Genomic DNA, 56936 nt, shown 5'->3' on the forward strand with positions numbered 1-56936 from the left:
AGCTTGCGCAGCTGCTTCGGGTCGCGCTGCCAATCCTTGGCCACCTTCACGTGAAGGTCCAGGCTGCATCAACATGCGGCTACCGCCGCGCGGCCGACACCAAGCAGAACCCCGACACCAGCCGCACACCGAACGACCAGAACCCCAGCTTGCGCACCTGCTTCGGGTCGCGCTGCCAATCCTTGGCCACCTTCACGTGAAGGTCCAGGCTGCATCAACATGCGGCTACCGCCGCGCGGCCGGCACCAAGCAGAACCCCGACATCAGCCGCACACCGAACGACTAGAACCCCAGCTTGCGCAGCTGCTTCGGGTCGCGCTGCCAGTCCTTGGCCACCTTCACGTGGAGGTCCAGGAAGACCGGCGTGCCGAGCAGGGCCTCGATGTGCTTGCGGGACTTGATGCCGACCTCCTTCAGGCGCTTGCCCTTGGGGCCGATGATGATGCCCTTCTGGCTCGGGCGCTCGATGTAGAGGTTGGCGTGGATGTCGAGGAGGGGGCGGTCCGCCGGACGGTCCTCGCGCGGCAGCATCTCCTCGACGACGACGGCGATGGAGTGCGGCAGTTCGTCGCGGACGCCTTCCAGGGCGGCCTCGCGGATCAGCTCCGCGATCATGACCTGCTCGGGCTCGTCCGTGAGGTCACCCTCGGGGTAGAGGGCCGGGCCCTCCGGCAGCAGCGGGACGATCAGGTCGGCCAGCAGACCCACCTGCTTGTCGCCGGCCGCCGACACCGGGACGATCTCGGCCCACTCGAAGCCCAGCTCCTTGCCGAGCTGGTCGATCGCGATCAGCTGCTCGGCGAGGGCCTTGGAGTCGACCAGGTCGGTCTTGGTGACGATGGCGACCTTCGGCGTCTTCTTGATGCCGGCCAGCTCCTTGGCGATGAAGCGGTCGCCCGGGCCGATCCTCTCGTTCGCCGGCAGGCAGAAGCCGATCACGTCGACCTCGGCCCATGTCGTCCGTACGACGTCGTTGAGCCGCTCGCCGAGCAGGGTGCGCGGCTTGTGCAGCCCCGGGGTGTCCACCAGGATCAGCTGCGCGTCGGGCCGGTGCACGATGCCGCGCACCGTGTGCCGCGTCGTCTGCGGCTGGTCCGCGGTGATCGCCACCTTCTGCCCGACCAGAGCGTTCGTGAGGGTGGACTTGCCCGCGTTGGGGCGGCCCACGAAGCAGGCGAAGCCGGCGCGGTGGACGGTCTCGGCCGGCTGCTCGGATGACTGGGTACGAACGCTCATGGCGACCATTCTCCCTGATCCACGAAGCCGTGCCGTACCAGCATGGCCCACCGGGGGCGGGAGGTGAGCGGCCGGAAACCCGCACGCAACGAAACGTCACGGAAACACACCCGTACGCAACCGGAAATCCATGCCGGTGACGCTCTGACGAGCCCCCGCACCGTTGGAGACGTCCGTGACCCTGGCCGCCCGGCACATCGACACCGGCGACACCGCCTGGCTGCTCGCCGCCACCGCCCTCGTCCTGCTGATGACCCCGGGCCTGGCTCTGTTCTACGGCGGCATGGTCCGCACGAAGAGCGTCCTCAACATGCTGATGATGAGCTTCGTGTCGATCGCCCTGGTGACGGTGGTGTGGCTGGCGGCCGGCTACTCGCTCGCCTTCGGCGACGACGCCTTCGCCGGGCTCATCGGCGGTCTGGACCACGCGGGCATGAGCGGCCTCGGCCCGGACAGTGTCCACGGCACCGTGCCCACCCTCCTCTTCGCCACCTTCCAGCTCACCTTCGCGATCATCACGGCGGCACTCATCAGCGGCGCGGTCGCCGACCGTACGAAGTTCTCGGCGTGGCTGGTCTTCGTCCCGCTGTGGACGCTCCTCGTATACGTTCCCGTGACGCACTGGGTGTGGGGCCCGGGCGGCTGGATCCTCGACCGGCTCGGCGCGCTCGACTTCGCGGGCGGTCTGCCCGTGGAGATCACCTCCGGCGCCTCCGGTCTGGCCCTGTGTCTGGTCCTCGGCCCCCGCCTGGGCTTCAAGAAGGACGCCATGCGCCCGCACAACCTGCCCATGGTGGTCCTCGGGGCCGGTCTGCTCTGGTTCGGCTGGTTCGGCTTCAACGCCGGCTCCGCGCTCGGCGCGAACGGCCTGGCGGCGGCCGCCTTCCTCAACACCCTCGCCGCCGGCTGCACCGGCCTGCTCGGCTGGCTCCTGGTCGAGCAGCGGCGCGACGGCCACCCGACCACCCTCGGCGCCGCCTCCGGCGCGGTGGCCGGTCTGGTGGCGATCACCCCGTCCTGCGGCACGGTCTCCCTGCTGGGCGCCCTCGTCGTGGGCCTGGCCGCCGGCGTCGTCTGCTCGTACGCGGTGAGCTGGAAGTTCCGGCTGAACTACGACGACTCGCTGGACGTCGTCGGCGTCCACCTGGTCGGCGGTGTCATCGGCACCCTGCTGATCGGCCTGTTCGCCGAGAAGGCGATGACCGGCGGCGCCGAGGGCCTCCTCTACGGTGGCGGGCTCCTCCCGCTCGGCAAGCAGCTGCTGGCCGTCGTGGCCGTCGCCGCCTACGCCTTCGGGGTGACGTACGGCCTCGGCAAGCTGCTCGAACGGACCATGGGCCTGCGCGCCAGCGAGGAGCAGGAGCACACCGGCCTGGACCTTACGGTGCACGCCGAGACGGCTTACGATCACGGGGTCCTGGGCCACGGCGCCCCGGTCTCCTCCTCCGTCGTCCCCACCGCCCAGAAGGTCAAGCCCCAGCCATGAAGCTCATCACCGCGATCGTGAAGCCGCACCGCCTCGACGCGGTCAAGACCGCCCTGCAGGAGCTGGGCGTGCACGGTCTGACCGTGACCGAGGCGAGCGGCTACGGCCGGCAGCGCGGCCACACCGAGGTGTACCGGGGGGCCGAGTACCGCGTCGACCTGGTGCCGAAGGTCCGCATCGAGGTCGTCGTCGAGGACGCGGTGGCCGACGAGGTGATCGACGCGGTCGTCAGGTCCGCGCAGACCGGGAAGATCGGGGACGGGAAGGTGTGGTCGCTGCCCGTGGAGACCGTCGTACGGGTGCGGACCGGCGAGCGCGGCCCCGACGCGCTCTGACCAGCAGCGCCCCCGTCACCGCCCCGGCCACGAACACCAGCACGACCGGCAGCCACGGCAGCGCGAGGAAGGAGGCGCTCGCCGACTGGCGGGTGCCCTGGGCGCTGGCGGTCAGCGTGATGTCGCCCCGGTCGAGCTGGGGTGCGCCGTGCCAGGACTCGGTGAGCCGCACCCGCTGCCCGGGCAGCAGCTCGGAGGGGATCCGGGTCAGGTCGCGGTCGAGCAGCGTACGGCCGAACAGCCCCCGCGCCTTCAGCCGCACCTTCGGGTCGAGGGTGACGTTCCCGGTGTTGCGCAGGGTGTAGGAGATGGTCGCCGTGCTGTCGCCGAGGCCCGGTACGAGGGGCTGGTGGTGGCTGATCCGCAGGTGCTCGACGGAGAGCGCGGGGAGCGTGGGACCGGCGACCCGGAGGTAGACGCGGGCGCCGACGGCCTGCTGCACACCGAGCGCGAGCGTCCCGCTGCCGGGGGCCACCCGCTCGTCGAGGGCGACGATCGCGCCCGGATGGTCGCCGGGTTCGGCGCCCTCGGGCACCCGCAGGGTGAAGGGCACGGTGACGCTCCGGTGGCCGGGCACGGTGACCCGGGACCTGGCGGGCGCGGCCCACAGGCCCACGCCGTGCATCCGCTCGTTCCGGGTCCGTACGGCGAACCCGCCGTCGCGGGCGGTGTTGTAGGCGTCGGCCGCGTAGAGCCGGAAGGTGAGCGGCTCGGCGGTCTTGTTGGCGACGACGACCTGGTCGGTGAGCGTCTGGCCCGGATCGGCGGAGAGATAGAAGTAGGGGCGCGCGGCGATCTTCGAGGCGGCCGGGTAGACGGACCAGCTGCCGTTGTCGGCGGCCTGCGCGGGTGCGGCGGCGATGCCGCAGAGCAGGCCGGGGATCAGGGCGAGGAGGCTCAGGAGGAGGACGTGCGGCTTGCGCATGGGTGCGGCCCCCCATGGGCTCGGGTCGGGCGGTCGGGCGGGTGCGGCCCCGTGGTGCGACGGGGCGCCCGGCCACCGCTGTCGGCGTTCGGGTCAGGTGAGGGTGAGGGTCAGGACGCCGGAGTACGAGCCCGGAGGCGTGAACGCCGGTACGTCCAGGGCGAGTCCGGCGTCGACGGTGAACTCACCGCCGGTGAGCGTGGCGTCCGGGGTCGACGCGAGGGTCGCTCCCGAGGTGCCCACCGCGCCCGTCGAACCGGCCTTGCAGGTGCTGGGGCTGCCCGCCTTGGTCGCGCAGGCGGGGGTCCAGCTCAGCCTGCTCGCGTCGATCTTGGCGCCGGGACCGGTGAAGTCGGTGACCTTGCCGGTCAGGGACCAGCCCGCGGGCCCGCCGCGGAAGTCCTTGACGGTCACCGTGTTGAGGGACCCGGTCGAGGCCCCGCCCTTGCCGAAGTCGACCGCCGAGAGTGCCACGGCGTCCCCGGCCTGGGACATGGACAGGGTGCCGGCCTTGACGGTGGTGGTCAGCTTCTGGCTGCCGGCCGGCACGGGCGTGTTGTCGTTGACGACGTAGGCCGCGGGGCCCGCGCCCTTGTCCGCGCTCCAGGAGCCGCCCTCGTACGCCACGATCCCGGTCGTCGTCTTGTCGTTGACGACCAGTGTGCCGCTGAAGGAGCCCTGGGCGTTCGCGGTCACGGTGGCGGTGTCCGCGGTCTGGCCGGCCCCGGCCCGCCCGGCCAGGGTGACGGTGGCGCCCGGTGTGAAGTTGCTGCCGCTGACGGTGACGCCGGCGCCCGGGTCACCGGAGGCCGAACCGAGCGAGATGGCACGGGTGTTGGCGGGCGTTCCGTCGGTCGCCGTGACCGTCTCGGAGGCCGGCGCGGGCGGGTTGGTGACCGTGCACGGAGTGTCCAGCTCCAGGATGTAGCTGGTGTGGATGTTGTAGTCGCCCGGCGAGAGGGTGATCTGGCCGGCCTTGGTGACGGTGAACGTACCGGTCATGGAGAAGGACGGGAAGGCGGCCTTCCCCGGCACCGGCGGGTTCTTCTTCGGTCCGGCGACGGTGATGTCACCGCTCTGGGCGCCGCCTAGGGTGACCTTGCCGGTCGGGGTCATGATGTCGGCCGGCAGGGCCAGGTCGGTGGGGTTGCTGGCGGCGGCCGTGACCACGGTGTAGGTCACGGTGACCGTGTCGCCGACCTTCGGGCTGGTGTTGTCCACCGACACGCTCGCGGTGGTGGTGCCGTCGATCGGCGGGATGCCCGCGACGGCGGGCGGGATGCAGTGCGTGGCGAAGTCCACGTTGGTACCGGCGGCACCGGCCGGACACGCCAGCGCGCCGCCCGCGGTGACCGCGAGCGCGGTCGCCCCGAACAGCGACGCCCAGCGCCACCGTCGGGATCTTCGGGGTGTCGAACCCATGAGCCCCCTCCTGAGGGTTGTGGGCGCAGCGGCTCATCTGCGCCGACAGGGGGCATTGATGTGGAGCCCGCGTGAGAAGTCAATGGAGATGCCGCAGAAAACTGACGGATCATCAGTTTCTGCGGCATCCCCGGGAGATCCGGCAATATCCGGAACAGATCGCTCAGTTCACTCGCGGCACTCGGCTCGCCCCGTCCGCTCAGTCGAACACGAACGGACCGGGTGACTGCTTGCCGGTCGCCGTGCAGGTGACGTTGATCCCGAAGATCGTCATCTGCAGCGAGCCGCCGTAGGCCTCCAGGCTGTCGCCGGAGGCCACCGTGCCGCTGAGCGGACCGGCGCTGACCGGGTCGCCGGCGGCCATGGCCGGATTCTTCGTCCCGGTGAAGACGACGGTGCCGCCGCTCGCCTTGACCAGGGTGAGCTTGGAGGTGATGGAGTCCGCCGCCACCGCGACCGGCGCCTTGACCGCGGTGGAGGTGAGGGTGATGGTGGCCGAGGTGCCGCTCTGGGTGGCGGTGAGCGTGGCCGCGCCGCCGCCGAAGAAGCCGCAGCTGGCGTTGATGGTCGCGGTCTGTGGGGTGACGGCGGCCGCGGACGGCGCGAAGGCCAGCCCGGCGACCGCGAGGGCCCCGGCGGCCAGTGCCGCACCCGTTGCTGTGCGCTTGCCTCTCATGGGGATCCGCTTTCCTTCCCTGTGGGGATGCCATGTGGGGATGGTCGGAAGGTGCGCCGACGAACGGCAGGCCTGAGCAGGTGGGTGCGGGCACACTGCGGCGGCGGTGCGGATCTGACGAGTCGTCGGAACGTACGGCTCCATTGATGCGCGAGAGGCACGCGACGGCAAGGATGAAATCCGGACTACTCCGGGGCGCGCGCCGGGACCGTCAGCCGCACGGCTCCGTCGGGCCCGGCGAGCAGCACGGGCGTCTCCGGTCCGCCCAGGTCGGCCACGGCGGCCAGGTCCTGCGCGGTGAGCCCCTCCGCCTCGCTCACCACCGCCGCCGCCTCCAGCGACTTCGCCCCGGAAGCCACGGCCATGGCGACGGCGGTCCGCAGGGCGCTCAGTTCCAGCGAAGCGAGATGCACCGACCCGGCGACATACGTACGCCCGGTCTCGTCCCGTACGGCCGCCCCCTCGGGCACTGCGTTGCGGGCCCGGGCCGATCGGGCCAGGGTGACGATCTTCCGGTCCTCGGGGTCAAGCGCGTTGCTGTCGGTCATGCCCAGAGCATACGAAGCCGCGGGCCGTTCACCCCGCCACGGGGTACATCGCGCCCCGCCGCCCCTCCGGAGAGGCCAGCCACTCCAGCTTCTCGGCGGTGTTCGCCTCGTCCAGCGGAGTGTGCAGCACGATCGACAGATCGGGCCGGGCCGGCACCTTCATCGCCGTGGACTCCACGACGAGCAGCCCGACCAGCGGATGGTCCAGCTCCTTGCGGATCTGGCCCTGCTCCTCGATGCCCTGCTCGGCCCAGAGCGCCACGAACTCCGCGCTGGCCGCACTCACCTCGGCGAGCACCGACCGGTACCCCGCGTCGTCCGGCCGGGCGGCGCACGCGGCCCGGAACTGGGCGACGACCGTCCGGGCGTTGCGCTCCCAGCTCTGGCTGCGCGAGCGGTACAGCGGGTCGGTGAAGAAGTCGACGAGGCAGTTCTGGGTGTTGTCCGACCGCATGCCGAGCACGATCGCGGCCGCGTCGTTGTACATCACGCAGTTGTAGTACTGGTCCATGATGTGCGCCGGATACGGCATCCAGGTGTCGATCAGCCGCCGCAGCCCGTCGCACATGTCCCGCTTCTCCGGGGCCACTTCCGCCGCCGGCGGGTTCAGCCCGGCCAGCACGTACAGGTGCCGCCGCTCAGCGTTGCTCAGCCGCAGCACCCGGGCCACGGCGTCGAGGACCTGCGGGGAGACGGAGATGTCCCGCCCCTGCTCCAGCCACTGGTACCAGGACGCGCCCACCCCGGCCAGCACGGCGACCTCCTCCCGGCGCAGCCCGGGCGTACGGCGCCGGGGGCCGCCGACCGGCAGCCCGGCCTCCTCGGGACTGACCCGGGCACGCTTGGTCCGCAGGAACTCCCGCAGTTCAAGCAGCCGGTGACTCTTCAGTGCATCCGCAGCAGCCACGTACCGATCTCCCCCTCGTCACCGTGTCTGGTGGTGTCACCACCACCATAAGTTGCGACTCCCCACGCGTATTCCGTCCGCCCGATGCTCTTGTCATGGCGATCGACACCACCCGACCCACCACCCCCCTGTCCGAACAGCTCGGCACCCCCCGGCTGTCGACGCGCGACAGGCTCGTCCTCTTCGTCCTGTGCGCGGCCCAGTTCATGGTCGCCCTGGACTTCTCCGTCCTGAACGTGGCCCTGCCCGAACTCGGCACCGACCTCGGCATGAGCCGCTCCGCCCTGCAGTGGGCGGTCACCGCGTTCGCGCTGCCTTCCGGCGGCTTCCTGCTCCTGTTCGGCCGCATAGGCGACCTGTACGGCCGCCGCAAGCTCTTCCTCACGGGCCTGGCCCTGTTCGGCGCGGCCTCGCTGCTGGCCACCCTGGCCTGGGACCCGGCGTCCTTCCTCGCGGGGCGCGCCCTGCAGGGCCTGAGCGCGGCGGTCATCGTGCCGACCGGCATGTCCCTGCTGACCACCACCTTCCCGGAGGGTCCGGCCCGCGACCGCGCGCTCGGCATCTCGGGCACCCTGCTGTCGCTGGGCTTCACCGTCGGCATGGTCGCGGGCGGTGTCCTGACCGACGCGCTGGGCTGGCGCTCCACGATGGCCCTGCTCTCGGTCTTCGCGCTGATCGTGCTGCCGCTGGCCCCCGGCCTGCTGCCGGAGTCGCGCACCCCGGACCGCCCGCGCCTGGACGTGCCGGGCGCGGTCACCGTCACCACGGGCCTGCTGTCGCTGATCTACGCCCTGTCCACGGCCGCCGACCGCGGCTTCGCACACACCGACGTGGTCACGGCACTGCTCGCCGGCCTCCTCCTGCTGACCGCGTTCACCGTGATCGAGTCCCGCTCGCAGTCCCCCCTGGTCTCGCTCCCGATGCTGCGCCGCCGCACGGTGGCGTGGGGCAACCTGGGCGGTCTGGTCACCTTCTCGATGATGTCGACGGTGATCTTCGTCCTGACCCTCTACCTCCAGGAGATCCTGCACCTGTCGGCCTTCGAGACGGGCCTGGTCTTCGGCTTCCAGGGCGTGCTGTCGGCGGTCGCCGGCACCCTGGCCCCGAAGGTCATCGGCCGCTTCGGCGCCCGCCGCACCCTGGTCGGCTCGCTGGCCGGGCAGGGCGCGCTCGGGGCGGCCCTGCTGCTGCTGAACGCCCACACCTGGTCGGTCTGGCTCGCCACGGCCGCCGTGTCCCTGGCGAGCATGTGCCACCTGGGCGCGATCATCTCGTACGGCCTCACGGTCACCTCGGGCGTCCCGGACGAGGAGCAGGGCCTGGCCACCGGCCTGGTCACCTCCACCCAGCAGGTCGGCATCACGATCGGCATCCCGCTGCTGGGCGTTCTGGCCACCACCTCCGACGATCTGCTGTCGGGCGTCCACACGGTCCTCGTCCTGGACTCGGCGATCGTCCTGACCGCCGCCGTCCTGGTCGGACTGGGGCTGCGCCGTCAGTCCAGGGTCTGAACGATCCCGCTGCGCGCGGCCGTGTGCACCACACGGCCGCGCGCGCCGTTGACCAGCGGGAGGTAAGGCGCCACGTGACCGCACTCGACGTCGGCGACGACGGGTACGCCGAGCGGGCCGAGGGCGTCGAGGACGGCCTCGTGCTGGGTGAGGCTGGGGCCGTCGGGGGCGCGGGTGCGGCCCACGAGGACGGCGGCCGCGCGGTCGAAGAACCCGGCGAGGCGCATGCCGTGCAGGTTGCGGCAGATGGTGTACGCGTTGTCCTCGGCGGCCTCGACGTAGACGAGCAGCGGCTCGTCCCCGGCGAAGCGCGAGGTGTCCAGGTAGGGCGTCCCCGCGACGTTGGCCAGGGTCTCGATGCAGCCGCCGACGAGCCGGCCCTCGACGTCCACGTCACCCTCACCGTCGAGGCGGGTCCAGGTGCCCTCGGTGTCCAGGGCGAGGTCGCGGATCCCGGGCTCCTCGGCCCAGTCGTCCCAGCCGCCGGACCGGTACCGGCCGGGCGGGGTCTGGGTGAACGGCTCGCCCTGCGGGGCGGAGACGATGTCGAGCCAGGACAGCAGGCCCTCGGGGGTCAGGTAGGGGGTGTCCATGAGGTTGCTGCCGTGCACGGTCGCGATGCCCGTGAGCAGGGTCAGCGGGGTGATCAGGGTGGACAGGTCCGAGTAGCCGACGACCCAGGTCGGCTCGGCCCGCCCGATCCGCTCGAAGTCGAGCAGCGGCAGCAGGTCGATGCCGGTCTCCCCGCCCCACGGCGGCACCACGGCCCGGATGTCCGGGTCGGTCAGCATGCCGGTCAGTTCGGCGGCACGCTCGGCGGCCGGGGCGCTGAGGTGGCCCGAGCCGTCCATGCAGCGGCCGACGACCACCTCGTAACCCCGCGCCTCCAGGTCCCGCACCGCGAGGTCGAGGCGCCCCCGGAGCTCCTTGGCCACCCCGCTGGAGGGGGAGGTCACACCGATACGGTCACCGGGGCGCAGGGGGCGCGGGTATCGAAGGGTCATGCGCCGGATTCTGACACGGGGTCATCCGGCGCCCACAAGGGATTTCAGGGCCGGTCCAGCCGCAGCCGCTCCGCCTTCGGCAGGCCCGCGACGACGAGGTCGTACGAGTCCTCGATCAGCTCTTCGACCAGGCGGTCCGGGAGGCCGCCGTCGGCCGTCACGGTGTTCCAGTGCCGCTTGTTCATGTGGTAGCCGGGGACGATCAGCCCCTCGTGCTCGCCGCGCAGCCGGATCGCGTCCTCGGGGTCGCACTTGAGGTTGACCGTCAGCGGCCGCGCGCCCAGGTTGGTCAGGGCGAACAGCTTGCCCCGCACCTTGAAGACCGAGGTCTCCGGGTTGAACGGGAAGTCCTCCACGACCGCGTTGAAGGACAGGCAGAAGGCGCGCAGCTGCTCGGATGTCACTCGGGCTTCTCCTCCGGTGCGGGCTCGACCAGTACCGTGACGATCTTGTTCCGGCGGCCGGACGCGGCCTCCGCGGTCAGCTTCAGCCGGCGTTCGTCGGGCAGTTCGACCTCGGCCGACGCACCCGCGATGGGCACCCGGCCGAGCGCCTTGGCGAGCAGTCCGCCGACGGTCTCCACGTCCTCGTCGTCGTACTCCTCCAGGCCGTACAGCTCGCCGAGGTCGGTGATGTCCAGGCGGGCCGTCACCCGGAAGCGGTCCTCACCGAGGTCCTCGACCGGCGGGAGTTCCCGGTCGTACTCGTCGGTGATCTCGCCGACGATCTCCTCCAGGATGTCCTCGATGGTGACGATGCCGGCGGTGCCGCCGTACTCGTCGATGACGACGGCGACGTGGTTGCGTTCCTTCTGCATCTCGCGCAGCAGATCGCCGGCGTTCTTGGTGTCGGGGACGAAGACGGCCGGGCGCATGGCCGTGGAGACCAGGTCGTTCTCCGCGTCGCGGCTGATGTGGGTCTTGCGGACCAGGTCCTTCAGATAGACGACCCCGACGATGTCGTCCTCGCTCTCGCCGGTGACCGGGATGCGGGAGAACCCGGAGCGCAGGGCGAGGGTGAGGGCCTGGCGGATGGTCTTGTACCGCTCGATGACGACCAGGTCGGTGCGCGGGACCATGACCTCGCGGACCAGGGTGTCGCCCAGCTCGAAGACCGAGTGCACCATGCGGCGCTCCTCGTCCTCGATGAGCGACTCCTTCTCGGCGAGGTCGACCAGCGCGCGCAGCTCCGCCTCGGAGGCGAAGGGACCGCGGCGGAAGCCCTTGCCGGGGGTGAGCGCGTTTCCGATGAGGATCAGCAGCGACGGGATCGGGCCCATCACACGGGCGAGCGGCAGCAGCACGTACGCGGCCACGGTCGCGGTGTTGAGCGGGTGCTGGCGGCCGATGGTGCGCGGGGAGACGCCGACGGCGACGTAGGACACCAGGACCATGACGCCGATGGCGACCAGCAGGGCCTGCCAGGTGGCCGCGAACTCCTGCAGACAGGCGTAGGTGACCAGGGCCGCGGCCGCCATCTCGCAGGCGACGCGGACCAGCAGGGCCACGTTCAGATAGCGGGTGGGGTCGGCGGCGACCTGCGCCAGCCTGTCGCTGCCCCGCCGCCCCGTGCGGACGGCCTCCTCGGCGCGGAAGCTGGAGACGCGCGCCAGGCCCGCCTCCGCGCAGGCGGCGAGCCAGGCCACGACGACCAGCGCGATCGCGCCGAGGACGATCTGCGGACTCATGCGAGGACCGGCCCGCCTACGAGACGGTCGGCGCCGGCGACGGGCCGGTCAGCCCCCGCTCGGCCCGCCACCCGTCCACGATGGCGGCCTGGAGCCCGAACATCTCGGCCTTCTCGTCGGCCTCCTCGTGGTCGTACCCGAGCAGGTGCAGCACGCCGTGGACGGTGAGCAGCTGGAGCTCCTCGTCCATGGAGTGCTGCGTCGGCGCCTCGGCGCCCTGCTTGGTGGCGACCTCCGGGCACAGCACGATGTCACCGAGCAGCCCCTGCGGCGGCTCCTCGTCGTCCTTGCCGGGCGGGCGCAGCTCGTCCATCGGGAACGACATGACATCGGTGGGGCCCGGCAGGTCCATCCACTGGATGTGCAGCTGCTCCATGGCGTCGGCGTCCACGGCGATCACCGAGAGCTCGGAGAGCGGGTGGATGCGCATCCGCGCGAGCGCATAGCGGGCGATGTCGAGGATCGCCTGCTCGTCGACCTCGGTTCCGGACTCGTTGTTGACGTCGATCGACATGGTGCTGCCGTGTCTCTACTTCCCCTTGTGCCCGGACCGGCCCCGGCCGCCCTTGTGGGTGCCGTTCTCGGTGCCGTGCTCGCTGTCGTACTGCTCGTACGCGTCGACGATACGGCCCACCAGCTTGTGCCGTACGACATCGTGGGACGACAGCCGGGAGAAGTGCACGTCCTCGACGCCCTCCAGGATCTCCTGAACCTGCCGCAGACCGCTCTTGGTGCCGTTCGGCAGGTCGACCTGCGTCACGTCACCGGTGATCACTATCTTCGAGTCGAAGCCGAGGCGGGTGAGGAACATCTTCATCTGTTCGGGGCTGGTGTTCTGGGCCTCGTCCAGGATGATGAAGGCGTCGTTGAGCGTACGGCCGCGCATGTAGGCGAGCGGCGCGACCTCGATCGTGCCCGCCGCCATCAGCCGCGGGATCGAGTCCGGGTCGAGCATGTCGTGCAGCGCGTCGTACAACGGGCGCAGGTAGGGGTCGATCTTCTCGTAGAGCGTGCCCGGCAGGAAGCCGAGGCGCTCGCCGGCCTCGACCGCGGGACGGGTCAGGATGATCCGGTTGACCTGCTTGGACTGCAGGGCCTGCACCGCCTTGGCCATGGCCAGGTAGGTCTTGCCGGTGCCCGCGGGGCCGATGCCGAAGACGATCGTGTGGTGGTCGATCGCGTCGACGTACCGCTTCTGGTTGAGGGTCTTGGGGCGGATCGTGCGGCCACGCGAGGACAGGATGTTCTGCGTCAGTACCTGGGCCGGGGTCTCCGGGCCGTCGCTCGTCCCGTTCTCGCTCGCCTTGAGCATGGCGATCGAGCGTTCCACTGCGTCCTCCGTCATCGGCTGCCCGGTGCGGAGCACCAGCATCATCTCGTCGAACACGCGCGAAATGAGGGCGACGTCCGCAGGGTCGCCGACCGCGCTGATCTCATTGCCCCGGACATGGATGTCGGCTGCCGGGAAGGCCTTCTCGATCACGCGCAGGAGGGAGTCGCCGGATCCCAGCACGGTCACCATGGGGTGCTGGGCGGGGACGGTCAACTGCGCTCTCGCCTGCTCCTGCGCGGAGGTGTGAGCTGTGGGTGTCTGAGTCATGGGCCGGCGCTGTAGGCCTGCGGTTCCTCCTCGTCACGGCCGCACGGCTGAGGGCGGCCTCGCGATTCCAGAGTACGACGGTGGGCTGACAAGACCGTAGGGCTTTTATGAGGGCCGCTCTGCAGCCCCTCAGGCCGACCGGCGGAACCCGATGGTCGGCACCGCCCGCCGCAGCGGCCACGGCCGGTCCAGCACCTCGGGCACCAGACGCTCCAGGAACGCGTACCGCCGCAGCGCGGTCGGATCCTGGCCCTCGACCGACTGGACCCGACGCCACCACGCCCCGATCTCCGACCATCCCGGCGCCGACAGCGACCCGCCGAACTCCTGCACGGACAGAGCCGCCGTGAGTCCCGCGAAGGCAAGACGGTCGGCGAGCGGCCAGCCGGCCAGCGTGCCGGTCACGAACCCGGCCACGAAGACGTCCCCCGCCCCGGTCGGATCGAGCGCCTCCACCGCGATCGCGGGCACCTCGGCGGTCTCCCCGGTCCTGCGGTCCACCGCGTACGCCCCCTCCGAGCCGAGCGTCACGACGGCCACCGGCACATGCTCGGCCAGCGCACGCGCCGCCGCCCGCGGACAGGCCGCGCCCGTGTACCGCATCGCCTCCTCGGCGTTGGGCAGGAACGCCTCGCAGTGTGCGAGGTCGGGAAGGCCGGCGAGATCCCACGCGCCGGTGTCGTCCCAGCCGACGTCCGCGAAGATCCGGGTGCCCTCGCGGGCGGCCCCGGCGATCCAGGGGGCGCGCAGGCCGGGCGTGAGGGAGGCCACGGCGGCGCGTGCCGGGGGCGGGATGTCGGGTGCCGTCTCCTGCGGGGGCGGCTCGTGGCCGTGGGACACCATGGTCCGTTCGCCCTCGTAGGCCATGGAGACGGTCACCGGCGAGTGCCAGCCGGGCACCGTGCGCGAGGGCGCGAGGTCGATGCCCTCGCCCTGTTCGAGCGCGTCCCAGCAGTACTCGCCGTAGTGGTCGTCACCGAAGGCCGCGGCGAGGGACGTCTTCAGGCCGAGGCGGGCGAGCGCGGTGGCCATGTTGGCGACACCGCCGGGGCTGGAGCCCATCCCCCGGGCCCAGGACTCGGTGCCGCGCACGGGCGCCGAGTCCAGGCCGGTGAAGATGATGTCGAGGAAGACCGTGCCCGTGAGGTAAACGTCCCAGGGCGGATCGCCCGGTGTGCGCAGCGCCGCGAGCGGGTCGACCTGGGCCTGACAGCGCGCTGCCTGCGTGAGGTGCTCGGGTTCCTCTCCGGCGATCGTGCGGGACGGGGTCACGGTGCGCTCCCTGACGTGGTGCGGGTCTGGTCAGTGTGCACCACATCCCGCTCCGCGCACGGCCCCTCGCACCGGACGCCGTGCCACCGCGCACGGCCCCTCGCACCCGACGACCGGTGCCGCCGTGCACGGGCCCCCGCACCCGACGCCGTGCCACCGCACACAGCCCCTCGCACCCGACGACCGGTGCCCGCGTGCACGGGCCCCCGCACCGGACGCGCTGCTACCAGCGCGGCATCGCCGGTGTCCGCCAGCCCGGTTCGCCCGCCCGCATCGCCGCCGCGTCGTCCCTGTCGCGCAGCGTGCCGTCGTCCTCGGCCCATCGCCGGTGCAGCCGGGCCAGTTCGTCCCGGTCGAGTGCGACGCCGAGGCCGGGGGCGTCGGACACGGCGACCCGGCCGCCGGTGAAGGCGATCCGCTCGGTGAGGACGTCCTCCGACTGCCAGGGGTAGTGGGAGTCGCAGGCGTGGTGGAGGTTGGGCACGGTGGACGCCACCTGGGTCATCGCGGCGAGGCTGATGCCGAGGTGGGTGTTGGAGTGCATGGACACGCCGACACCGAAGGCGGCGCAGATCGCGGCGAGGTGCCGGGTGTTGCGCAGCCCGCCCCAGTAGTGGTGGTCGGAGAGGACCACCTGGACGGCGTCCTCGGTGAACGCCTCCTTGATCTCCCCGAATGTGGTCACGCACATGTTGGTGGCGAGCGGGACGTCGGTCCCGGCGGACACCGCGGCCATGGCGGGCGTGCCGAGCGTCGGGTCCTCCAGGTATTCCAGGACGTCCCCGAGTTCCCCGGCCACCTTCAGCGAGGTCTCGACGGACCAGGCCCCGTTGGGGTCGAGGCGCAGCGGGTGTCCGGGGAAGGCCTCGGCGAGGGCGCGTACGGCCGCGATCTCCTCCTCGGGCGGGAAGACGCCGCCCTTGAGCTTGAAGGAGGTGAACCCGTACCGCTCGGTGAACGTCCGGGCCTGGGCGACCACTCCGGCCGGGTCGAGGGCGGCGCCCCAGTCGTCCGGCTCGGCCGCGACGCCCTCCGGGTGGGCGGCCCACTTGTAGAAGAGGTAGGCGCTGTACTCGACCTCGTCCCGCAGCCTGCCGCCGAGCAGCGCGTGCACGGGCAGCCCGAGCGCCTTGCCCTGGGCGTCCAGGCAGGCCACCTCGAAGGCGGACAGGACGGACAGCCGCAGCTTGTCGGCGCTCTGCACGCCGCGCAGCCCGCCCGCGTCCACGGCACCCCTGATCCGGCTGTCGTCCACGGCCAGGTCGAGGGCGAACAGACTGTTCACATCCATGACCGAGCGTCCGGTGAGGTGCCCGGCGATCGGGCGGGCGAGTTCCAGGTACTTGGTGTCGCCGTAGGTCTCCCCGAGGCCGGTGATCCCGTCGGCCGTCACGACCTCCACGATCAGCCGGGGGGTGTACGGCTGGTGCACGCCCTGGGTGTTGAGCAGCGGCGGGTCGGCGACCAGGATCGGCGTCAGCCGCACCTCGGCGATGGTCAGGTCACGGGTCACAGGGAGGCTCCTACGAGGTCGAGTCCGGTGGCGAGCAGGGCCTTCAGGTCGGCGAGGTCGGCGGGTGCGGGGTCGGTGAGCGGGGCACGGACGGGACCGACGCGCTGTCCGCGCAGCCGGGCCGCCGCCTTCACCAGGGACACCGCGTATCCGGGTGCGCGGTCGCGCAGTTCGACGAAGGGGACGTAGAAGTCCCGCAGCAGTTTCCCGGTCGTTCCGTGGTCGCCGCCGTGCAGGGCGGTGAAGAAGGCGTCCGCGATCTCCGGGGCGAAGGCGTGCACGGCCGAGGAGTAGGCGGGGACGCCGACGGTGGCGTAGGCGCGGGCCTGGATCTCGGCGGTGGCAGCGCCGTTGAAGAACAGGAAGTCCTCGGGGGCGGCGAGGGTGAGCCGCTGCAGGCGGTCGAGGTCGCTGTGGCCGTCCTTGAGGCCGATCACGTTCGGGATGCGCGCGATGCGCCGCACCGAGTCCGCGCTGTAGGCGACCTGGCCGCGCTGGTAGGCGACGAGCGGCAGCCGGGTGCGGGCGGCGAGCTGCTCCAGCTGGGCGGCGAGGCCGTCCTGCGGGGCGGCGACCAGGTAGTGCGGCAGCACCAGCAGGGCGTCGGCCCCCGCCTCCTCGGCGATCCGGGCGAACCGGGCGGCCTGCGCCCAGCCGTATCCCGTGCCGGCCACCACGGGCATCCGCCCGGCCGCCTCCTCCACGGCGATGGCGACGACCTGCCGGTACTCGTCCTCGTCCAGCGAGAAGAACTCACCGGTGCCGCAGGCCGGGAAGACGGCCCCGGGCCCGGCCGCGAGCCGCTCGGCGGCATGGGCGCGGAAGCCGTCGGGGTCGAGGGAGCCGTCGTCGTGGAAGGCGGTCAGCGGGAACGACAGCACGCCGTGCGCCATGCCCTCCCGCAGTCGCCGCGCCACGTCCTGAGGACTCGGGTCGCCGCCCACCTGACCATCTCCCCTTGTGAATGTCGTCTATGTATGAGAACAGAGGCTAGATACACGAACATGGGGCCGTCAATGGGGCCCCGCGGGCGGGAGGGTGAAGAGAGACAAAAAAGAGCCCCATCCCGCACAGAGCGGAATGGGGCTCGATGGAGCGCCGGGCAGGCCTTGCACCTGCATCTCCCCACAGGAAGCGGGGCGTCTTTCCTTGGACCACCAACGCGCGGTCCGCCACCGGAAGTTCCGGCGACCGCGACGTGATCAACCTTAGCGCATACGGCCGGGTCCAAGCCAACCGGCCGACGGGTGCGCTCTTTTACCCCGGACCGCCGGCCACAAACGCAACAGTGACCCGGATCACTCCCACCGACCTTCTTCTCGAACCGCGTGCTTGATACAACTTGCTCGCGCGTTCCTGTCCGTCGACGGTCGTCGCCCCCTCCCCCTCTTTTCGAGCCGCTCCTTCCGCCTGCCCTGGGAACGCCCGTGTCCGCCCCCCGCCCCCGTCCCTGGCCCCTCGTCGCCCTTTTCACGGCCGGGTACCTCGCCCCCTACCTGCTGCCGACCACCGTCGGCCGCCTCGACTCCGGGCTGCCGCTCTCCGCCACCCAGGCCGGGGCCATCGGCAGTGCGCTGCTGCTCAGTTCGGCCGCCGCCGGCTTCCTGCTGGCCTCCCGGGTCGAGCGGATCGGCCCCCGCACCCTCGCCCGGCTCGGGCTCGCACTCGCCTTCCTCGGCTACGGCGGGGCCGCCCTCACCGGGTGCGTACCGGCCGTCGTCGCGGGCGCCCTGGCCGGCGGGTTCGGATCCGGTACGGTCACGGCGGTCGCGGCCGGCGGCATCGCCGCCCAGCGCGACCCGCACCGGGTCACCACGCTCGGCCTGCTCGGTGTCTCCGCCCTCGCGGGCCTCCTCTACCTGACCATCCCCCGCCTCGGCCCCGGTCACGGCCAGCCCCTGGCCGCGCTGGCGCTGACCGCGCTCGCGGTGTGGCCGCTCACCGGCGGGCTGTCCGGCCGTACCGCCCCGGCCCGCACCCACGCGGGGCACGGCAGGCTCCCCAAGCTACGGGCCGGTCTGCTGCTGGCCGCCGCCATGCCCTGCTGGTCCCTGGCCCAGAACTCCCTGTGGGGCGTCAGCGGCCGCATAGGGCTGGGCCAGGCCCATCTCACCGAGGTCACCGTCGGAGCGGTGTTCGCGGTGGCGCTCGGGGCCGGCCTGGTCGGGGTCGTGGGCGCGGGCGCGCTCGGGCAGCGGCTGGGCCGGGCGGTGCCGATCGGCGCGGGTACGGCGCTCATCGCCGGCTGTATCGCGCTCAGCGCGTCGGCGACGGATCTGCCGTCCTTCGCCGGGGGCGAGATCGCCTGGAACCTGTTCTATCCGGTCGTGCTGTCCTACGTCATCGGCCTGGCCGCCGCACTCGACCCGCGCGGCCGCTGGGCGGTGTTCGTCGGCTCGGCGTCCTCGCTGGGCACGGCGGCGGGCCCGCTGGCCGGGAGCCTGCTGGCCGCGCGGACCGGCTTCCCGGTCATGGGCGAGGTCCTGGCCGTGGGCCTGCTCGCGGTGGCGGTGCCCCTGACGACGGTGGCGCTGCGGGCGGGCGGGCAGCCGCTGTCCGTGGTGGAGATCCAGGTGGACACCCCCGTCACGCCCGCCCGGCACGCGTACGACACAGCCCGCCCGGACGCGTACGACACCGCCTACGCCGATGCCTGCGACAGCGCCTACCCGAACGCGTACGCCTCCACCTCCGCGAGGTAGCGGGCCCGCCGCTCCTCGTCGTCCTCCAGGAAGGAGGCGCGGAAGGAGTTGCGGGCCAGCTCGCGCATCTGCTCCTTGGTCAGCCCGAGGGCGTCGCGGACGGCGTGGTAGTTGTCGCCGACGTAGCCGCCGAAGTAGGCCGGGTCGTCGGAGTTGACCGTGCACAGCAGCCCGGCGTCGATCATCGCGGACAGCGGGTGCTCCGTCAGGACGTCGACCGCGCGCAGCCGGACGTTGGAGAGCGGACAGAGGGTGAGCGGGATCCGCTCCCGCACCAGCCGCTCCACCAGCGCCGGGTCCTCCATGCAGCGCAGCCCGTGGTCGACGCGCTCCACGCCGAGCACGTCCAGCGCCTCGGTGATGTACTCCGGCGGTCCCTCCTCGCCGGCGTGCGCCACGCGCCGCAGCCCGAGCGCGGCGGCGGCCTCGTACACCTCCCGGAACTTCACGGGCGGGTGCCCGACCTCGGCCGAGTCGAGACCGATGCCGGTGATCCGGTCCAGGTGGGGCCGGGCCGCCTCCAGCGTCTCCAGCGCCGAGTCGGCGGACTGGTCGCGCAGGAAGCACAGGATGAGCCGGGTGGAGACGGAGTGGTTCTCCTCGCTGCGGCCGAGCGCCCGCCACAGCCCCTCGACCACCGTGCCCATCGGCACGCCCCGCGCGACATGGGCCTGCGGGTCGAAGAAGATCTCCGCGTGGCGCACGCCCTGGGCGGCGGCGCGGGCGAGGTAGGCGTCGGCCAGGTCCGCGAAGTCCTCTTCGGTGCGCAGGACCGCCATCAGCTCGTAGTACAGGTTCAGGAAGGACTGCAGGTCCTCGAACTGGTACGCCTTGCGCAGCTCGTCGGTGTCGGCGTAGGGCAGTGCGACCCCGTTGCGGGCGGCCAGCCGGAACGCCAGCTCGGGTTCGAGGGTGCCTTCGATGTGCAGGTGCAGTTCTGCTTTCGGGAGGGGCATCGAAGCATCGTACGACGGCCCTCCCCTCCCACCTGCGCTTTCACCGGCGTTTGGGGACCGGCACCCGCTGGAGGTCGTGCGCCACGGTCAGCTCCCCCTCGAACCCCGCGGCACGCGCCTGCCGCTCGAACTCCTCCGGTTCGGAGTAGCGCTGGCTGAAGTGGGTGAGGACGAGGTGCCGCACCCCGGCGTCCCGGGCCACGGTCCCCGCCTGCCCGGCCGTCAGATGTCCGTGGTCGGCGGCGAGCCGGGCGTCCTCGTCGAGGAAGGTGGACTCGATGACGAGCAGGTCGCAGCCCTCCGCGAGCGCGTGCACACCGTCGCACAGCCGGGTGTCCATGACGAAGGCGAACCGCTGCCCGTGCCGCACCTCGCTGACCTCGTCCAGCGTCACGTCCCCGAGCCGTCCCTCGCGCTGGATCCGTCCGACGTCCGGCCCCTTGATCCCGTGCGCGGCGAGCCGGTCGGGCAGCATGCGGCGCCCGTCGGGTTCGGTCAGCCGGTAGCCGTAGGACTCGACGGGGTGGGAGAGCCTGCGGGCCTCCAGGGTGTACGACGGCGTCACCGCGAGGATGCCGTCGGCGTCGACCGGCGCCTCGGTGAGGCGCACCGTCTCCCGGTAGGCGGTCGCGTACCGCAGCCGGTCGAAGAAGCGCCGGCCGGAGCGCGGGTAGTGCGCGGTGACCTCGTGCGGCACCTGGTCGAGGTTGATCCGCTGGATGACCCCGGCGAGACCGAGGGAGTGGTCGCCGTGGAAGTGCGTGACGCAGATCCGGTTCAGGTCGTGGGCGGCGACCCCGGCGCGCAGCATCTGCCGCTGTGTGCCCTCGCCGGGGTCGAACAGGATGCCCTCGGCGTCCCAGCGCAGCAGGTAGCCGTTGTGGTTGCGGTGCCGGGTGGGGACCTGGCTGGCGGTGCCGAGGACCACCAGTTCACGGACGGACATGGCGACTTATCCCGGGGGCCATTCCATGCCACGGCCGCCGAGCACGTGCGCGTGGGCGTGCCAGACGGTCTGGCCGGCGCCGCTGCCGGTGTTGAAGACGACGCGGTAGCTCTCCAGCTTTTCCTCGTCGGCCACGGCCTGGGTCTCCCGCAGGACGTCGGCGGCGAGCGTCGGCGCGGCGGCGGCGAGCTCGGCGGCGTTCTTGTGGTGGGCCTTGGGGATCACCAGGATGTGGGTCGGTGCCTGGGGATTTATGTCCCGGAAGGCGAGGGTGGTCTCCGTCTCTCGGACGATCGTCGCCGGGATGTGGCCCGCGACGATCTTGCAGAACAGGCAGTCGTCCTGCGGCTCTCCCGCCATACGCTGCGCTCGCTTTCGCCGGTGGTGATCAGTACGGGGGCATCGTAGTCGGTCGGGTGCGGGCGGGTGGGGGGTTGTTCGCGCCCACGCGGCGGGAGCCGCACCGGGGCACGGTCCCGCCCGTCGGGTCGTCGGGCCGGGCGCCCGTCAGGCCGGCAGGTCCGGCGGAGTCCTGGCCGGCCGCTCCTCCAGTTGCGCCAGCGCGAGCGCGATGGCCTCGTCGAGCTGGGTGTCGCGGCCCTCCGCCCAGTCCTGCGGCCGCTGGACCACCTCCACGTCCGGGTCGACGCCGTGGTTCTCCAGGTCCCAGCCGTAACCCTCCAGCCAGGTCGCGTACTTCGGCTGGGTGACGAGGGTGCCGTCGACCAGGTGGTAGCGGCTGTCGATACCGATCACCCCGCCCCAGGTGCGGGTGCCGACGACCGGGCCGATGCCGAGGGCCTTGATCGCCGCGTTGACGATGTCGCCGTCGGAGCCGGAGAACTCGTTGGCGACGGCGACGACCGGACCTCTCGGCGCGTCCAGCGGATAGCTGGTGGCCCGCATGCCACGCGGCACGTCCCAGCCGATGATGCGGCGGGCGAGCTTCTCCACGACGAGCTGGGAGGTGTGCCCGCCCCGGTTCTCCCGGACGTCGACCACGAGCCCCTCCCGGGTCACCTCGACGCGCAGATCGCGGTGGATCTGCGCCCAGCCGGGGGCCTGCATGTCCGGGACGTGGAGATAGCCGAGCCGGCCCCCGGAGGCCCGGTGGACGTGGGCGCGCCGGCCGGCGACCCAGGCGTGGTAGCGCAACGGCTCCTCGTCGGCGACCGGGACGACGACCGTGTGCCGCGCCTCGCCCCCGTCGGCCGGTGCGACGGTCAGCTCGACGGGCTGTCCGGCCGTACCGACGAGCAGCGGTCCGGGCCCCCGCACCGGGTCGACGGGGTGGCCCGCGACGGCGACGATCGCGTCCCCGGGGCGTACGGCGACGCCGGGTGCGGCGAGCGGGGAGCGGGCGTCCGGGTCGGAGGTCTCGGCCGGGAGGATGCGGTCGATGCGCCAACTGCCGTCCTGGTGACGGGAGATGTCGGCGCCGAGCAGGCCCTGCCGCGGGCCGCCGCCGGATCCGCCGGACGGGGTGACGTAGGCGTGCGAGGTGCCGAGTTCGCCGTGCACCTCCCACAGCAGGTCGACGAGGTCGTTGTGGGTGGCGAGGCGGTCCAGCAGCGGGCGGTAGCGGTCGAGGACGCCGTCCCAGTCGACGCCGTCGAGGTCGGGCCGCCAGAAGTGGTCGCGCATGAGGCGGCCGGTCTCGTCGTACATCTGCCGCCACTCGGCCGCCGGGTCGACGGTCTGCCGGATGCGGGCGAGGTCGACGGTGACGCTGCTGTCGCCGTCGTCGTCGGAGCCGGTGCGGCGGTCGGCGGGCACGACCCGGAGCCGGCCGTCGCTCCACAGCAGGACCCGTTTGCCGTCGCCGCTGACCTCGAAGTGGTCGGCGTCGGAGGTGAGGTGCTCCAGACGGCGCTGGGCGAGGTCGTAGCGCTCCAGCTCGCTGTGCGGGCCGGGGTCCTCGGGGTGGGCGCGGGAGGCACCGAGGACGCCGTGCACGGGGTGTCGCAGCCAGAGCACGCCGCCCTTGGCCGCGCGCAGACCGGAGTAGCGGCCGGCCTCGACGGGGAAGGGCACGATCCGGTCGGCCAGGCCTTCCAGATCGATGCGGGTGACCGGGGTGCCCTCGCTGTCGGGGGTCTCGTCCTTGTCGGGGGCCTCGAAGGGGCGGCCGTGCCGCTGCGGGCCGAAGGGCGAGGGGGTGGTGGCGGCCAGGGTGATCAGGTGCGGGCGGGCGCCGACCACGAACGCGAGATCGAAGACGTGTTCGTCGTAGACCGGGTCGAAGGCGCGGTGGGAGAGGAAGGCGAGGTGTTTGCCGTCCAGGGTGAAGGCCGGCGCGTAGTCCTGGAAGCGCAGCGGGGTCGCCTCGGTGACCGACAGGTCGGTGGTGTGGGCGAGCCGCAGCTGGGACAGCGGGCGGGGGCCGGGGTGGGCCCAGGCCAGCCAGCCGGAGTCGGGTGAGAAGACGAGGCCGCTGACCTCGCCGTCGTCGCTGCGGTCCACCTCGCGCACCTCGCCGCTCTCCCGCTCGACGAGCAGCAGCCGCCCGTCGTGCGAGGCGACGGCGGCCCGGCTGCCGTCGGGTGCCACGGCCAGCTCCAGGACCCGGCCGAGCCGGCCGGCGGCGAGCCGCCGGGCGGTGGTGCCCGGGGCGAGCCCGGTCGCGGGGGCGAACTCCAGGGCGTCGTCGCCCTCGGCGTCCGTCACCCAGACCACCCACTCCTCGCCCTCGGCGCGGAAGGTGCGCGGCAGCCGGGCCCGGACACCGGGCGCGGCGGTGAGGGCGCGGGCGGGCCCGGCGCGGTGGGTGACCCAGTGCACGCCGCCGCGGACACCGACGGCGCTGCCGCGCGCGGTGTGGTCGGGTGCCGCTTCCCCGAACCACCGCGCCGCGTTCACCGGATACGGCCGCAGGTCCAGGCGCGGCCCGCCCAGCCGCACCTCCAGCCGACGCGGCTCGGCGCCCTCCAGGTCGTCCAGCAGCCACAGTTCACCGGCCGAGCTGTAGACGACCCGGGTGCCGTCACCGGCCGCGTGGCGGGCGTAGAAGCCGTCGAGGGGGGTGTGCCGGCGCAGGTCGGAGCCGTCGGCGAGCGAGGAGTACAGCGCACCCGTGCCCTCGTGGTCGCAGAGGAAGGCGATCCGGTCGCCGGCCCACACCGGGCACTCGATGTTCCCGTCCAGCTCCTCGTGCAGCCGTACGAAGGCGCCGTCCGCGGCGCGGTCGATCCACAGCTTGCCCGCCGTGCCGCCCCGGTAGCGCTTCCAGTACGCGGCTTCCCGGCCCATCGGCGCGGACAGCAGCACGGTGGCCGGCCCGAACGCCACGCCGCCGACGGGGCCGTAGGGCAGCGTGGTGGCGGGTCCGCCGTCGAGCGGGACGGCGTGCGCCCAGGTCCGGCGGGTGCTGGGCCGGCCCTGCGCGCTGAGCGCGAGCACCTGCCCGTCCGGGGTCCAGCCGCGCACCTCGGTGCGCCGGTTGCCCCAGTGCGTCAGCCGCTCGGCGGGGCCTCCCGCCACCGGGGCGAGGTGCACCTCGGGTGCGCCGTCCCGGGTGGAGGTCCAGGCGAGGGCGGTGCCGTCGGGCGAGATCCGGGGCAGCGTCACCGGCACGTTGTCGGCGCTGACCCGCCAGGCCCGGCCCCCGTCGAGGGGTGCCAGCCACACGTCGTCCTCGGCGACGAAGGTCACCAAGTCGCCGTGCAGATGGGGAAATCGGAGATAGGCGGAAGCCGCCGTGGATCCCGTCGAAGCGCCCTGAGTCACCCCGTCACCTTACGCAGCGGCCGCCGCACCGCGCTCCCGGTTCCGATCACTTGCCCTGCGCGGGCCAGCAGGTGGGATCGCCCTTGCACCAGATGGTCCGGGTGACGGTGACGGTGGGGGCCGGCTGCCGGGGGGCGGGGTGGTACGTGGGGTGGTAGGAGGGCGGCTTGTACGTCACGCGGGGCGTGGCACTGCAGTTGCCGAGGCCGCTGACGCGGAACACCTGCCTGCCTGCGACCTCCGCCGTCAGATTCCCGCGCACACAGGCCCCGTCGACGACCCTGGTCACCTTCCCGGTGACGGTGATCTTGCGCTTGTCCGTGGTCTGCCCCTGGCAGTCGACGGAGACGACGGTCTGTGTCGTCGAGGTCGAGGGGGCACGGGTCTTCCCGAAGCCGGCGGTGAAGCTTCCGGTGCAGGTGAGCCAACTCACGCCCACGTGGTGCTGTTTGAGTTCGTCCGTCGCGGTCTTGTCGGTGGTGTACGCGACCATGGCCGAGCTGAGTCCGCCGGGCTCACAGGCCACCACGCCCCCCAGGGCCACCACCGCGAGCCCTGCTCCGGCCGCCACCCGGGTCCCGCGCGCCCGCCGCGTCCGCTGCCCACTGCGCTTCAAAGGCCCCATGCAGGGCAGCGTCCCACCGGCGCCGGACCGGGCGGTAGACCGGAAACGGCCACGTGACCTGAACCTGCGCTCCGCCCGGGCGGTTCCGTACGCTGGCCCGATGCGCAGCACACGCAGGGTCCGGCGGCTGGTCGTGGGCGAGGGGGACGAGTGGCGGTGGACCGTCCGGCACCGGCACTCCCGCGAAGGGCCCTGCCGGGAGGTGCTGACGCTGTCCCGGAACGAAGGGGTGGTGCGGGTGGTCTTCCGGGGCGGGCCCGGCCGCGTGGTCGCCGACGGTGGCTACGCCCACTCCGGGCTCGTGGCCGACGAGCAGGGGCGCTGGGTCAATCTGCACGAGCCCGGTGCCGTACGCGCCTTCGTGGACGAGGTGCTGCGGCGCGGGCCCGCCGCCGGCGAGGTGGACGGCTGGGAGCTGCTGCCGGCCGTCGTCGTCAGGCGCGCAGCAGGAGCCATTCCTGAAGCTCCACCAGATTGCCCTCCGGGTCCTTGAGGTGGGCCACCCGCATACGGTCGGTCATGAGGGCCGGGCCGTGCAGCAGGGTGGCGCCGCGGGAGGTGATCCCGGCGCAGTAGGCGTCGAGGTCGTCGACGCGCAGGACGACCAGGGAGCGGTGACCGCAGGCCTCCTCGCCCAGCTCGCCCAGGACTTCGGCCATCATCGCGCGGTCCTGCAGCGCGATCCCGGCGGAGCCCGTGTGCGGGCTGAACTTCTCGTACGGTCCCTCGGTCGCCCCGGACTGCGGCTTGAGCCCGAGGACGTCGGCGTAGAAGCGGTAGCAGGCGGCGAAGTCGGTGACGAGCAGCCGGACTTGGGCGAGTTCCACGGTGATGCTCCCTGGGGTCAGGACCAGCGGCCGGTGCGGCCCAGCAGGAGAGCCGCGGCGGCGGTGCCGGCGGTGGATGTGCGCAACACGGTGGGCCCGAGCACATAGGCCCGCGCGCCGGCCTCCTGGAAGAGCGCCAGCTCGTCCCGGGAGACGCCGCCTTCGGGCCCGACGACCAGCACGATCTCGCCCTCGGCGGGGAGTTCGGCGGTGGCGAGCGGGGTGCTGCCGTGCTCGAAGTCGGAGTGGAGGACGGCGGCGAAATCGGCTTTGGCGAGAAGTGCGGCAACCTGCTTGGTCGTCACTGCGTCCGCGACCTCCGGGAAGCGGACCCGGCGGGACTGCTTGCCGGCCTCGCGGGCGGTGGCCCGCCACTTGCCGAGGGCCTTCAGCCCGCGGTCGCCCTTCCACTGGGTGATGCAGCGGGCCGCCTGCCAGGGCACGACGGCGTCGACGCCGACCTCGGTCATGGTCTCGACGGCGACCTCGCCCCGGTCGCCCTTGGGCAGGGCCTGGACGACGGTGATGCGCGGGGCGGGCTCGGGCTCCTCGGAGACCGATGCCAGGTGGACGATCAGCCGGTCCTTGCCCTCGGTGCCGATCACCTCGCACACCGCGTAGCGGCCGGCGCCGTCGGTGAGGACGACCTCCTCACCGGGCTGCAGCCGCTTCACGGAGACGGCGTGCCGACCCTCGGGGCCGTCCAGGACGTACCGGTGGCTGTCCGCGTCGAAGTGCTCGACGACGAAGACCGGGGCGGTCATCGCGGGTCACCCCCGGCCGACAACGCTGTCCGGGCGTCGGCGAGTTCGCCCGCCAGCACCTCCACCAGCCGCCCGGCCGGAACCTCCCGGGCCAGCCGGTGTCCCTGGCCCGCCCACAGCGCCATGCCCTGCGCGTCCCCGGCCTTGGCGGCGGCCTTGCGCAGCGGCGAGGTCAGGTGGTGGATCTCGGGGTAGGCGGCGGGGGCGTACGGGCCGTGTTCGCGCAGGAAGCGGTTGACCAGGCCGCGGGCCGGGCGGCCGGAGAAGGCGCGGGTCAGCTCGGTGCGCGCGAACAGGGGGTTGGTGAGCGCCTGCTTGTGCAGGGCGTTCGCGCCGGACTCGGGGGTGGCGAGGAACGCCGTGCCCAGCTGGGCCGCGCTCGCGCCCGCCGCGAGCACGGCGGCGATCTGACTGCCGCGCATCAGGCCGCCGGCGGCGACGATCGGGATGCCCACGGTCTCCCGTATCTGTGCGACCAGCGAGAGCAGGCCGATGCCGGAGCCGTCGTTCTCCGGGACGTCCCGGTGGCTGCCCTGGTGGCCGCCGGCCTCCACGCCCTGTGCGATCACCGCGTCCGCCCCGGCCCGCTCGACCGCGCGGGCCTCCTCGGCGGTGGTGGCGGTGACCAGGGTGAAGGTTCCGGCACGGCGCAGGGAGTCGATGACCTCGCGGCTCGGGACGCCGAAGTGGAAGGAGACCACCGGCACCGGGTTGTCGAGGAGCACGGCGAGCTTGGCGTCGTAGCCGTCGTCCCGGCCGCTGTCGGGGTCGCCCAGCTCGGTCTCGTACCAGGCGGCCTCGCCGGCCAGCTGGTGGGCGTAGACCTCGACGGCTCCGGAAGGGGGCGTGGTGGTGGCCGCTCCCGTGGTGCCGGTGCCCGCACCGGGGTGTTCGGGCTGGGGCATGAACACGTTCACGCCGAAGGGACGGCTCGTGAGCCCCCGCAGCTGCTTGATCTCCTGGTACATGCCGTCGGCGGTCTTGTATCCGGCGGCGAGGAAACCGAGACCGCCCGCCTCGGACACGGCGGCGGCGAGCTGCGGGACGGAGACACCGCCCGCCATGGGGGCCTGCACGATCGGCTGGGGGAAGAGATCGGTCAGCGCGGAGGACATGACGGCATGTTGTCACGTCCTGTGAACAAGTCCGAATCCGGGCTTCCCGTGGCATAGGTCACCGGCATAGGGGGTCCCGAAGCACCCCGTGCGCGACGGCCCGGCGCCCGCCGGAGGCGTCCTTCGACAGCGGGAACGGCTCTTGCCGCCCCGGCCGGCGGTGGCTGCCCGGGGGCCGGTGCCCCCGGGCCTCCATCCGACGTCAGCGCCCGTTGAACGCGTCCTTCAGCCGCGAGAACAGTCCCTGCTGCCCCGGCTGGAACTGGCCCGTCGGACGCTCCTCACCCCGCAGCTTCGCCAGCTCCCGCAGCAAGCGCTCCTGCTCGGGGTCCAGCTTGGTCGGCGTCAGGACCTCGACGTGCACGATCAGGTCGCCCCGGCCGCCGCCGCGCAGATGCGTGATGCCCCGGCTGTGCAGCGGGATCGACTGCCCGGACTGCGTACCGGGCCGGATGTCGACCTCCTCCATCCCGTCCAGCGTCTCCAGCGGCACCTTGGTGCCGAGGGACGCCGCGGTCATCGGGATGGTGACCGTGCAGTGCAGGTCGTCGCCGCGCCGCTGGAAGGTGGGATGCGGCAGCTCGTGGATCTCCACGTACAGGTCGCCGGCCGGACCTCCGCCGGGCCCGACCTCGCCCTCGCCGGCGAGCTGGATCCGGGTGCCGTTGTCGACACCGGCCGGGATCTTCACGGTGAGGGTGCGGCGGGAGCGGACCCGGCCGTCGCCCGCGCACTCCGGGCACGGGGTCGGCACGACGGTGCCGAAGCCCTGGCACTGGGGGCAGGGGCGGGAGGTCATGACCTGGCCCAGGAAGGACCGGGTGACCTGCGAGACCTCGCCGCGGCCGCGGCACATGTCACATGTCTGGGCGGACGTTCCCGGAGCCGCGCCCTCGCCGTTGCAGGTGTTGCAGACGACGGCCGTGTCGACCTGGATGTCCTTGGTCGTCCCGAAGGCCGCCTCGTCCAGCTCGACCTCGATCCGGATCATGGCGTCCTGGCCGCGCCGGGTGCGCGAGCGCGGCCCGCGCTGCGACGCCGTGCCGAAGAACGCGTCCATGATGTCGGAGAAGTTGCCGAAGCCACCGGCCCCGAAGCCGCCCGCACCGGCGCCGCCCGACTGGGAGAGCGGGTCGCCGCCGAGGTCGTAGACCTGCTTCTTCTGCGGGTCCGACAGCACCTCGTAAGCGGCGTTGATCTCCTTGAACCGCTCCTGGGTCTTCGGGTCGGGGTTGACGTCCGGGTGCAGCTCGCGCGCGAGCCGGCGGAACGCCTTCTTGATCTCATCCTGCGACGCGTCGCGGCGCACGCCGAGAACGGCGTAGTAGTCCGTGGCCACTTACGACTCCGCCAGGATCTGTCCGACGTACCGTGCCACTGCGCGTACCGCTCCCATCGTTCCCGGGTAGTCCATGCGGGTCGGTCCGACCACGCCGAGCTTGGCAACCGCCTCGCCGCCCGAACCGTAGCCGACCGACACGACGGAGGTTGAGTTGAGTCCCTCATGGGCGTTCTCGTGCCCGATGCGCACGGTCATGCCCGGATCCTTCGCCTCGCCGAGGAGCTTGAGGAGCACGACCTGCTCCTCCAGGGCCTCCAGGACGGGCCGGATCACGAGGGGGAAATCATGTCCGAAGCGGGTGAGATTGGCGGTACCGCCGATCATCAGCCGCTCCTCGTTCTCCTCGACCAGTGTCTCCAGCAGAGTGGAGAGCACTGTGGAGACCGTACCGCGGTCCTCGGCGTCGAAGGCCTCCGGCAGGTCCTCGACCAGCTTCGGCACATCGGTGAACCGGCGGCCCGCGACCCTGCTGTTCAGCCGCGCCCGCAGATCGGCCAGGGACGCCTCGCCGAACGGCGCCGGGCAGTCGACCATCCGCTGCTCGACCCGGCCGGTGTCCGTGATCAGCACGAGCATCACGCGCGCGGGTGCGAGCGAGAGCAGTTCCACGTGCCGCACGGTGGACCGGGTCAGGGACGGGTACTGCACGACGGCGACCTGCCGGGTCAGCTGCGCGAGCAGCCGCACGGTGCGCGCCACCACGTCGTCGAGGTCGACGGCGCCCTCCAGGAAGTTCTGGATGGCCCGCCGTTCGGGCGCCGTCATCGGCTTGACGCCCGCGAGCTTGTCCACGAAGAGCCGGTAGCCCTTGTCGGTGGGGATGCGCCCGGCACTGGTGTGCGGCTGGGCGATGAACCCCTCGTCCTCCAGGACGGCCATGTCGTTGCGCACGGTCGCCGGGGAGACGCCGAGGTTGTGCCGCTCGGTGAGCGCCTTGGACCCCACCGGCTCCTCGGTGCCCACGTAGTCCTGGACGATGGCGCGCAGCACCTGAAGCCTGCGTTCACTCAGCATCCGCGCGCACCTCCAGCATGTCGTCCCTGGGCCCTTCGGTCGTCCGCCTGGCACTCTGCGTGTCCGAGTGCCAGAGTTCCCCGGGCCAGTGTACGGCCGTGGGGTACTGACTGGGCAAGGTCGCTGCCGCCTTACCTGGTTGAACAGCCAGGGCCTGCCTTCTGGATCAGGTCGCAGGAAAGCCACGGTACGTGTCCGGCCGACCCGGGCGGGGGCCGGTGCGTGCAGCTGCAAGGCGGAGGAGGGCGTCGACGCGATGGGGGTCCCCCCGCGCGAGCGGAGCCGGGCGCGGGGGAATCGGCAACCGACGACAACGCGGCAGATGTGCGTGCCGGCCCCGCGTCTGCGAGCGGATCCGGAAGGCAGGCCCTAGCGTCACGGTATGACGGTGACTTGGGAAGAGGCGGGGTGGGAGCGGCTGGCCGCCGGGGTCGGGCGGTGCCGGCTGCCCGGCTGGGACTGCACCGTGGGCCTGGTCCTCGGCGCGGGTACGGCGCTGGTGGTGGACGCCGGGTCGAGTCTGGCCGAGGGCGCCCGGGTGCGGGAGCGCGCACAGCAGCTGGCAGGCCTGCATGTGACTCATCTCGCGTTCACCCACCCCCACTTCGACCATGTCTTCGGCGCGGCCGCCTTCGCCGGGGCGGAGGTGTACGGGGCGGTGGGCGTCGACGCGGTGTTCGCCCACGAGCGCGAGGAACTGCGCCTGGACGCGATCAGGAACGGCCTGCCCGCTTCGGACGCGGACGAGGCGGTGGACGCGCTCGTCCCGCCCCGCCATCCGGTCTCCGGCGAGTGGACGCTGGACCTCGGCGGCGGCCGCCAGGCACTGCTGGCCAACGTGGGTCCCGGCCACACGGCCCACGACCTCGCGGTGCTCGTCCCCGCGGTCCCGGGGGTCGCGGGGGTCGCGGGGTCCCCGGAGATCGTCTTCTGCGGCGACCTGGTGGAGGAGTCCGGCGAACCCCAGGCGGGCCCGGACGCCGTGCCGTCCCGCTGGCCGGACGCCCTGGACCGGCTGCTCGCCCTCGGCGGCGAGGACGCGCTGTACGTGCCCGGTCACGGAGCGGTGGTCGACGCGGCGTTCGTACGACGGCAACGCGACGAGCTGGCAGCCCGTTTCGGCGTGTCGTGAGCGCCGGTCCGCGACTTCTCCTATCGTCACTCGAATGCGCCAGTACTCCGCCGACCTGACCCCTCCGTGGAAGAAGTCCCGGCCTGTGCCGGAGGTGGCGGCGGAGCCGGGCCTGGTGGTGGAGGAGCCCGGTACGGGGTTCTGCGGGGCGGTGATCCGCTGCGAGGCGGGCACGGTGACGCTGGAGGACCGCTTCGGCAAGCACCGGGTGTTCCCGCTGGAGCCGCGCGGCTTCCTGCTGGAGGGGCGGGCGGTGACGCTCGTGCGGCCGTCGTCCACGGCTCCGGTACGTCCCACCCGTACGGCCTCCGGCTCGGTCGCGGTCCCGGGGGCCCGCGCCCGCGTGGCCCGCGCCGGCCGCATCTATGTCGAGGGCCGGCACGACGCCGAGCTGGTCGAGAAGGTGTGGGGCGACGACCTGCGCGTCGAGGGCGTGGTCGTGGAGTACCTGGAGGGCGTGGACGACCTGCCGTCGATCGTGTCGTCGTTCGCGCCGGGTCCGGACGCGCGGCTCGGGGTGCTCGTGGACCACCTCGTCCCGGGCACGAAGGAGTGGCGCATCGCGGAGTCGGTGACCAGCGAGCACGCGCTGGTGGTGGGCCACCCGTACATCGACATCTGGGAGGCGGTGAAGCCGGCCTCGGTGGGGATCGCGGCCTGGCCGAAGGTGCCGCGCGGGCAGGACTGGAAGACGGGGGTGTGCCGGGCACTGGGGTGGCCGTCGGAGAACACGGGCGCGGTGTGGCAGGCGATTCTGCAGCGGGTGGGGTCTTACAAGGACCTGGAGCCGGAGCTGCTGGGGCGGGTGGAGGAGCTGATCGATTTCGTCACGGCGTAGCGGTCGGCGGTGCAAGAGCTGATCGTCACGGCGTAGCGGTCGGCGGCGGAAGAGCTGATCGTCACGGCGAAACAGTCAGCAGCGGAAGAGCTGATCGTCACGGCGAAACAGTCAGCAGCGGAAGAGCTGATCGTCACGGCGAAACAGTCAGCGGCGGAAGAGCTGATCGTCACGGCGAAACAGTCAGCGGCGGACGAGTGCCGAACCGGCTCGTATCCAGGTCGATGCCCACGACCGGCAGCTGCACCGGGTCACCGGACTTACGAGTCCGCTCGGTCCGGCAGTCCGCCCCGAGCCCCGTGCCACCCGGCGATCATCCACAGCGGTCATCTCCGTGGCCCTCCGCATCCGCCGCGTACCGTCGGCGGCAGCCTGCGGACCAGGTTGGGGACCGAACCGGCGTTCCGCAGTGATTCACTCCGCCGGGTGATCAGTCCACCAGATCCCGCACAACGGCGTCCGCCAGCAGGCGTCCCCGCAACGTCAGCACCGCCCGTCCCTCCTCGTACGGACCGGACCGCAGCAGCCCATCGGCCAGTGCCCGCCGCGAAGCCGCGAGTCCGTCCTCCTTCAGGAGCGACAGCGGCACGCCCTCCCGCAGCCGCAGCTCCAGCAGGATCCGCTCCACCCGCCGGTCCTCGTCGGAGAGCAGCTCGCGGCCCGCGCCCGGTGAGCGGCCGGAGGCCAGGGCCGCCGCGTACGCCCCCGGGTGCTTGACGTTCCACCAGCGCACCCCGCCCACGTGGCTGTGCGCGCCCGGCCCCGCGCCCCACCAGTCGGCGCCCCGCCAGTACAGCTCGTTGTGCAGACAGCGCCCGGCCGGTGAGGTGGCCCAGTTGGAGACCTCGTACCAGTCGAAGCCCGCCGCCGACAGCAGCTCCTCCGCGATCAGGTAGCGGTCCGCGTGGACGTCGTCGTCCGTCATCGGGACCTCGCCCCGGCGGATACGGCGGGCGAGCTGGGTGCCCTCCTCCACGATCAGGGCGTACGCCGAGACGTGGTCGGGGCCCGCGCCCAGGGCCGCCTCCAGCGAGGCCCGCCAGTCGTCGTCGGACTCGCCGGGGGTGCCGTAGATCAGGTCGAGGTTGACGTGCTCGAAGCCGGCCGCCCGTGCCTCGGCCACGCACGCCTCGGGGCGCCCGGGGGTGTGGGTCCGGTCGAGCACCCGCAGCACGTGCTGCTTCGCGCTCTGCATGCCGAAGGAGATCCGGTTGAAGCCGCCCTCGCGCAGCGTGGCGAGGTAGGCCGGGTCGACCGACTCCGGGTTCGCCTCCGTCGTGATCTCCGCGTCCGGTGCGAGGCCGAACTCGTCGCGGATCGCGGCCAGCATCCGCACCAGGTCGTCGGCGGCCAGCAGCGTCGGCGTACCGCCGCCGACGAAGACCGTGCGGACCGCGCGCGGGTCGTCGCCGAGCACCTTGCGGGCCAGGCGGACCTCGTCGGTCAGGGTGTCCGCGTAGTTGTCCCTGGAGGCGAGCACTCCGCCGGTGCCGCGCAGCTCGGTGGCGGTGTACGTGTTGAAGTCGCAGTAGCCGCAGCGGGTCGCGCAGTACGGGACGTGCAGGTAGAACCCGAAGGGCCGGTCGGCGGCGCCGGCGAGCGCGGCGGAGGGCAACGCGCCGTCGTCGGGGACGGGCTCGCCGTCGGGGAGTGCGGAAGGCATGTCCTCCATTGTCCCGCACGACGGCGGTCACTCCGCCTGGAGCACCAGGAGGGCCAGATCGTCCTCCGGCAGGCCGCCGCCGAAGTCGTGCACCAGGCGCCGGATCCTTTCCGCGATCGGTTCGGCGCCCAGGCCCGCGCAGCCGGACAGGGCCCGGGCGAGGCCGTCGCCGTCGTCGAACTGGCGGGAGCCGGAGCGCCGCTCGGTCACCCCGTCGGTGACGCACAGCAGGCTGTCGCCGGGCCGCAGGTCGAGGGTCTCGCTGGTGTACGTCTCGTCCTCGACCACCCCGAGCAGGGTCTGCGGCCGGGCGGCGGTGCGCACCTCGCCGTCGGGGCGCAGGACCAGCGGGAGCGGGTGCCCGGCCGAGGCGAGGGTGCAGCGGACGCCCTCGTCGTGCGGGGTCAGCTCACCGTAGAGGAGGGACAGGAAGCGGGTCTGCGGGCCGTCCCCGTGGGGCACCGGCCGGCCGCCGGCGGCGACCAGGGCGCGGGCGGCCGCGTCGGCGGCCTCGGTGGCGTCGTCCAGGAGGAGCTGGTTGAGGCGGTCCAGGACGTCGGCGACCCGGTAGCCCTCGCGGGCGAGGAGGCGCAGCCAGGGGCGGGCGAGCCCGATCACGACCGCCGCCTCGGGGCCCTTGCCCTGTACGTCGCCGATCGCGAAGCACCAGCGGCCGTCGCCGGCCGGGAAGAGGTCGTAGAAGTCGCCGCTCGGGCCGCCCTTGTCGCAGGGCTCGTAGACCAGCGCGCTGCGCAGCCCGGGGATCTCGGCGACCGCGCCGGGCAGCAGGCCACGCTGCAGGACGGCGCTGATGGTGGCCTGCCGGGCGTACTGGCGGGCCGCGCCGATGGCGAGGGCCACCCGGCGGCTGAGGTCCTCGATCAGTCCGGTGACCTCGTCGGGGAACCTGTGCAGCCCGCAGCGCCCGATGACCAGCGTGCCCAGCGGGCGGCCGCCCGCGATGAGCCGGTAGGCGAGTGCGGTGCCGTCGGCGCCCTGCGGGCCGAGCGCGTCGCCGGGCCAGGGGTACGGCTCCGGGCCCGACCGCAGTCCGTCGCGCGGGCACGGGGGGTCCTTCTCCAGGGCGCGGGTCAGTTCCTCGATGCGGTTCTCGCTGGCGTGCCACACGCGTGCGGGCGCGCCGCCGTCGCCGCCGCGCACGCTCGCCTCGTCCTCCAGCCACACGGCGCACCAGTCGGCGAGCCGGGGCACGATCAGCTGCCCGGTGAGGGCGGCGACCAGGTTCTCGTCCAGTTGTCCGGCGAGCAGGTCGGAGGCCTCGGCGAGGAAGGACAGCGCGCCCCGGCCGAGCCAGTCCCGGTCGGCTCCGGGGCGCTGCGGCTGCGGGGCGAGGGCCTCGGCGGCCTCCAGGGCCGGGGCCGGGGCGGGCCGGGCCGGCTCGTCCCGGCCACCGGGCGGCAGCCGTGCCCACACCGTCTTGCTGCCGGTGCGGTAGGTGACGCCCCAGGACTCGGCGAGGGTGGCGACGAGGCGCAGACCGCGCCCCTGTTCGGCCACCTCGTACGGCGCCTCGGCGCCCGCGGGGTCGCGCGGGGCGCGCGCGGGATGGTGGTCGCGCACCTCCACGACGAACGCGCCGCTCTCCTCCAGACGCCAGTCCACCTCCACGTCCGTGCCGGCGTGCACGACGGCGTTGGTGACCAGTTCGCTGACCACGGCCATGGCGTCGTCGGCGAGCCGCGCGCAGACCTCGGGGGCATCGGCGAACGCCGCCCGCAGCAGCGCGCGGGCGGACCCGGGCGCGAGGGGGCTGCCGGGCAGGGTGGCGCGCCCCTTGGCCCCACGGGCCGGCGTCTCGTTCTCCCGCTGCGTCGGTATGGCCGCCATGTCCATGCGGCCAGGGTGACAGACCGACCCCACACATGTGCGCTGAGTCACCGAAGCGACCAGCAACGCATGAGAACTGCGCTACGCAAGGACAGTTTTGAACGCGATGCGAAGCCAGCCGTAAAAAGCGCGCCGTAAAGAGGGGTGTGGGGACCCTGCACCCGGCCACGGACGAGGGCGTGGGGACCGCGCACCAGGCCACGGACGAGGGCGTGGGGACCGCGCACCCGGCCACGGACGAGGGTGCAGCCGCTCGGCGGCGCGCTCGGGGAGGCGCGCAGTCCCCCGGAGGTCAGGCCTCCCGCGTGCCCGCGTACATCTCGTCGATGAGCTGCTTGTACTCCCGCTCGACGACGGGCCGCTTCAGCTTCAGGCTCGGGGTGATCTCCCCGTGCTCCACGTCCAGGTCCCGCGGCAGCAGCCGGAACTTCTTGATCGTCTGCCAGCGCTGCAGCCCGCCGTTGAGCTCCCGCACATAGCCGTCGACCATCTCCACGGTCTGCGGTGCCGCGACGATCTCGGCGTACGACCTGCCCTCCAGGCCGTTCTCGTTCTCCTTCGCCCACTGGAGGATCGCGATCTCGTCCAGGGCGATGAGGGCGGTGCAGTAGTTACGGTCGGCGCCGTGCACCAGGATGTTGGAGACGTACGGGCACACGGCCTTGAACTGGCCCTCGACCTCGGCGGGGGCCACGTACTTGCCGCCGGAGGTCTTGATGAGGTCCTTCTTGCGGTCGGTGATGCGCAGATAGCCGTCGGGCGACAGCTCGCCGATGTCGCCGGTGTGGAACCAGCCGTCGGACTCCAGCACCTCGGCGGTCTTCTCGGGCTGCTGGTGGTAGCCGTCCATCACGCCGGGGCCGCGCAGCAGGATCTCGCCGTCCTCAGCGATGCGCACCTCCGTACCGGGCAGCGGCTTGCCGACCGTGCCGGTGCGGTAGGCCTCGCCGGGGTTCACGAAGGAGGCCGCGGAGGTCTCGGTGAGGCCGTAGCCCTCCAGGATGTGGACGCCGGCGCCGGCGAAGAAGTAGCCGATCTCGGGGGAGAGCGCGGAGGCGCCCGAGACACAGGCGCGCAGCCGGCCGCCGAAGGCCGCCCGCAGCTTGGAGTAGACGAGCGCGTCGGCGGCCTTGTGCTTGGCGGCCAGACCGAAGGGCACGGAGGCGGTACCGGTGCGCCGGAAGTTGTCCTGGCCGGCCTTGGCGTACTCGCGGGCGACCTCGGCGGCCCACTGGAAGATCTTGTACTTGGCCCCGCCGCCCTCGCGGGCCTTGGCGGCGACGCCGTTGTAGACCTTCTCGAAGATGCGCGGCACGGCCGCCATGTACGTCGGCTGCACCACCGGAAGGTTGTCGATGATCTTGTCGACGCGGCCGTCTACGGCGGTGACGTGACCGACCTCGATCTGGCCGGAGGTGAGCACCTTGCCGAAGACGTGGGCGAGCGGCAGCCACAGGTACTGCACGTCCTCGCCGCTGATCAGGCCGGTCGCGGCGATGGCCTTCGCCATGTACGACCAGTTGTCGTGCGGCAGGCGCACGCCCTTGGGGCGGCCGGTGGTGCCGGAGGTGTAGATGAGGGTGGCGAGCTGGTCCTTGGTGATCGCGCCGACCCGCTCCTTGATCAGCTCGGGGTGCTGGTCCAGGTAGGCGGCGCCGCGCTGCTCCAGTTCGGGGAGGGTCGTCACCCAGTCGTCCGTCTCGACGCCGGCCGGGTCGATCACCACGACCTTGGTCAGCGCGGGCAGCTCGGCGCGCTTCTCCACCGCCTTGGCGAGCTGGGCCGCGTCCTCGGCGATCAGCACCCGGCTCTCGGAGTCGGCGAGGATGAACGCCGACTCGTCGGCGTTGGTCTGCGGGTAGATCGTCGTGGTGGCGCCGCCCGCGCACATGATGCCGAGGTCGGCGAGGATCCACTCGACGCGGGTCGAGGCGGCGAGCGCCACCCGCTGCTCCGGCTGGACGCCCAGCTCGATGAGCCCGGCCGCGATCGCGAAGACCCGCTGTGCCGCCTGGCCCCAGCTCAACGACTTCCAGTCGTCCGGGCCCTGCCCGGAGGCCGGCGCCACGGGATAGCGGTAGGCCTCGGCGTCCGGTGTGGCCGCCACGCGCTCCAGGAAGAGGGCCGCCACGGACGGCGGACGGTTCTCGATCAGGGTCTGTGTGTCGCTCACGACATCCTCCGGGGCCCGCGACGATGCGGCTGGCTCAAGTGCGGCTGGGTTAACTCACGGTGGGGTTGGCGCTTGTTGTTTAACTCGCGAGTAACTATCGAGCAGGGATCAGAGTAAGCCGCGACCGGCCGCTGCGTAAGGGGCTTCGGCCTGTCACTTTCCACGCTGAGCGACGCTACGCACGCGTAGGGGCCCGCCGCACTTTCGCACGACGAGCCCCTGTTGTACCCGGTTTGCGCGTGCAAGCCGTCGTTACCCGCGGTTACTTCTTGCTCTTGGCCGATCCCGCGCTGTCATCGCTGGACAGGACCGCGATGAAGGCCTCCTGCGGAACCTCCACGGAACCCACCATCTTCATCCGCTTCTTGCCTTCCTTCTGCTTCTCCAGCAGCTTCCGCTTGCGGGAGATGTCACCGCCGTAGCACTTGGCGAGGACGTCCTTGCGGATGGCGCGGATGGTCTCGCGGGCGATCACCCGCGAGCCGATGGCGGCCTGGATCGGCACCTCGAAGGCCTGCCGCGGGATGAGCTCGCGCAGCTTGGCGACGAGCCGCACCCCGTACGCGTACGCGGCGTCCTTGTGGGTGATCGCCGAGAAGGCGTCCACCTTGTCGCCGTGCAGCAGGATGTCGACCTTGACCAGGGAGCTGGTCTGCTCGCCGGTGGGCTCGTAGTCCAGGGAGGCGTAGCCGCGGGTCTTGGACTTCAGCTGGTCGAAGAAGTCGAAGACGATCTCCGCGAGCGGGAGGGTGTAGCGGATCTCGACCCGGTCCTCGGAGAGGTAGTCCATGCCGAGCAGGGTGCCGCGCCGGGTCTGGCACAGCTCCATGATCGAGCCGATGAACTCGGTCGGCGCCAGGATGGTGGCGCGCACGACCGGTTCGTACACCTCGGCGATCTTCCCCTCGGGGAACTCGCTCGGGTTGGTGACGATGTGCTCGCTGCGGTCCTCCATGACCACGCGGTAGACCACGTTGGGCGCGGTGGCGATCAGGTCGAGGCCGAACTCGCGCTCCAGGCGCTCCCGGATCACGTCCAGGTGCAGCAGGCCGAGGAAGCCGACGCGGAAGCCGAAGCCGAGGGCGGCGGAGGTCTCCGGCTCGTAGACCAGCGCGGCGTCGTTGAGCTGCAGCTTGTCCAGGGCCTCACGCAGCTCGGGGTAGTCCGAGCCGTCCAGCGGATACAGACCCGAGAAGACCATGGGCTTCGGGTCCTTGTAGCCGCCGAGCGCCTCGGTGGCGCCCTTGACCTGGCTGGTGACGGTGTCACCGACCTTGGACTGCCGGACGTCCTTCACACCGGTGATGAGGTAACCCACCTCGCCCACGCCGAGACCGTCGGCGGGGAGCATCTCCGGCGAGTTGGTCCCGATCTCCAGCAGCTCGTGGGTCGCGCCGGTCGACATCATCTTGATGCGCTCGCGCTTGTTGAGCTGGCCGTCGATGACACGGACGTAGGTCACGACACCGCGGTAGGAGTCGTAGACCGAGTCGAAGATCATCGCGCGAGCCGGCGCGTCGGCGACCCCGACCGGTGCCGGGATCTCCTTGACGGCCTTGTTCAGCAGCGCGTCGACGCCGAAGCCGGTCTTGGCGGAGACCCTGAGCACGTCCGACGGGTCGCAGCCGACCAGGTTCGCCAGCTCCTCGGCGAACTTCTCCGGCTGCGCGGCCGGCAGGTCGATCTTGTTCAGCACGGGGATGATCGTGAGGTCGTTCTCCATCGCCAGGTAGAGGTTGGCGAGGGTCTGCGCCTCGATGCCCTGGGCGGCGTCGACGAGGAGGATGGTCCCCTCGCAGGCGGCCAGCGACCGCGAGACCTCGTAGGTGAAGTCGACGTGCCCGGGGGTGTCGATCATGTTGAGGATGTGGGTCGTGCCCTGGTCGGGGCCCTCGGTCGGGGCCCAGGGCAGACGCACCGCCTGGGACTTGATCGTGATGCCGCGCTCGCGCTCGATGTCCATCCGGTCGAGGTACTGAGCACGCATCTGCCGCTGCTCGACCACACCGGTCAGCTGGAGCATCCGGTCGGCGAGTGTGGACTTGCCGTGGTCGATGTGCGCGATGATGCAGAAATTGCGGATCAGAGCCGGGGCGGTACGGCTCGGCTCGGGCACATGGTTAGGGGTCGCGGGCACGCAGGGTCCTGTCTCTTGAGGCGCCTTATGCCTCGGGTCGGATCGATACGTAGTCTCCATGGTCCCACGCGGAGGGACCGAGGACCGTTTTGGGCCGCCCGGATGGCCACTGGTACTGTAGATGGCTGTGCCTCATGCCCTCTCAGCACGAGGCACAACAGAAAATTTTTGGATCACCGGTACGGACCCGAGCGGTTCCGCACCAGAACCTGAAAAGGCTCCTTCGTGGCGAACATCAAGTCCCAGATCAAGCGGATCAAGACCAACGAGAAGGCTCGGCTGCGCAACAAGGCCGTCAAGTCCTCCCTGAAGACCGCGATCCGCAAGGCCCGTGAGGCCGCTGCCGCGGGTGACGTCGAGAAGGCCACCGAGCTGCAGCGCGCTGCTGCGCGTGCGCTCGACAAGGCCGTCTCGAAGGGCGTCATCCACAAGAACCAGGCCGCCAACAAGAAGTCGGCGCTTGCTTCCAAGGTCACGTCCCTCAAGGGCTGAACCTCTTTTTGATCTGACCGCCGGAAGGACCCAGAGCGGGCCCTCTCTATCCGCTCCCGTCCGGCACTCCAGAGCCTGTTCGCGGCCTGCGTTCGCCACGCGGGAACGGGCTCGTCAGCTTGGTCCGAAGGCCCCGGCGCCCTCCCTTCCCCAGGGTGGGCGGCGGGGCCTTCGGCATGACAGCCGACGGCCGGGAGGGGCACGACAGCGACAGGCGACAGCCGACAGCCGACAGCCGGGAGGCTCCCGCGTCACGGCCAGAACACGTCGTCCAGGCCGGATGACCGGTACACACTGGTCGATGTCGGTGATCTTGTCCCCGACGATCCGGAAGACGAGACATCCGTCCTCGCGGCAGCGCCTGCCCTCCCCGCGGTAGCGTCTGTTCTCGCGGTAGCGCCGCGCCTGCTCTCACGCTCCGCTGTGATGTGGTGCAGGCCATGGCATGGACCCAACAGCGCCCCAGCGCCTCGGCGACGTACGGCCGATACCCACGGTTATCGCCGCGCGCCCCTGCGGGGCGACTGGATCACCGCGGCAAGGCGCGCCCCTAGGACCGTCCTCTGGAGCGTGCGGCCCGGGCGATCGTCACGACAGCCTTCTCCAGGGCGTACTCGGGGTCGTCGCCGCCGCCCTTCACTCCCGCGTCGGCCTCGGCGACCGCTCTGAGCGCCACCGCGACCCCGTCGGGCGTCCAGCCCCGCATCTGCTGCCGCACCCGGTCGATCTTCCAGGGCGGCATCCCCAGCTCCCGGGCGAGGTCGGCGGGCCGGCCACCGCGCGCCGAGGACAGCTTGCCGATCGCCCGCACGCCCTGCGCGAGCGCGCTGGTGATCAGCACCGGCGCGACACCGGTCGCCAGCGACCATCTGAGCGCTTCCAGCGCCTCTGCCGTACGCCCTTCCACGGCCCGGTCGGCGACCGTGAAGCTGGAGGCCTCCGCCCGCCCGGTGTAGTACCGCCCGACGACGGCCTCGTCGATCGTCCCCTCGACGTCGGCGACGAGCTGCGCCGCCGCCGATGCCAGCTCTCGCAGGTCGCTTCCGATCGCGTCGACCAGGGCCTGGCAGGCCTCGGGCGTGGCCGACCGCCCGAACGAACGGAACTCCCCTCTCGTGAACGCCAGCCGGTCCGCCGGCTTGGTCATCTTCGGGCAGGCCACCTCGCGCGCGCCCGCCTTGCGCGCGGCGTCCAGCAGGCCCTTGCCCTTGGCGCCGCCCGCGTGCAGCAGCACGAGGGTGATCTCCTCGGCAGGGGACCCCAGGTAGGCCTTCACGTCCTTGATCGTGTCCGCGGACAGATCCTGCGCATTGCGTACGACCACGACCTTGCGCTCGGCGAAGAGCGAGGGGCTGGTCAGCTCGGCGAGCGTGCCGGGCTGCAGCTGGTCCGGGGTCAGGTCCCGTACGTCCGTGTCGGCGTCGGCGGCCTTGGCGGCGGCCACCACCTCCTGCACGGCACGGTCGAGCAGGAGGTCCTCCTGGCCCACGGCAAGCGTCACCGGGGCGAGAGGGTCGTCATTCGCAGTCTTCCTGGCCATCGACTACAGCATCCCACGCGGCACTGACAACGAAGCGGCCGCGCACCCTGACCGGTCCCCGACCGCACCCGGAGGGCGCCTCGGGGTCACGGCTCCTCGCGCCAGCCGTCCCACTCCCCCGCGAACGCGTCCAGTTCGGCGGGGTCCAGGCGTTCGCCCTCGTCGTGCAGGACGATCAGCCACTGGGCGTCCTCGGCGTCGTCCTCGCCGGCCAGGGCGTCCCGGACGAGCTGGGGCTCCTCGTCGAGGCCGAACCGCTGCCCGATAGCCTCGGCCGCCTCCTCGGCGGCATCGCGGTCGGGCAGCACCAGCACATGTCTCACATCGCTCACGGCGCCCATTCTCCGGCACCCCGCCGGTGCCGAAGCGCCGGGCCGGCCCATCGGCACGGGCTGCCGCCCTCACGCACCGGCCGCCGTCCCCACGCACCGGGCGCAAGCTCGCGCCCGCACGGACCCTTCGACAACTCCGGTCACTGACACGACGTTCGACGCAGGATGAGCGCACTTCGAACGCGCTTCAGGGCCGTTTCGGGCCCCCTCAGACTCATTTCAGGCCCCCTTCAGGCCCGCGTCAAAGGAACGTGACCCCCTTCGAGGGAATCCGGCACGTGGGCCGGGAGTGAGCCGCGTCAGTCGGCCCGGTCCGGGTTGCGCACGGTCGGCACAGAGCCGAGACCGATCCCGAACCGCTCCCGGTACACCCCCAGCAGCTCCTCGTCGGAGCCCAGTTCCTGTGTCTCCTTCTTCCCGTCCGCGGCCGTCGTGGTCAGCTTCCGCCCGCTCAGCGTGATCCTCCCGCCGTCCTCGGTCACCCGCGAACACACCAGGGACCGGGTGAAGTGCGACTGCGGCGAGGTGCTGTGCCACCAGGCCCCGGCCACGAAGTCCCCGAGCAACCGGGGCCGCCGCTCCAGCCGGTACTGAGGCGCGCCGTCCCGCATGACATCCAGATCCGCAGACCAGGCCGGGGCGACCCTGCCTCCGCCACCGCCGAGCGCCACGGCAGCCTCAGGTCTGGTCTCAGGTCCGGCCTCAGCTCCTGCTCCTGGTTCGGGCTCTGGTCCGGCCGCCGGTCCGGCCTCCAGTCCGGTCCCTGGTCCAGCCTCCAGTCCGGTCTCTGGTCCGGCCTCCGCCACCCGGAACGTTCCGCCGGGGTCCGACTGCTCCCCGCGTTCCGCGAACGCGAGCGGAAAGTGGCTGTGCGCCCCGAACCCGACATCGGCGAGCAAGTCACCGCCGTCGGCCGTCCGCACGCGCAGCGCGAGGTGGTCGTACGGGATCCCGAGCCGCCCCTCGTCACCGTGCACCCGTGCCGCGAGCAGCTCGACCTCGTAGCCGAGGGCGGCGAGCAACGCCCCGAACGCCCCGTTGAGTTCGTAGCAGAAGCCGCCCCGCCGCGCCTCGACCACCTTGTCCAGCAGCCGCTTCTCCTCCAGCACGATCTCCTCGCCGAGGTGGATCGACAGGTTCTCGAAGGGGACGGTCCGCAGATGGCGCAGGTGCAGGTCGCGCAGCGCCCCGACGGTGGGCCGCTGCGGGCGCGCGGCCCCGAGCCGACGGAGATAGGCGTCGATCTGTGCTGAGTTCATTCCCCCAGTCTGTGCCCGGCCCCTGGCCGGGGCGAGGTCCGGCCACGTTCTCGTCCGAGGCCGGTCCGCTCGGCCCGTCGTGTCCTCCCTTGTGCGCGCGGGGCCCGGTCCACTGTGTGCGGGGGGCCTGGTCCGTCGTTGTCTTCGCCCGGTGCTCGGCCTGTCCCCTCTCTGCTGTGCGCCAGGGTCTGGCCCGCCGTACGCGGGAGCCTGGTCCGTCGTTGTCTTCGCCCGGTGCTCGGCCTGCCCCTTTCCTCTGTGCGCCAAGGCCCGGACCGCCTTACGCGGGGGCCTGGTCCGTCGTTGTCTTCGCCCGGTGCTCGGCCTGTCCCCCCTCCTCTGTGCGCCAGGGCCCGGACCGCCCGGTGTTCGGTCGATGCGGCGTGTCCGTCCGGGGTTCCTCAGTCCCGGGCCACCCGTAGCTCTCCTCCCGCCCCTCCGGTCCCGCCCACCGCGAGTGCCCCGTCCCGGTCCGTGCGCAGCACCATCGCGCCGTTCGCCCGCAACGCGGCCACGGTCGCCGGTGCCGGGTGGCCATAGGGGTTGTCGACTCCGCAGGAGATGAGTGCCACCCGTGGAGCCACCAGCCGTATCAACCCGGGGTCCTGATAGGCCGAACCGTGATGGGCCACCTTCAGGACGTCCACGCCGGCCAGCTCGGCCGCCGCCGGTGAGCGCAACAGCTCCTGCTGTGACGGGGGTTCGAGGTCCCCCAGCAACAGCAGCCGCAGCCCGCCGGAACGGACGAGCAGGGCGACACTGGCGTCGTTCGGGCCGTCCGGCTCCGGTGCGGGGGTCTCGCCGGGATGCGGGGCCGGGGGCGGCCACAGCACCTGCCAGGCGAGCGCCCCGACGCGCCGTTCCTCCCCGGCCGCGGCCCGGGTGAGCGGGATGTGCCGTGCGGCCGCCTCCTTCCTCACGAACTCTGCCTGGTCCGCGGGCTCTTCGAAATCCGTGGTCTCGATCGCGGCCACCGAGCGGCCCCGCAGGACACCGGGCAGTCCCGCGACATGGTCGGCATGGAAGTGGGTCAGTACGACCAGGGGGATGCGGGTGATGCCCAGCGCCCGCAGGCAGTGGTCCACCAGTGCGGGATCGGGTCCCGCGTCCACGACCACCCCCGCACCCTCGCCCGCGGCCAGCACCGTCGCGTCGCCCTGTCCGACGTCGCACATCGCGAACCGCCAGCCCGGCGGCGGCCACCCCGTGATGACCCGGGTGAGCGGCACCGGCCGCACCACCACCAGCAGGAGCAGCACGCCGAGGACAGCGCACCACCAGGGGTGGCGCAGCAGCCGCCGTCCGGCCAGGACCACGGCCACGGTGACCGCAGCGAGCAGTGCCGCCCCCGCCCAGCTCCCCGGCCAGTCCACGCCCGCGCCGGGGAGCGCCGCTCCGGTCCGGGCGACCTGGGCGACCCACCCGGCGGGCCAACTGGCCCCCCAGGCCAGCACCCTGGCCACGGGCATCGCCACGGGCGCCGTCGCCAGCGCCGCGAACCCCAGCACCGTCGCCGGGGCGAGGGCCGCCTCGGCCAGCAGATTGCAGGGCACCGCCACCAGGCTCACCCGGGCCGACAGCACCGCCACGACCGGCGCGCACACGGCCTGCGCGGCGGCGGCAGCGGCCAGCGCCTCGGCGCACCGGGCCGGCACCCGGCGACGCCGCAGTGCCTCGCTCCAGCGGGGCGCCAGGACGAGCAGCGCGCCGGTCGCCAGCACCGAGAGCAGGAAGCCGTAACTGCGCGCCAGCCACGGGTCGTACAGGACCAGCAGGAGGACGGCCGCGGCCAGGGCCGGGACCAGGGATCTGCGGCGCCCTGTCGCCAGCGCGAGCAGGGCGACCGTGCCGCAGGCCGCGGCACGCAGCACGCTGGGATCGGGCCGGCACACGATCACGAAACCGAGCGTGAGCGCTCCCGCGAGCAGCGCGGTCGCCCGCAGGGAGAGCCCCAGGCGCGGGGCGAGCCCGCGGCGCTCGGTGCGCTGGGCCAGGCCGGGCGGCCCGATGAGCAGGGCGAGCAGGATCGTGAGGTTGCTGCCGGAGACGGCGAGCGTGTGTGCCAGGTCCGTCGCCTTGAAGGCTTCGTCCAGTTCGGGTGTGATCCGCGAGGTGTCGCCGACGACCAGCCCGGGAAGCAGCGCACGGGCGTCCCCCGGCAGATGGTCGGTCGCCTCCCGCAGCCCGGCCCTGAGCCGGCCCGCCAGCCGCTGCGGCCCGCTCGGCCCCGCGATGATCTCCGGCACCGGCTTGCTCCGCACACGCAGCACGGCCGCGGTCCGGTCGCCGCCGGTCAGGGCGGGCGCCAGCCGGGCGTACACCCGCAGCCGCGTCGACGGCAGCAGCCCCAGCCACACCGGACGCGCACCACGCACGCCCGGCACTGCGCGCACGGCCCTCCCACCACGCACGCCCCACGCTGCGTACCCGTTCCTCCCATCACGCACACTCCACGCTGCGTGCACACCCCACCCATCACGCACGCCCCGCACCGTGGGCGCGTCCGCCGGAGCCGTGGCCCGCGGCTCAACCGGGGCCGCGCGCCCGGGAGAAGGCGTTCGCGGGGCCGGAACATCGGCGTCGACGACCACGAGCACCGGGCTCCGCGTACGCACGCCCGTCCCATCGTCCTTCTCCACGCGGCGGACCTCGGCCCGGGCCAGCACCGCGATCGGCGCCGCGTGGTCCCCTCGTACCCGGGACCGGCTCAGCCAGGGGTCCCCGGTCAGCTCGACCTCGGCGGTCACCGTGGCGAACCGGCGCGCCAGCTCGGGAACCGGCCCGCGCCGTACGTCCTCCCCGTGCAACCCGGCCGAGGCGGCGGCCGCGGCGACACAGAGCAGCACGGCGGCGATCGAGGCGCAGAACCGGTCGGGCCGGGCCCTCGGCCTGGGCCGCCCCGGCCGCCACGCCGCCAGCGCGGCGACTCCCGCGACCAGGCAGACCACCGCGATGCCGGCGCTCCAGCCCGGCGCGGCGTCCACGGCCAGCGCCGCCGTCCCCCAGGCCGCGAGCGCGGGCGCCACCAGACGCAGGTCGGCCGGGGCCGGTGGCCTCTCGTCGGCGGGGCAGGGCCCGGCGGCACCGGCCGCCGCGCGCCCCGGCGGTGCCTCCTCCGGTGCGCTGTTCATGGGCGCACCAGACTGCGCAGGTCGGAGAAGCGGCGGTCACCGATGCCGTTGACCTGGCGCAGCTCGTCGACCGAGCGGAAACCACCGTGCCGGGTGCGGTAGTCGATGATGTGCTGGGCCAGGACGGGGCCGACTCCGGGCAGGGTGTCGAGCTGGTCCGCGGTCGCCGTGCTGAGGAAGACCGGGGCCGCGGGTCCCGTGCCGCCCGCCGGGGCGGAGCCCGCCCCGCTCCCGGGCCCGGGCGGAGCGGCCGCCGACCCCGGGGATCCGCCGACCAGGACCTGCTCGCCGTCCACCAGAAAGCGGGCCCGGTTCAGCCCGTCGGTGCTCACGCCCGGCCGTACCCCGCCCGCCGCGCGCAGCGCGTCGGCCACGCGTGAACCGGCCGGCAACCGCCGGATCCCCGGCTTGCGGACCTTGCCACTGACGTCCACGACGATCTCGCCGCCCGTACTCGCGTCTGCGCTCACGGCGGCGCGGGACTTGGCGTCGTCGTCCTTCTTCGCGTACGGCGCCTGAGCGCGGACCACTTGGGGTGCGCTCACGGTCTGGGTCCGGCCGGCCCAGAAGTGCTGGGCGGCGAAGACGGCGGCTGCCACGAGCACCACGGAGAGTGCGACCACTCCCCGCCGCTCCATTCCGCACCGGGCCTGCAGCCACACCGGCAACCGCTCGCGCAGGGCCAGCCGGGCCCGCTCTCGCAGGTCCGGTGCGAGAGGGTCCGCCGGCTCCGAGCGGCCCGCTGGAGCTGTCCGTTGCGTCTCCGGGTACCTGGCCTCCGCGCCGGGCTCAGTGAACAGCGCCCGCGGCCCGTCCAGCCCGTCCAGCCCGTCCGGCCCGTCCGGCCCCGGCGGCGCCGTAGCCGACGCAACCGACGCAACCGATCCAGTCGCCGTAGCCGCCGTAGTCGCCGCAATCGCCGTACTCAGCAAGGGAGCTGCCCCCGCCACCGTTTCCGTAGGCGCTCCGGGCGCCGATCCCGCCGCCGTCGCCATGCGTAACCCGGGCGCCAGTCCCGTCACCGTCGTCGTACGCGCGGGAGCGTGCCCCTGTGGCGGAGCGTTTGCCGACTCGCGCCATTGCACGGCCCGTTCGCCGAAGAGGAGTTCAGCGCGGCGGCGCAGTTCCTCCGCCGGGGCGGGCGGGCGGCGGGCGCGGCCGCGGTCGACGGGGCGTCGGCGGACGCGGCTGTCGGAAGCGGGGCCGCGGCCCGGGCCGCTGGTCGGGGTGGCTGTGCGGGAACGTGATCGAAGTGCCATGCGACGAGGATCTGACATCTCGCCACTTCGCGATGATCTTGGTCAATTTCCGGGGATCACCGGCCAGTTGTGGAAAACTCCACCACTCACACGAGTGACGGCGGCCCCGAGGAGCCGGGTGTCAGCGCGGTGAGACGACCGCTCCCAGCAGCCCGGGTCCGGTGTGTGCCCCGATCACCGCACCGACCTCGCTCACGTGCAGGTCGGCCAGTCCGGGCACCCGTGCCCGCAGCCGTTCGGCGAGGGCGGAGGCCCTGTCGGGGGCGGCCAAGTGGTGCACGGCGATGTCGACCTCGGCCCCGCCCGCCCGGTCGACGGCGATCTCCTCGAGGCGGGCGATCGCCTTGGACGCCGTACGGACCTTTTCGAGGAGCTCGATACGGCCGCCCTCGAGCTGGAGCAGCGGCTTGACGGCCAGCGCGGAACCGAGCAGGGCCTGTGCGGCGCCGATGCGGCCACCGCGGCGCAGATAGTCGAGCGTGTCGACGTAGAAGTGGGCGGAGGTACCCGCGGCCCGCTTCTCGGCGGCCGTCACGGCTTCGTCCACCGTCCCGCCGGCCTCCGCCGCCTCGGCGGCGGCGAGCGCGCAGAAGCCCAGGGCCATCGCGACCATCCCGGTGTCCACCACCCGCACCGGCACCGGTGCCTCGCGCGCCGCCAGGACCGCCGCGTCGTAGGTGCCGGACAGCTCTGCGGACAGGTGCAGGGAGACGATGCCGCTCGCGCCGGACTCGGCGACCCTGCGGTAGGTGTCCGCGAACACCTGGGGGCTGGGGCGGGAGGTGGTGACCGGCCGCCGCTTCTGCAGTGCCTGGGCCAGGGAACGGGTCGAGATCTCGGTACCCTCTTCGAGCGCCTGGTCGCCGAGGACCACGGTCAGGGGTACCGCTGTGATGCCATGACGCTCCATCGTCCGCGGCGGCAGGTAGGCCGTTGAATCGGTGACGATCGCGACATGGCGGGACATGAGCTGGAGGTTACCTGCCGTAGTGCACGTGCGGCAGCCCGGCCCCTGCCGTCCGGGACGGGAGCGGACCGGTCATGTGGTGCTCTCGGGGCGCGGCCTCTTCTGCCAGAGGTAGGGATGGCTCCGCGTGGGCGGGGTGATCTCGGGGGTGGCCGGCTCGTCGGCCGGGCGGGACCCGGGGGCCGGGGGCCAGGTCTGCTGCTGCGCGGCCGGGGCGTCGGCGGCGGCCGGGGCGTCCGGCCAGGGGGCGGACTCCGGTCCGGGTTCGGCCTGTGTCCAGTGCCGCAGGGCCCCCGCCTCGACGTCTATCTGGGCGCTGAGCATGTCCAGGTCGTCGTCGGCGAAGCGGCGGGCCCGGTCGCGGGCCGCCCAGCGCAGCGAGTCCGCGGACTTGGTGATGCGCTCGGTGCGCCGGCGCAGCTCGGGCAGCCGCGCGGCGAGCGTGGAGCGGTCCGGCTCGGCCTCCAGGCGTTTGAGCTCGGCGTCCAGTTCGTGCCCGTGTGCGCTGAGCCGCTGGAAGAGACCGAGGGACTCCCTCAGCGACTCGTCCTGCGCCGTGCCCGCGTACAGCGCGTCCTGGGTGGCGCGCATCGAGGTGCGCAGGGTCAGGCGCAGCTGGGCGACCTCACCGGCCGGGCCGGGCTGGGCGAAGGACTTGGCGCGCAGGGTGTGATCCTCGACCGAGCGACGGGCCTGCGCGATCGTACGGTCCACGCCGCGCTTGGCGGCTCCGACCGCCTTGACCGTGATGTATGCGCCGAGGCCGATGAAGATCAGGAAGAGCAGGGCGAACACGGTGATCACAGTTCCCATGGCGCTCCTCCTCCGGCTGACGCGACAGTGCCCGCCGCGCTCTCCACAGTAAACGCAGCGGGCAGGCCCGGAGTTCCAGAAAAACCCCGAACCTGCCCGTAGGGGACTACCCCGACGCCCGGTGCGCCCGGTGCATCCCGTGCGCCCGGTGCCCCGAAGCGTTGCCTTGCTTACGCCGGAACGATGTTCACCAGCTTCGGCGCCCGCACGATCACCTTGCGGATGCCCGCGCCGTCCAGCGCCGCGACGACCTTCTCGTCGGACAGTGCCACCTTCTCCAGCTCCTCCTCGGAGATGGCCGGCGACACCTCCAGCCGGGCCTTGACCTTGCCCTTGATCTGCACGACGCAGGTCACGGTCTCGTCCACCACGTACTGCGGGTCGGCGACCGGGAAGTCCTGGTGGACGACCGTGTCGGTGCGGCCCAGCCTGCGCCACAGCTCCTCGGCGATGTGCGGGGCCAGCGGGGCGACCATCAGCACCAGCGGCTCGGCGACCGAGCGCGGCAGCGCGCCGCCGGCCTTCGTCAGGTGGTTGTTCAGCTCGGTGACCTTGGCGATCGCGGTGTTGAAGCGCAGGCCCTCCAGGTCCTGGCGCACTCCGTCGATCGCCTTGTGCAGGGCACGCAGCGTCTCCTCGTCGGGCTCGGCGTCGGTGACGGTGACCTCGCCGCTGTCCTCGTCGACGATATTGCGCCACAGCCGCTGCAGCAGCCGGAACTGGCCGACCACGGCGCGGGTGTCCCAGGGCCGGGAGACGTCCAGCGGGCCCATCGCCATCTCGTACAGGCGCAGCGTGTCGGCACCGTACTCGGCGGCGATCTCGTCCGGGGTGACCGCGTTCTTCAGGGACTTGCCCATCTTGCCCAGCAGACGGGTGACCTTCTCGCCCTGGTAGTAGTAGGCGCCGTCGCGCTCCTCCACCTCGGCGGCCGGCACCGCGATGCCGCGGCCGTCGCGGTAGACGTAGGCCTGGATCATGCCCTGGTTGAACAGCTTGTGGAACGGCTCCACGGAGGAGACGTGCCCCAGGTCGTACAGGACCTTGGACCAGAAGCGCGCGTACAGCAGGTGCAGCACCGCGTGCTCGGCACCGCCGACGTACAGGTCGACGCCGCCGTGCGGCAGGCCCTCGCGCGGGCCCATCCAGTACTGCTCGATCTCGGGGTCGACCAGCTTCTCGCTGTTGTGCGGGTCCAGGTAGCGCAGCTCGTACCAGCAGGAACCGGCCCAGTTGGGCATGGTGTTGGTCTCGCGGCGGTACTTCTTCGGCCCGTCGCCCAGGTCCAGGGTGACGTTGACCCATTCCTCGTTGCGCGACAGCGGGGTCTCGGGCTGGGTGTCCGCGTCGTCCGGGTCGAAGGTGCGGGGGCTGTAGTCCTCGACCTCCGGCAGCTCCAGCGGCAGCATCGACTCGGGCAGCGCGTGGGCGACGCCGTCCTCGTCGTAGACGATCGGGAAGGGCTCGCCCCAGTAGCGCTGGCGGCTGAACAGCCAGTCGCGCAGGCGGAAGTTGACGGTGCCCTCGCCGATGCCCTTGCTCTGCAGCCACTCGGTGATGCGGGCCTTGGCCTCGGTGACGCCCAGGCCGTCCAGGGAGATGCCGTCGTTGGACGAGTTGATGATCTTCGCGTCGTACGACGCGAAGGCGTCCTGCCACGTGGCCGTGTCGGTGCCCCGGCCGTCGGTCGGCTCGACGATGCAGTGGATCGGCAGCTCGAAGGCGCGGGCGAACTCGAAGTCGCGCTGGTCGCCCGCCGGGACGGCCATGATCGCGCCGGTGCCGTAGCCCATCAGGACGTAGTCGGCGATGAAGACCGGGACCTTCTCGCCGTTGACCGGGTTGGTGGCGTACGCGCCGATGAAGACGCCGGTCTTGTCCTTGGCCTCGGCCTGGCGCTCCACGTCCGACTTGGAGGCGGCCTGCGCGCGGTAGGCGGCGACCGCGGCGGACGGGGTGGCGTGGCCGCCGGTCCACACCTCGTGGGTGCCCTCCGGCCAGGCGGCCGGGGTGAACTTCTCGACCAGCGGGTGCTCGGGGGCCAGCACCATGTAGGTCGCGCCGAACAGCGTGTCCGGGCGCGTGGTGAAGACCGTGATGCGCTCGCCGTCGATCGGGAAGTCGACGCGGGCGCCCTCGCTGCGGCCGATCCAGTTGCGCTGCTGCAGCTTGATGGCCTCGGGCCAGTCCAGCCCCTCCAGGTCCTCCAGCAGCCGGTCCGCGTAGGCGGTGATGCGCATGTTCCACTGGCGCAGCTTGGCCTTGAAGACCGGGTAGTTGCCGCGCTCGGAACGGCCGTCGGCGGTGACCTCCTCGTTGGCCAGCACGGTGCCCAGGCCGGGGCACCAGTTGACCGGCGCGTCGGAGGCGTAGGCCAGGCGGTACTCGCCCAGCACCTCGGCGCGCTCGGCGCCGCTCAGCTCGCTCCACGCGCGCGTGGAGCCCGGGACCGGACGCTCACCGGACTCGAACAGGGCGATCAGCTCGGAGATCGGGCGGGCCTTGCGGGCCTGGTCGTCGTACCAGGAATTGAAGATCTGCAGGAAGATCCACTGGGTCCACTTGTAGTAGTCCGGGTCGATCGTGGCGAACGACCGGCGCTTGTCGTGGCCCAGGCCCAGCCGGCGCAGCTGGGACTTCATGTTCTCGATGTTGGCCTCGGTGGACACGCGCGGGTGCGTGCCGGTCTGCACCGCGTACTGCTCGGCGGGCAGGCCGAAGGCGTCGAAGCCCAGGGTGTGCAGGACGTTGTGGCCGGTCATGCGCTGGAACCGGGCGTAGACGTCGGTGGCGATATAGCCCAGCGGGTGGCCGACGTGCAGGCCCGCACCCGAGGGGTACGGGAACATGTCCATGATGAACTTCTTGGGCTTCGCGACCAGCTCCGGGTCGCCGGCCAGGTCACCCTTGGGGTTCGGCGCCGCGTAGGTGCCGTCGGCGTCCCAGAAGTCCTGCCAGCGTGCCTCGATCTCGGCAGCCATGGCGGCCGTGTAGCGGTGCGGCGCTGCCACCTCGGTGGTGGCAGCGGGGTTCGTCTCGCTCATGATCCTCAAAGCTCCATCGATCGTCTCTGCCTGCGGAAATGAAAAAGCCCCTCGCACAGGAGGGGACGCCGCGCCGATGCCGGCCACCCGGCCGTAGCCGGTGGTCGGTACTGATCAGCGCGGCCCGCTAAGCAGAAGGCGTACGGCACGCATAGCGGTAGGGTACCGCAGCCCTTGAGCAAGCCGCGACGCGCTTGCGTATGCCTTGTGGACATGCCACGAACCCGACCAGAACTGAACGAAGGTCAAGGATTACTTCGCGTAACACCCACTAAGGGACATGGACTCGGTCACATTGTCCTTTGATAACAACGCAATAACTCAAACCTCGTACTGATCGGTATGGCTCCACTTAGAGTGCGGCAGCGGGACCGCTTTCCCGAAACTGCTCGGAGTTGCCCCCATGAACCCTCGTCGTAGTAACAGCTCGCTCCCCAAACCCGGCCGGTCGGCCTATGGGGTGGCGTCCGCCGTCGTCCTGCTGCTCATACCCGTGGCCGTGCTGGTCGGAGGCAGCCAGTTCCGCGAGTTCCTGAACTTCGGTGCGGGCGTCCTGTGCCTCGTCTCGCTCAGCTGCTCGGTGATCTGGGGCCTGTTCGCCCAGGACCGGATCTTCCTGAACACGCGCCAGCGGATCGTGGGCCAGGCGGTGCACCGGACGACCGCGGTCGCCTCGATCGCGTTCCTGCTGCTGCACATCACCACCAAGATCGCGCTCGACCACACCCAGCTGATCGCCGCGGTCATCCCGTTCTCGCTCGGCATCACCGGGAGCGGCGGCCTGATCGGCCTGGGCTCGCTGGCGGGCCTGCTGATGATCTTCGTGGGCATCACCGGCGCCCTGCGCAGCAACTTCGCCGCTCCGGCGCCCGTCGCCGCGCGCTGGCGGGCCATGCACATGCTGGCCTATCCGGCCTGGTGCGCGGCGCTGATCCACGGGCTCTACGCGGGTCGCCAGGCCAAGCCGATCTTCGTGATCCTCTACAGCCTGTCCCTGCTGGGCGTCATGGGCGCCCTCGCGCTCCGCTCCGCCCCGCGCCCGTTCAAGCGCAAGGTCGCCGACCGGCTCGTCGCCCTCCTGGGCAGCTCGGAGCGGCCGGACCTCGACGACCTGGACGCGAGCCGCTCGCGGGTCGCCGAGTCCGCCCTGCCGGGCTTCGAGGGCCGGCGCGAGCCCGCAGGCCGGGCGGGCGCCCCGTCCGCACCCCTCTACCAGTCGCCCGCCCAGTCGCCCGCCGCCCCGGCCCCGGAGCCCGCGACCGGCTTCGCGGCGGCCTACCGCGCGGTGTCCACTCCGGGCCGTCCCCAGCAGCCGTTCGCGGCCGGCCGGACCGCGCGCATGGACCTGCCGCTCGACCTGCAGGCGACGGAGGCCGTCCCGCGCGTGGACGGCCCCTCCAGCACCTCGGGCAGCTGGCCGATCCCGTCCCCGCCGCCGGTCGGCGAGGCCCCGCCGTCGGCCTACGACCCGCTCCAGGACACCGGATACACCGTCCCCGTCTACGGCAATCCGGGCACCGGCGGATACGGCGGAAGTGACATGTACGACACCGGTGAGACGGGCACCCTCTACGGGACGTACAACTCGGGTGACACGTTCAACAGCGGTCCCGCCACTGAACCATCCCCTGGCACCTCCTTCGATGCGCCCGGTTCGGGCGAACCTTGGAACATGCCTTCCGGAGGCTATAGGTGAACGAGGCCCTGCCCGACGTACCCGAAGTCCGCGTGGTCGGGCTTCCCCAGCTCACGTCGGGTTTCGACCTTGTGGAGCGGCTCGACCTGCCCATGCATCTGAAGGTGCACGGGCCGCTCGACCCGCTGGGCGGCGAACAGCTCGCCCAGCTCGCCGAGGCCATCGGCCTCAAGGGCCGCGGCGGGGCCGGCTTCCCCTTCCACAGGAAGCTGCGCTCGGTCGCCGAGTCCGCGATCAAGCGCGGGGTACGGCCGGTCGTCGTCGTCAACGGCAGTGAGGACGAACCGGCCTGCCGCAAGGACACGGTGCTCATCAACCGTGCCCCGCACCTCATCCTGGACGGCGCCCTGCTGTGCGCCGAGGCCCTCGGCGCCCGCACGCTCGTCATCGGGGTCACCCGGGAGTCCACCCAGCGCTCCATGGAGGCGGCCCTCGCCGAACGGGGCCTGAGCAACAGCCGCAGGTCGGCGCTGCGCGCGTGGGTGCAGCGCAATCCCGTGCGCATGGTCACCGGTGCCGCCGCGTCGCTGATCCGCTCGGTCGACGGGGGTCCGGCGATCCCGCCGGGCCGCAAGATCAGCGCGTCGCAGAGCGGGGTCGGCGGGGCGCCCACACTGCTGTCGAACGCGGAGACGTTCGCCCAGCTGGCCATCGCCGCGCGCATCGGCCCCGAGCGCTACGGCAACACCGGTCTGTACGACGAGCCGGGCACCGTCATGCTGACGGTCTCCGGCGCGGTCGCCCGCCCGATGGTGATCGAGGTCCCCACGGGCGTGCCGCTGCGCTACGTCCTGCAGCTGGCCGGCGCCCCGCCGGTGCCGCAGGGCGTGCTGACCGGCGGTTACCACGGCAAGTGGATCGACGCGGCGACCGTCAACGAGGCGATCGTCTCGCGCAACTCCCTGGACGCCGTCGGCGGTTCGCTGGGCGCGGGCGCGATCCTGCCGATCAGCCAGGAGACGTGCCCGCTGGGCGAGTCGCTGCGGGTCGCCCAGTGGCTGGCCGAGGAGAGCGCGGGCCAGTGCGGCCCCTGCTACCTCGGGCTGCCCGCCGCCGCGCGCGGTCTGGAGGACATCCTCAACGGCGGCGGACCGGCCGCCCTGGAGGCGCTGAAGCAGGTCGCGAAGAACGTGAAGCGGCGCGGGGCGTGCTCGCACCCGGACGGCTCCGCGATGTTCCTGGAGTCGACCATCAAGGCGTTCACCGACGACCTGGCCGCCCATGTCCTCGGAAACGGCTGCGGACGGCCCGTGGAGGGCGTCCTGCCGCTCTTCGAGGGGGGCAAGGCGCCCACGGGCATCCCGGGCGGCGCGGAGCCCGAGGAGACCGGCGCCAGCCGCCAGAAGATCTACGTCGACTGGACGCTGTGCCGGGGCCACGGCCTGTGCGCGGACATCCTCCCGGAGGTCTTCGAACTCGGTGCGGACGGCTTCCCGACCGTGGCGCAGGCCCACGTGCCGCGTTACGCGGAGGCCAAGGCACTGCGCGCGGTGCGCCGCTGTCCGGCGCTGGCGCTGCGCATCGAGGAGGACACGCGCGGGCAGGCGCCGGCGCGCAACCTTCCGGTCCTCTCCCAGGGCCGCGGCCGCCGCGCCCTGGGACGCTGAGCGCACGACGGTGGGTCACCCGAGCCAGGGTGACCCACCGTCGTGTGACGCCCCGGCATCGCGCACCCGGGAACATGACGAAGACCGAGCACCCCGGAACACGCCGAAGGCGGACCATCCGTTCGGATGGTCCGCCTTTGATTTCTGTGGAGCTAAGGAGAATTGAACTCCTGACCTCCTGCATGCCATGCAGGCGCTCTACCAACTGAGCTATAGCCCCTTGTGGTCTTGCGGCGAAGCCGCTTGTCGACCGTGTCGCCCGGTTTCCCCGGCGGCGACGCCAACATTACACGGTCCCCCCGGTGCTTCACCAAATCGGTTTCCGCTCTGCTCCCATACGGGCACTAATGTCGCCTTTCGTGACCGTGATCGCGTTCTCCGGGGCCCGGCGCCGGGTGTCCGTGGCCGTGGGCGCGTGCCTGGTGTCGTTCACGGCGTTCTGGCTGGCGCAGCGGGCCGCGCACGTGTCGATGATCGACCTGATGGTCTACCGGGCCGAGGGGGCCACCGTCCGGGCGGGCGGCGACCTGTACGCCCTGCGGGCGACCGCCGCACACCTGCCCGCCACCTACCCGCCGTTCGCGGCCGTGCTGTTCACCGCGCTGACCCTGCCGGACACGGTGACCCTGCGGCTGCTGGCGACGGCCGGGAACCTCGCCCTCCTGGTGGCGTTCGTACGGCTGTCACTGAAACTCGTCGGCCACGCGCGCGGGGAGACCGTCTGGTGGATCGCGGCGGTGGCCGTGTGGTGCGAGCCGGTGTGGACGACCCTGCGCTACGGCCAGGTCAACCTGCTGCTGGCCGCTCTCGTGCTCTGGGACCTGTCCCGCCGGCCCGGCCGGGGCCACGACCGCTGGGCCGGGGCG

The 56936-nt window shown here is 72.3% G+C and carries 48 protein-coding genes and 1 tRNA gene (1 of these 49 running past the window's edge); 12 read left to right on the forward strand and 37 right to left on the reverse strand.

The window, feature by feature from the left end:
* Positions 1-200: hypothetical protein (locus ACZ7P3_RS08390; protein ID WP_472079916.1), on the forward strand; the 200-nt coding region annotated here is incomplete at its 5' end.
* A gap of 82 nt (positions 201-282) precedes the next feature.
* Here ACZ7P3_RS08390 and era read toward each other — a convergent pair.
* Positions 283-1236 (reverse strand): GTPase Era, encoded by a 954-nt coding sequence (gene era / locus ACZ7P3_RS08395; protein ID WP_472079917.1) that lies wholly within the window; start codon positions 1234-1236, stop codon positions 283-285.
* Between the two features lie 175 nt (positions 1237-1411).
* Here era and ACZ7P3_RS08400 point away from each other — a divergent pair, with 175 nt between their 5' ends.
* The gene (locus ACZ7P3_RS08400) at positions 1412-2722 is read left to right on the forward strand and encodes an ammonium transporter (protein WP_472079918.1); all 1311 of its coding nucleotides are present in this window, start codon (positions 1412-1414) and stop codon (positions 2720-2722) included.
* On the forward strand, positions 2719-3057 hold the full coding sequence (locus tag ACZ7P3_RS08405; protein WP_472079919.1) for a P-II family nitrogen regulator: 339 nt from the start codon (positions 2719-2721) through the stop codon (positions 3055-3057). The genes ACZ7P3_RS08400 and ACZ7P3_RS08405 overlap by 4 nt, the downstream gene beginning before the upstream one ends.
* On the opposite strand, the gene ACZ7P3_RS08410 is transcribed toward ACZ7P3_RS08405, so the two are convergent.
* From ACZ7P3_RS08410 to ACZ7P3_RS08430, 5 genes are all read right to left on the reverse strand, one after another.
* Positions 2951-3982, reverse strand: a complete 1032-nt coding sequence (locus ACZ7P3_RS08410) for a DUF916 domain-containing protein (protein WP_472079920.1) — start codon at positions 3980-3982, stop codon at positions 2951-2953. The two genes, ACZ7P3_RS08405 and ACZ7P3_RS08410, sit on opposite strands and share 107 nt — an antisense overlap.
* 93 nt (positions 3983-4075) lie before the next feature.
* The gene (locus ACZ7P3_RS08415) at positions 4076-5404 is read right to left on the reverse strand and encodes a beta-xylosidase (RefSeq protein WP_472079921.1); all 1329 of its coding nucleotides are present in this window, start codon (positions 5402-5404) and stop codon (positions 4076-4078) included.
* Positions 5405-5603: 199 nt separating this feature from the next.
* Positions 5604-6080 carry a hypothetical protein gene (locus tag ACZ7P3_RS08420; protein ID WP_472079922.1) on the reverse strand — a complete coding sequence of 159 codons (477 nt, stop codon included), beginning with the start codon at positions 6078-6080 and terminating at the stop codon, positions 5604-5606.
* Positions 6081-6265: 185 nt separating this feature from the next.
* Entirely contained in the window at positions 6266-6628 is a 363-nt protein-coding gene (locus tag ACZ7P3_RS08425; RefSeq protein ID WP_472079923.1) for a cytidine deaminase, read from the reverse strand.
* Positions 6629-6656: 28 nt separating this feature from the next.
* Complete coding sequence (locus ACZ7P3_RS08430; protein WP_472079924.1) at positions 6657-7535, reverse strand: helix-turn-helix transcriptional regulator; 879 nt, start codon at positions 7533-7535, stop codon at positions 6657-6659.
* Positions 7536-7630: 95 nt separating this feature from the next.
* Between ACZ7P3_RS08430 and ACZ7P3_RS08435 the strand changes: the two genes are divergently transcribed.
* Entirely contained in the window at positions 7631-9046 is a 1416-nt protein-coding gene (locus ACZ7P3_RS08435; protein WP_472079925.1) for an MFS transporter, read from the forward strand.
* Here ACZ7P3_RS08435 and ACZ7P3_RS08440 read toward each other — a convergent pair.
* From ACZ7P3_RS08440 to ACZ7P3_RS08475, 8 genes are all read right to left on the reverse strand, one after another.
* On the reverse strand, positions 9031-10050 hold the full coding sequence (locus ACZ7P3_RS08440; protein WP_472079926.1) for a S66 family peptidase: 1020 nt from the start codon (positions 10048-10050) through the stop codon (positions 9031-9033). The genes ACZ7P3_RS08435 and ACZ7P3_RS08440 overlap by 16 nt on opposite strands.
* A gap of 44 nt (positions 10051-10094) precedes the next feature.
* Entirely contained in the window at positions 10095-10454 is a 360-nt protein-coding gene (locus tag ACZ7P3_RS08445) for an MmcQ/YjbR family DNA-binding protein (protein ID WP_472079927.1), read from the reverse strand.
* Complete coding sequence (locus tag ACZ7P3_RS08450) at positions 10451-11737, reverse strand: hemolysin family protein (RefSeq protein ID WP_472079928.1); 1287 nt, start codon at positions 11735-11737, stop codon at positions 10451-10453. Before ACZ7P3_RS08450 ends, ACZ7P3_RS08445 begins: the two co-directional genes overlap by 4 nt.
* Before the next feature lie 16 nt (positions 11738-11753).
* On the reverse strand, positions 11754-12251 hold the full coding sequence (gene ybeY / locus ACZ7P3_RS08455) for an rRNA maturation RNase YbeY (RefSeq protein ID WP_472079929.1): 498 nt from the start codon (positions 12249-12251) through the stop codon (positions 11754-11756).
* A gap of 15 nt (positions 12252-12266) precedes the next feature.
* A complete protein-coding gene (locus ACZ7P3_RS08460) occupies positions 12267-13337 on the reverse strand; it encodes a PhoH family protein (RefSeq protein ID WP_472079930.1) in 1071 nt (356 codons plus the stop codon).
* A 129-nt stretch (positions 13338-13466) separates the two neighbouring features.
* On the reverse strand, positions 13467-14609 hold the full coding sequence (locus ACZ7P3_RS08465) for a PfkB family carbohydrate kinase (protein ID WP_472079931.1): 1143 nt from the start codon (positions 14607-14609) through the stop codon (positions 13467-13469).
* A gap of 223 nt (positions 14610-14832) precedes the next feature.
* The gene (locus ACZ7P3_RS08470; protein WP_472079932.1) at positions 14833-16122 is read right to left on the reverse strand and encodes a glucarate dehydratase family protein; all 1290 of its coding nucleotides are present in this window, start codon (positions 16120-16122) and stop codon (positions 14833-14835) included.
* The gene (locus tag ACZ7P3_RS08475; RefSeq protein ID WP_472080313.1) at positions 16119-17015 is read right to left on the reverse strand and encodes a 5-dehydro-4-deoxyglucarate dehydratase; all 897 of its coding nucleotides are present in this window, start codon (positions 17013-17015) and stop codon (positions 16119-16121) included. Before ACZ7P3_RS08475 ends, ACZ7P3_RS08470 begins: the two co-directional genes overlap by 4 nt.
* A gap of 534 nt (positions 17016-17549) precedes the next feature.
* Here ACZ7P3_RS08475 and ACZ7P3_RS08480 point away from each other — a divergent pair.
* Positions 17550-18824 carry an MFS transporter gene (locus ACZ7P3_RS08480; RefSeq protein ID WP_472079933.1) on the forward strand — a complete coding sequence of 425 codons (1275 nt, stop codon included), beginning with the start codon at positions 17550-17552 and terminating at the stop codon, positions 18822-18824.
* Here the strand turns inward: ACZ7P3_RS08480 and ACZ7P3_RS08485 are convergent.
* From ACZ7P3_RS08485 to ACZ7P3_RS08505, 5 genes are all read right to left on the reverse strand, one after another.
* Positions 18788-19780 carry an adenosine deaminase gene (locus ACZ7P3_RS08485; RefSeq protein ID WP_472079934.1) on the reverse strand — a complete coding sequence of 331 codons (993 nt, stop codon included), beginning with the start codon at positions 19778-19780 and terminating at the stop codon, positions 18788-18790. The genes ACZ7P3_RS08480 and ACZ7P3_RS08485 overlap by 37 nt on opposite strands.
* 40 nt (positions 19781-19820) lie before the next feature.
* Complete coding sequence (locus ACZ7P3_RS08490; protein ID WP_472079935.1) at positions 19821-20726, reverse strand: ribonuclease Z; 906 nt, start codon at positions 20724-20726, stop codon at positions 19821-19823.
* A gap of 6 nt (positions 20727-20732) precedes the next feature.
* Positions 20733-21086, reverse strand: coding sequence for a histidine triad nucleotide-binding protein (locus tag ACZ7P3_RS08495; protein ID WP_472079936.1), 354 nt, complete (start codon positions 21084-21086; stop codon positions 20733-20735).
* A 147-nt stretch (positions 21087-21233) separates the two neighbouring features.
* A complete protein-coding gene (locus ACZ7P3_RS08500; protein ID WP_472079937.1) occupies positions 21234-24452 on the reverse strand; it encodes a S41 family peptidase in 3219 nt (1072 codons plus the stop codon).
* 46 nt (positions 24453-24498) lie between these two features.
* Complete coding sequence (locus ACZ7P3_RS08505) at positions 24499-25077, reverse strand: hypothetical protein (RefSeq protein ID WP_472079938.1); 579 nt, start codon at positions 25075-25077, stop codon at positions 24499-24501.
* Positions 25078-25177: 100 nt separating this feature from the next.
* Between ACZ7P3_RS08505 and ACZ7P3_RS08510 the strand changes: the two genes are divergently transcribed.
* Positions 25178-25570, forward strand: a complete 393-nt coding sequence (locus ACZ7P3_RS08510; RefSeq protein ID WP_472079939.1) for a hypothetical protein — start codon at positions 25178-25180, stop codon at positions 25568-25570.
* On the opposite strand, the gene ACZ7P3_RS08515 is transcribed toward ACZ7P3_RS08510, so the two are convergent.
* From ACZ7P3_RS08515 to hrcA, 5 genes are all read right to left on the reverse strand, one after another.
* On the reverse strand, positions 25512-25904 hold the full coding sequence (locus ACZ7P3_RS08515) for a VOC family protein (RefSeq protein WP_472079940.1): 393 nt from the start codon (positions 25902-25904) through the stop codon (positions 25512-25514). The two genes, ACZ7P3_RS08510 and ACZ7P3_RS08515, sit on opposite strands and share 59 nt — an antisense overlap.
* 17 nt (positions 25905-25921) lie before the next feature.
* On the reverse strand, positions 25922-26668 hold the full coding sequence (locus ACZ7P3_RS08520) for a 16S rRNA (uracil(1498)-N(3))-methyltransferase (RefSeq protein WP_472079941.1): 747 nt from the start codon (positions 26666-26668) through the stop codon (positions 25922-25924).
* Positions 26665-27783 (reverse strand): nitronate monooxygenase, encoded by a 1119-nt coding sequence (locus ACZ7P3_RS08525; RefSeq protein ID WP_472079942.1) that lies wholly within the window; start codon positions 27781-27783, stop codon positions 26665-26667. The genes ACZ7P3_RS08520 and ACZ7P3_RS08525 overlap by 4 nt, the downstream gene beginning before the upstream one ends.
* Positions 27784-27985: 202 nt before the next feature.
* Entirely contained in the window at positions 27986-29122 is a 1137-nt protein-coding gene (dnaJ, locus tag ACZ7P3_RS08530) for a molecular chaperone DnaJ (protein ID WP_472079943.1), read from the reverse strand.
* Positions 29123-30139, reverse strand: a complete 1017-nt coding sequence (hrcA, locus tag ACZ7P3_RS08535) for a heat-inducible transcriptional repressor HrcA (RefSeq protein ID WP_472079944.1) — start codon at positions 30137-30139, stop codon at positions 29123-29125.
* Positions 30140-30521: 382 nt separating this feature from the next.
* Between hrcA and ACZ7P3_RS08540 the strand changes: the two genes are divergently transcribed.
* Entirely contained in the window at positions 30522-31271 is a 750-nt protein-coding gene (locus ACZ7P3_RS08540; RefSeq protein WP_472079945.1) for an MBL fold metallo-hydrolase, read from the forward strand.
* A 34-nt stretch (positions 31272-31305) separates the two neighbouring features.
* A complete protein-coding gene (locus ACZ7P3_RS08545; protein ID WP_472079946.1) occupies positions 31306-32109 on the forward strand; it encodes a DUF3097 domain-containing protein in 804 nt (267 codons plus the stop codon).
* A gap of 430 nt (positions 32110-32539) precedes the next feature.
* Here ACZ7P3_RS08545 and hemW read toward each other — a convergent pair whose 3' ends face one another.
* The 4 genes from hemW to lepA form a co-directional block, all read right to left on the reverse strand.
* Positions 32540-33772, reverse strand: a complete 1233-nt coding sequence (gene hemW, locus ACZ7P3_RS08550) for a radical SAM family heme chaperone HemW (protein ID WP_472079947.1) — start codon at positions 33770-33772, stop codon at positions 32540-32542.
* Positions 33773-33799: 27 nt separating this feature from the next.
* Positions 33800-35620, reverse strand: coding sequence for a SpoIIE family protein phosphatase (locus ACZ7P3_RS08555; RefSeq protein WP_472080314.1), 1821 nt, complete (start codon positions 35618-35620; stop codon positions 33800-33802).
* Positions 35621-35912: 292 nt separating this feature from the next.
* The gene (locus tag ACZ7P3_RS08560; protein WP_472079948.1) at positions 35913-37793 is read right to left on the reverse strand and encodes an AMP-dependent synthetase/ligase; all 1881 of its coding nucleotides are present in this window, start codon (positions 37791-37793) and stop codon (positions 35913-35915) included.
* Between the two features lie 262 nt (positions 37794-38055).
* Positions 38056-39930: a translation elongation factor 4 gene (gene lepA, locus ACZ7P3_RS08565; protein WP_472079949.1), complete on the reverse strand. Its 1875-nt coding sequence runs from the start codon at positions 39928-39930 to the stop codon at positions 38056-38058.
* 225 nt (positions 39931-40155) lie between these two features.
* Here lepA and rpsT point away from each other — a divergent pair, with 225 nt between their 5' ends.
* Positions 40156-40422, forward strand: coding sequence for a 30S ribosomal protein S20 (gene rpsT / locus ACZ7P3_RS08570; protein ID WP_067006864.1), 267 nt, complete (start codon positions 40156-40158; stop codon positions 40420-40422).
* Between the two features lie 550 nt (positions 40423-40972).
* On the opposite strand, the gene holA is transcribed toward rpsT, so the two are convergent.
* The 8 genes from holA to leuS form a co-directional block, all read right to left on the reverse strand.
* On the reverse strand, positions 40973-41962 hold the full coding sequence (gene holA, locus ACZ7P3_RS08575) for a DNA polymerase III subunit delta (protein ID WP_472079950.1): 990 nt from the start codon (positions 41960-41962) through the stop codon (positions 40973-40975).
* 86 nt (positions 41963-42048) lie between these two features.
* Positions 42049-42303, reverse strand: coding sequence for a hypothetical protein (locus ACZ7P3_RS08580; protein ID WP_472079951.1), 255 nt, complete (start codon positions 42301-42303; stop codon positions 42049-42051).
* A gap of 290 nt (positions 42304-42593) precedes the next feature.
* Complete coding sequence (locus ACZ7P3_RS08585) at positions 42594-43553, reverse strand: arylamine N-acetyltransferase family protein (protein WP_472079952.1); 960 nt, start codon at positions 43551-43553, stop codon at positions 42594-42596.
* Positions 43554-43954: 401 nt separating this feature from the next.
* Entirely contained in the window at positions 43955-46684 is a 2730-nt protein-coding gene (locus ACZ7P3_RS08590) for a ComEC/Rec2 family competence protein (protein WP_472079953.1), read from the reverse strand.
* Positions 46681-47943 carry a ComEA family DNA-binding protein gene (locus ACZ7P3_RS08595; RefSeq protein ID WP_472079954.1) on the reverse strand — a complete coding sequence of 421 codons (1263 nt, stop codon included), beginning with the start codon at positions 47941-47943 and terminating at the stop codon, positions 46681-46683. Before ACZ7P3_RS08595 ends, ACZ7P3_RS08590 begins: the two co-directional genes overlap by 4 nt.
* A gap of 121 nt (positions 47944-48064) precedes the next feature.
* Positions 48065-48910 carry a DegV family protein gene (locus ACZ7P3_RS08600; RefSeq protein WP_472079955.1) on the reverse strand — a complete coding sequence of 282 codons (846 nt, stop codon included), beginning with the start codon at positions 48908-48910 and terminating at the stop codon, positions 48065-48067.
* A 72-nt stretch (positions 48911-48982) separates the two neighbouring features.
* Complete coding sequence (locus ACZ7P3_RS08605; protein WP_472079956.1) at positions 48983-49723, reverse strand: hypothetical protein; 741 nt, start codon at positions 49721-49723, stop codon at positions 48983-48985.
* Positions 49724-49893: 170 nt separating this feature from the next.
* Positions 49894-52767, reverse strand: a complete 2874-nt coding sequence (leuS, locus tag ACZ7P3_RS08610) for a leucine--tRNA ligase (RefSeq protein WP_472079957.1) — start codon at positions 52765-52767, stop codon at positions 49894-49896.
* Between the two features lie 403 nt (positions 52768-53170).
* Between leuS and ACZ7P3_RS08615 the strand changes: the two genes are divergently transcribed.
* Entirely contained in the window at positions 53171-54463 is a 1293-nt protein-coding gene (locus ACZ7P3_RS08615) for a cytochrome b/b6 domain-containing protein (RefSeq protein WP_472079958.1), read from the forward strand.
* On the forward strand, positions 54460-56070 hold the full coding sequence (locus ACZ7P3_RS08620) for an NADH-ubiquinone oxidoreductase-F iron-sulfur binding region domain-containing protein (RefSeq protein ID WP_472079959.1): 1611 nt from the start codon (positions 54460-54462) through the stop codon (positions 56068-56070). Before ACZ7P3_RS08615 ends, ACZ7P3_RS08620 begins: the two co-directional genes overlap by 4 nt.
* Positions 56071-56217: 147 nt before the next feature.
* On the opposite strand, the gene ACZ7P3_RS08625 is transcribed toward ACZ7P3_RS08620, so the two are convergent.
* A tRNA-Ala gene (locus tag ACZ7P3_RS08625) sits at positions 56218-56290 on the reverse strand.
* A 139-nt stretch (positions 56291-56429) separates the two neighbouring features.
* Here ACZ7P3_RS08625 and ACZ7P3_RS08630 point away from each other — a divergent pair.
* Positions 56430-56936, forward strand: the beginning of a protein-coding gene (locus ACZ7P3_RS08630) for a glycosyltransferase 87 family protein (protein WP_472079960.1). 717 nt of this gene lie beyond the right edge of the window; only the first 507 of its 1224 coding nucleotides appear in the window; its start codon is at positions 56430-56432; its stop codon lies beyond the right edge, outside the window.

The sequence above is a fragment of the Streptomyces sp. NPDC107581 genome, from assembly GCF_055657175.1.

Excerpts from the sequence above, each read along its gene's own strand:
- era (WP_472079917.1), bottom strand. The coding sequence starts at position 1,236 with ATGAGCGTTCGTACCCAGTCATCCGAGCAGCCGGCCGAGACCGTCCAC.
- ACZ7P3_RS08405 (WP_472079919.1), top strand. The coding sequence starts at position 2,719 with ATGAAGCTCATCACCGCGATCGTGAAGCCGCACCGCCTCGACGCGGTC.
- ACZ7P3_RS08410 (WP_472079920.1), bottom strand. The coding sequence starts at position 3,982 with ATGCGCAAGCCGCACGTCCTCCTCCTGAGCCTCCTCGCCCTGATCCCC.
- ACZ7P3_RS08415 (WP_472079921.1), bottom strand. The coding sequence starts at position 5,404 with ATGGGTTCGACACCCCGAAGATCCCGACGGTGGCGCTGGGCGTCGCTG.
- ACZ7P3_RS08420 (WP_472079922.1), bottom strand. The coding sequence starts at position 6,080 with ATGAGAGGCAAGCGCACAGCAACGGGTGCGGCACTGGCCGCCGGGGCC.
- ACZ7P3_RS08425 (WP_472079923.1), bottom strand. The coding sequence starts at position 6,628 with ATGACCGACAGCAACGCGCTTGACCCCGAGGACCGGAAGATCGTCACC.
- ACZ7P3_RS08435 (WP_472079925.1), top strand. The coding sequence starts at position 7,631 with ATGGCGATCGACACCACCCGACCCACCACCCCCCTGTCCGAACAGCTC.
- ACZ7P3_RS08440 (WP_472079926.1), bottom strand. The coding sequence starts at position 10,050 with ATGACCCTTCGATACCCGCGCCCCCTGCGCCCCGGTGACCGTATCGGT.
- ACZ7P3_RS08450 (WP_472079928.1), bottom strand. The coding sequence starts at position 11,737 with ATGAGTCCGCAGATCGTCCTCGGCGCGATCGCGCTGGTCGTCGTGGCC.
- ybeY (WP_472079929.1), bottom strand. The coding sequence starts at position 12,251 with ATGTCGATCGACGTCAACAACGAGTCCGGAACCGAGGTCGACGAGCAG.
- ACZ7P3_RS08460 (WP_472079930.1), bottom strand. The coding sequence starts at position 13,337 with ATGACTCAGACACCCACAGCTCACACCTCCGCGCAGGAGCAGGCGAGA.
- ACZ7P3_RS08475 (WP_472080313.1), bottom strand. The coding sequence starts at position 17,015 with ATGGCGCACGGCGTGCTGTCGTTCCCGCTGACCGCCTTCCACGACGAC.
- ACZ7P3_RS08485 (WP_472079934.1), bottom strand. The coding sequence starts at position 19,780 with ATGCCCCTCCCGAAAGCAGAACTGCACCTGCACATCGAAGGCACCCTC.
- ACZ7P3_RS08490 (WP_472079935.1), bottom strand. The coding sequence starts at position 20,726 with ATGTCCGTCCGTGAACTGGTGGTCCTCGGCACCGCCAGCCAGGTCCCC.
- ACZ7P3_RS08495 (WP_472079936.1), bottom strand. The coding sequence starts at position 21,086 with ATGGCGGGAGAGCCGCAGGACGACTGCCTGTTCTGCAAGATCGTCGCG.
- ACZ7P3_RS08505 (WP_472079938.1), bottom strand. The coding sequence starts at position 25,077 with ATGGGGCCTTTGAAGCGCAGTGGGCAGCGGACGCGGCGGGCGCGCGGG.
- ACZ7P3_RS08510 (WP_472079939.1), top strand. The coding sequence starts at position 25,178 with ATGCGCAGCACACGCAGGGTCCGGCGGCTGGTCGTGGGCGAGGGGGAC.
- ACZ7P3_RS08520 (WP_472079941.1), bottom strand. The coding sequence starts at position 26,668 with ATGACCGCCCCGGTCTTCGTCGTCGAGCACTTCGACGCGGACAGCCAC.
- ACZ7P3_RS08525 (WP_472079942.1), bottom strand. The coding sequence starts at position 27,783 with ATGTCCTCCGCGCTGACCGATCTCTTCCCCCAGCCGATCGTGCAGGCC.
- hrcA (WP_472079944.1), bottom strand. The coding sequence starts at position 30,139 with ATGCTGAGTGAACGCAGGCTTCAGGTGCTGCGCGCCATCGTCCAGGAC.
- ACZ7P3_RS08540 (WP_472079945.1), top strand. The coding sequence starts at position 30,522 with ATGACGGTGACTTGGGAAGAGGCGGGGTGGGAGCGGCTGGCCGCCGGG.
- ACZ7P3_RS08545 (WP_472079946.1), top strand. The coding sequence starts at position 31,306 with ATGCGCCAGTACTCCGCCGACCTGACCCCTCCGTGGAAGAAGTCCCGG.
- hemW (WP_472079947.1), bottom strand. The coding sequence starts at position 33,772 with ATGCCTTCCGCACTCCCCGACGGCGAGCCCGTCCCCGACGACGGCGCG.
- ACZ7P3_RS08555 (WP_472080314.1), bottom strand. The coding sequence starts at position 35,620 with ATGGCGGCCATACCGACGCAGCGGGAGAACGAGACGCCGGCCCGTGGG.
- holA (WP_472079950.1), bottom strand. The coding sequence starts at position 41,962 with ATGGCCAGGAAGACTGCGAATGACGACCCTCTCGCCCCGGTGACGCTT.
- ACZ7P3_RS08580 (WP_472079951.1), bottom strand. The coding sequence starts at position 42,303 with ATGGGCGCCGTGAGCGATGTGAGACATGTGCTGGTGCTGCCCGACCGC.
- ACZ7P3_RS08585 (WP_472079952.1), bottom strand. The coding sequence starts at position 43,553 with ATGAACTCAGCACAGATCGACGCCTATCTCCGTCGGCTCGGGGCCGCG.
- ACZ7P3_RS08590 (WP_472079953.1), bottom strand. The coding sequence starts at position 46,684 with ATGAACAGCGCACCGGAGGAGGCACCGCCGGGGCGCGCGGCGGCCGGT.
- ACZ7P3_RS08595 (WP_472079954.1), bottom strand. The coding sequence starts at position 47,943 with ATGGCACTTCGATCACGTTCCCGCACAGCCACCCCGACCAGCGGCCCG.
- ACZ7P3_RS08600 (WP_472079955.1), bottom strand. The coding sequence starts at position 48,910 with ATGTCCCGCCATGTCGCGATCGTCACCGATTCAACGGCCTACCTGCCG.
- ACZ7P3_RS08605 (WP_472079956.1), bottom strand. The coding sequence starts at position 49,723 with ATGGGAACTGTGATCACCGTGTTCGCCCTGCTCTTCCTGATCTTCATC.
- leuS (WP_472079957.1), bottom strand. The coding sequence starts at position 52,767 with ATGAGCGAGACGAACCCCGCTGCCACCACCGAGGTGGCAGCGCCGCAC.
- ACZ7P3_RS08615 (WP_472079958.1), top strand. The coding sequence starts at position 53,171 with ATGAACCCTCGTCGTAGTAACAGCTCGCTCCCCAAACCCGGCCGGTCG.